The following is a 56,695-nucleotide window of genomic DNA, read 5'->3' on the forward strand; positions in this document are numbered from 1 at the left end:
GCCGATGAACCTGGACTTCGACGGCTCGAACAAGATCTACCGCTGCGCGCGCGCCTTCGCGCCGCTGTTCGAGCACCCGCCGGAGCGCACGCTGACCGCCATCGCCGAGGGCCTCGGCGACGACGCCGCCGGCGCCGTCGGCCAGCATGTCCGCACCGAGCGGCCGCTGCGCCTCAACGCGCCCGACATCGGGATCATCGCGGCGGTCTCCCGCGCCATCGCGGAGGGGCGGGGGCTGCGCATCGGCTACCACTCCCTCAGCAGCGGCCGCACCGAGCGCGAGATCGCCCCCTTCGCGCTGGTCGACACCGGCGTGCGCTGGCACGCCCGCGCCTTCGACCGGCGCAGCGGCGGTTTCCGCGATTTCGTGCTGACGCGCATCGACGGCGCGGAACTGCTCGGCGCCGTGGCCGGAGCGGCCGAGCAGCGTGAGGCCGACGACCAGTGGATGCGCATGGTCGAGCTCGAACTCGTTCCCCATCCCGGCCTGGAACGCCCCGAAGCCGTCGCGCGCGACTATGCGATGGAGGAGGGCGTGCTGCGCACCCGCCTGCGCGCCGCGACGGTTGGCTACGCGCTGCTGCACTGGAGCGTGGACGCCAGCCCCGACCACCAGCTCGACCCCGCCCGCCATCAGCTCTGGCTGCGCAACGGCGCCGCCCTCTACGGGGTGGGCAACCTCGCCATCGCGCCGGGCGCGTCGGCGGGGTGAAGAGGGCGGAGTGCGGGAGCCAACATCGGCCGGGAAGCGCGGGAGGCGGACGGTGGCATGAAGGCGCGTCGCTCGACCGTTGGCCCCGTGCGGCCGGCACGGGCCGCGCCCTCCCGCCGGGGCGCCGCAGGGCGGATGGCTGAACTCCGCGCAACTTCGACCGTCACCCCACCGTCAGCGTCATCAGCCTTTCGCTCGCCAGCTCCTCGGCGCCGAGGCGGTCGTAGAAGGCCAGCGCCGGGGCGTTGCGGCGCCAGACGCACCAGACCAGCCGCCCGGCCCCTTCCGCCCGCGCCGCCGCCGCGGCGGCTTCCATCAGCGCGCGACCGGCGCCGGCGCCGCGGACGGCCTCCGACACGAAGAGGTCGGAGATGAAGAACGCTGTCGCCGCGTCGTCCATCCACAGCACCGGCGAGAAGGCGAGGTAGCCGGCGCAGGCGCCCTCCGCCTCGGCGATCAGCACGCGCGCCGGGCCCTCGGGCCGCAGCGCCAGCGCCGCCATGGCCGCTGCCGCCTCGGCGGTGCGATCGGTCAACTCGTCGGGAGTCGTGGCGATCGCGTTCAGCGTCGCCTCGAAGTCGAGCATCATCGCCGCCAGCGCGGCCGCGTCGGCAGGCGTTCCCGCGCGGATGCCGACCTTGCGCCAACGGCGCCCGGCGCCCTCGCCCTGCTCTTCGTCGCCCGTCATGGCCCGTCCCTCCGACGCCGCGCGCGCTCCGCCGTCGGGCGCCGTGGCGGCGCCGTCAAGGGGCTTTGGCCGCGCCGCAGGCGATGCGTTCGGGAGGGGCGGTTCCGGGCGATGTGAGCGTCTCGACTGTCGTGACGGCGCTGCGAGCGGGCGGGTCGCTGCGGGTCAAGGGCTTGGGGGCCGTCTCGCCAATCCGCAGCGCGGCATGTCGCAGCCGGCGCGCGGACACCTGCGAGAGGGCGCGCTGCGGCCCCTCCGTCTCCGGGGGCGCGGAAGCGCCGCCGCCGCCTCACGCCCCGGGCGTCACTCGATGTCGCCGACGAGGATTTCGCGCTTGCCAACATGGTTGGCCGGCGTCACCACGCCCTGCGCCTCCATCTCCTCGACCAGCCGCGCGGCGCGGTTGTAGCCGATCTGGAGCTTGCGCTGGATGTAGGAGGTCGAGCACTTGCGGTCCCGCGCCACGATCGCCACCGCGCGGTCGTAGAGCTGCTCGGCCGTCATCTCGCCGCCGAGGCCCAGCACCTCGTCCACCGAGGCCATCTCGTCGTCGTCGCCGCCTTCGGTCACGGCGGAGACGTAGTCCGGCGCGCCCAGCGTCTTGAGGTGCTTGACGACGTCCTCCACCTCCTCGTCGGTGACGAAGGGGCCGTGCACGCGCGTCACCCGCCCACCGCCGGACATGTAGAGCATGTCGCCCTGGCCCAGCAGCTGCTCCGCACCCTGCTCGCCGAGGATGGTGCGGCTGTCGATCTTGCTCGTCACCTGGAAGCTGATGCGGGTGGGGAAGTTGGCCTTGATCGTGCCGGTGATCACGTCCACCGAGGGTCGCTGCGTCGCCATGATGATGTGGATGCCGGAGGCGCGCGCCATCTGCGCCAGCCGTTGCACGCAGGCCTCGATCTCCTTGCCGGCGACCATCATCAGGTCCGCCATCTCGTCGACGATGACGACGATGTAGGGCAGCTTCTCGGGCGCGAACTCCTCGGTCTCGAACACCGGCTCGCCGGTCACGTCGTCGAAGCCGGTCTGCACCGTGCGCGTGAACGGCTCGCCCCGGGCGTGCGCCTCGGCGACGCGGGCGTTGTAGCCGTCGATGTTGCGCACGCCGAGCTTGGACATCTTGCGGTAGCGATCCTCCATCTCCGCCACGGTCCACTTCAGCGCGACCACCGCCTTCTTGGGGTCGGTGACGACGGGCGAGAGCAGGTGCGGAATGCCGTCATAGACGCTCAGCTCCAGCATCTTGGGGTCGATCATGATCAGCCGGCATTCCTCCGGCGCGAGCCGGTAGAGCAGCGACAGGATCATGGTGTTGATCGCGACCGACTTGCCCGAACCGGTGGTGCCGGCGATCAGCAGATGCGGCATCCGCGCGAGGTTCGCCACCACCGGCTCGCCGGCGATATCCTTGCCGAGCGCCAGCGCCAGCCGGTAGCCGGCGTCTTCATAGACCGGCGAGGCCAGCATCTCGCGCAGAAAGACCTTCTCGCGACGGTCGTTGGGCAGCTCCACGCCGATGACGTTGCGCCCCGGCACGGTCGAGACGCGGGTGGCCACCGCGCACATCGAGCGCGCGATGTCGTCGCTGAGGCCGATGACGCGGCTGGCCTTGGTGCCCGGCGCCGGCTCCAGCTCGTAGAGCGTCACCACCGGCCCGGGCCGCACCGCGCCGATCTCGCCGCGCACGCCGTAGTCGTCGAGCACCGACTCCAGCATCCGCGCGTTCTCCTGCAGCGCCTCGGTGCTGAGCGGCGGCGCGGCGTCCGGGCGCGGCGGCTGCAGCAGCGCCAGCGGCGGGGCGTCATAGCCGGCGGAGGGCTGGGTGTCGAAATCGAGCGAGGGCTGCGCCTCGCGCTCGGCGCGGCGGCTGAGCTTCGGCCCGCGCTTGGCCGCCGGCGTGGCGACCGCGGCCGGGGCGGGGGGCGCCCATGCGTCCTCCACTTCGTCGGCGTCTTCCGCCATGACCCTGGCGCTGAGCTTGGGCTCGCGCCGCCGGGCGCGTCCCACCGGCTCGGGCGCCGCGACGCGCGCCGAGCGCGGCCCGGCCAGACGCGCGCGGACGAGGTCGACGGCGGCGAAGCCGAGCCGCCACGCGGTCGCCAGCGCCAGCCGCAGCCCCATGGCGAGCCAGCGGCGCAGCGCGCGGGTCTCGGCGCGGTCGAGCCCAAGCGCCAGCCCGCAGAGCGCCAGCGTCGCGAGGCCGAGCAGCAGCGTCGCCCAGGGCAGGGCGGTCGAGGCGGGAACCGGCGCGGCGCGCAGCGCCTCGGCGAGCGTCATGTCGCCCAGCAGGCCGCCGAGACCGGAGGTCTCCAGCGGCCAGCCCGCGAAGGGCGCGTGGCAGCTCGCGAACATCGCCGCGGCCGGCGTGGCGAGCGCGCCGATCGCGACGCGCGTCCAGGCCCGTTCGGCGCCGCGATGGGAGATCAGCCGCCAGCCCCAGACGAGCAGCAGCAGCGCCGGCGCCGCGGCCGCCAGCCCGAGACTGCGGATCAGCGGGTCGGCCAGCAGCGCCCCGGCCTCGCCGAGCGCGTTCCGCGGCGCCTGCGCAGTCGAGACGAACCAGCTCGGGTCGCCCACGTCGTAGCTCAGCAGCGCCAGCGACAGCGCCATCCCGACGACGATCAGGCCCAGCCCGGCGAGCTCTGAGCCGCGGCGGCGGGCGAAGGCTGTCACGCCCGGCGGCAGAAGGGGGGCGCGGCCCCCGGCGTCGGTCCAGTCGCTCACGCCAGCCCCTCCCTCAACAGGTCTGCGACGGCGACGAGGCCCCGGCGCGTCGTCGCCGCGTCCGCGACCAGCGCCAGCCGAAGATACGCCTTTCCCGGGTCGCCCTGCGGCGTCTCCCGTGACAGATACGCCCCCGGCAGCGCGCGCACGCCGGCCCCGCGCCACAGCGCCGTCGCCGCCTTCTCGCCGTCGCCCACCTTCAGCCACAGAAAGAACCCCGCTTCAGGCGCGGCGTAGCCCGGCAGGTTGCCGAGCGTCTCGTCCGCGATCGCATACTTTTCCGCATAGAGTTCCCGGTTGGCGACGACATGCGCCTCGTCGGCCCAGGCGGCCGCCGCCGCGGCCTGCACCGGCAGCGGCGAGGGCGCGCCGCCGTAGCTGCGCAGCCGGTGCACCGCGCGGATGGTCCCCGGCCCACCGGCGCAGAAGCCAGAGCGCAGCCCCGGCAGGTTCGAGCGCTTGGAGAGCGAATGGAACGCCAGCACGCGCTCGGGGTCGGTCCCCGCCGCGCGGGCGACCTCCAGCGCGCCCGTCGGGGGCGTCTCGCGGTAGATCTCCGAGTAGCACTCGTCGGCGAAGATGCGGAAATCATGGGTCTCCGCCAGCGCCAGCAGACTGCGCCAGTAGTCGGGCGAGGCGACCGCGCCCTGCGGGTTCGCCGGCGAGCACAGATAGGCGACCGCCGTGCGCGACAGCGTCTCCGCCGGCAGGGCGGCGAAGTCCGGCAGGTGCCCGGTCGCCTCGGTCGCGTTGACGTAGACCGGCTCCGCGCCGGCGGCGAGCGCCGCTGCCGCGTAGCACTGGTAGAACGGGTTGGGCAGCAGCACGACGGGCCGCGCGCCGTTCTTCGTCTCGGGGCACAGCGCGAGGCAGGCCATGAACAGCCCCTCGCGCGTGCCGTTCAGCGGCAGGATTTCGCGGCCGGGGTCGAGTTGCGCCCCGTAGCGCCGCTCCACCCAGCCCGCGATCGCCTCGCGCAGCGCCGGCGTCCCCTCGTTTGGCGGATACTTCGCGTAGCCCGCCGCCTCGCGCGCCAGCGTCTCGGCGATGAAGCCGGGGAAGGGGTGCGTGGGCTCGCCGATGGACATCGCAACCGGGTCGGCCCCCGGCGCATGGGGGTCGAGCAGCGCGCGCAGGCGCGGAAACGCGTATTCCGGCAGGTTCTCGAACCGCTCGGCCGACTGCATCGTGGTTTCGCCTCATCCGGGGTCTGACGCCCCATGAACGCGACAGTACGGGCGCCGAGCGTTGCGGTAAAGTTCCGCGCGCGTCCTCAGCCCGCCAGCGCCGCCTCCGCCGCCGAACCGATGCGCAAAAGCCGCGCCTCGTCATGCGGGCGGCCGGTGAACATGACGCCGCAGGCCGGCCGCCCGGTCGGCAGCGTTAGCGAACTCAGCCCGAAAAGGTTGCCGAGCCGGGTGTTGCGCAGCGCGAGCAGGTTCTGCGCGGTGTAGTAGTCCTCGTCGGCCGCGAGCCGCGCCACCGAGGGCGGCAGGTTCGGCGTGGTGGGGCAGAGCGCCGCGTCGAAGGGCGCGAGCCGCTGGAGGAACCGCGCGGCCAGCGCCCTGAACGCCATCCGCGCCGCCTCCGCCTGGTCGGAGCGGAAGGTGCGCCCGGCGCGGAAGCGCTCGCGGATCATCGGGAAGATGTCGTCGGGCCGCGCCTCGATGGTCTCGCCCCAGCAGGCGTAGCCTTCGGTGTTGACGATGGCGCCCAGCCTGCCGCCGGTCTCCATCGCTTCCGCGAATTCAGGGACAGGGGCCCGCGTCGCCTTCGCGCCCGCCGCCGTCAGCGCCTCGACCGCGGCCTCGAAGGCTGCGGTCTGCTCCGGGTCGAGATCGTCAAGCACGACGGTCGTGGGGATCAGGAACGAGAGGCCGTTCAGGCTCGCGCCGTTCAGGTCGGGCGCCGTGCGGCCGGTGAGCGCCGCCAGCGTCAGGCCGGCGTCCTCCACCGAGCGGCAGAGCGGGCCGACCGTGTCGAGCGAGGGGCTGAGCGGCACGACGTCGTCGTTCGGGATCAGCCCCCATGTCGTCTTGAGCCCGACCAGCCCGTGCCAGGCGGCGGGAATGCGCACCGAGCCGCCGGTGTCCGACCCCAGCCCCATCGCCGCCAGCCCCAGCGACACGCTCGCCGCAGCGCCGGAGGAGGAGCCGCCGGGCGCCCAGTCGGCGCCGAAGGGGTTGGGCGAGGTCTGCGTCATCGGGTTGTAGCCGAGGCCCGAGAAGGCGAGTTCGCTCATGTGGGTCTTGCCGAGGCACACCATGCCCGCCGCCGAGAGCCGCGCGACGCAGGGCGCGTCTCGGTCGGGCGTGCGGCCGGCGAGCAGGCGCGAGCCCGCCTCGGTCTCGACGCCCGCGGTGTCGAACAGGTCCTTCAGCGAGATAGGCACGCCGTCGAGCGGCCCGCGCCGCACGCCGAGCCGGGCGCGCTCCGCCGCCGCCGCCGCCTCGGCGCGGGCGCGCGCGGGCGTGACGCGGGCGTAGACGCGCTCGGCCTCGGGATGCGCGGCGATGGCGTCGAGATGCGCCTCCGCCAGCGCGCGGGGGTCGATCTCGCCCGCGCCGATCCCGCGCCCCAGCGCCGCCGCCGTCATTGCCAGCCATTCGCTCATCGCGCCCTCCGCTTCTCCGCGCCCGAACCTAAGCGCACGACGGCGCGTCGGGGAAGTGGACAAGCGCCGCCCGCGCCCGATACTTGCAGCCATGGTCAGTTCCCTCGACGCAGACATCGTGATCGCCGGCGGCGGCCCGGCCGGCGCGGCCGCCGCGCTCGCGCTCGCCCATGGCGGCTTCTCCGTGCGGCTGATCGACCCCAGACCCGTCGAGACGCGCGCCGCGCCGGAGTTCGACGGCCGCGCCTACGCGCTCGCCTCCGCCTCCATGAAGCTGCTCGGCGCCCTGGGGCTCTGGGAGGGTCTCGCCCCCCGCGCCCAGCCGATGAGCGCGATCGAGATTTACGACGGGCGCCCCGGCGCCATCGGCCCGGCGCGGCTGCGCATCGACGGCGACGGCCTCGCCGACGCGCCCTTCGCCACGCTGCTGGAGACGCGTTTCCTGCGCCCCGCGCTGCTCCAGGCGGTCGCCGCCCATCCCGACATCCGCCATGACGCCGGCGTGTCGGTCGTCGAGGCGCGGCAGGACGGCGCCGGCGTCGAGATCGCGCTCGACACGGGCGAGAGCCTGCGCGCCGCGCTGGCGGTGGCGGCGGACGGTCGGCGTTCCGCCCTCGCGGCGCGGGCGGGGGTCGGCTGGACCGTTCGGCCCTACGGTCAGACCGGGCTCGTCTGCGCCGTCGCCCATGAACGGCCCCATGGCGGCGTGGCGCGGCAGGCGTTCTACCCCGGCGGCCCCTTCGCGATGCTGCCGCTGCCCGGCGACCGCAGCGCGATCGTCTGGTCCGAGAGAACCCGCGAGGCCGAGCGCGTCGCGGCGCTCGACGACGCGGGCTATCTCGCCGAGATCGCGCTGCGGACCGGCGGCCTGCTGGGCGGGCTGCGGCTGGAGGGCGGACGCTGGGCGTGGCCGCTCGAGATGGCGCTGGCCTACGAGTTCGTCGCGCCGCGGCTGGCGCTGCTGGGCGACGCGGCGCATTCGGTCCACCCCATCGCCGGGCAGGGCTTCAACCTCGCGCTGCGCGACGTTGCGGCGCTGGCGGAGGTGCTGACCGAGGCGCGGCGGCGCGGCGAGGATGTCGGCGACGCCGCGGTGCTGGCGCGCTACCAGCAATGGCGCCGCTTCGACGCCGCCGGCATGAGCCTCGGCATGGATGCGCTGACGCGGCTCTTCTCGAACGATGTCGGCCCGCTCAGGGCGCTGCGCGACGCGGGGCTCGGCCTCGTCCAGCGCGCCCCGGCGCTGAAGCGCGCCTTCGTCGCCGTCGCCGCCGGCCGCGCCGGAGAGACGCCCCGCCTGCTCAAGGGAGAAGCGCTGTGAGAGACCACGCCGGAAGCGACCTGATCGCGATGACAGCCGCGCGGCTGGTCGACATGCTGGCCGCGCGCGAAGTCTCGACCGGCGAGCTGCTCGACGCGCTGGAGGCCCGCGTCGCCGCGGTGGACGGTCGGATCAACGCGCTGCCCACGCTCTGCTTCGACCGCGCCCGAACGCAGGCCGTTCCCGAGGGCGCGCCGCTCGCGGGCCTGCCGGTGGCGATCAAGGATCTGACCGAGGTCGCCGGCGTGCGCACCACCTGGGGCTCGCCGATCCACGCCGACCACGTCTCCATCGCCTCCGACCATGTCGCCGAGCGCGTCGAGGCCCGCGGCGGCGTGATCTACGCCAAGACCAACACGCCGGAATTCGGCGCCGGCGCGCAGACCTTCAACGAGGTGTTCGGGCCGACCCGCAACCCCTACGACCTGACGAAATCGGTCGCGGGCTCCTCCGGCGGCTCGGCGGCGGCGCTGAAATCCGGCTGCGCCTGGCTCGCCCAAGGCTCCGACCTCGGCGGCTCCCTGCGCAACCCGGCGAGCTTCTGCGGCGTCGTCGGCCTGCGCCCCAGCCCCTTCCGCGTGCCGTCCGGCCCCGGCGGCGACCCGTTCAACCCGCTTTCGGTCGACGGTCCGATGGCGCGCACGGTCGAGGACTGCGCGCTGTTTCTCGACGCGCTCTCGGGCAGCGACCCGCGCGAGGCGGTGTCGCTGCCCGCGCCGGAGCGCCCGTTCCGCGAATGGGCGCGCGCCGCCAAGGCGCCGCTGCGCGTCGCCGTCAGCCTCGATCTCGGGCTCTCGCCGGTGGAGCCCGTCGTGCGCGAGACCGTCGCCGCCGCCGCGCGGCGCTTCGAGGCGATGGGCGCGACCGTCGAGGAGGCCTGCCCGGATCTCGCCGGCGCCCATGAGGCGTTCCAGACCCTGCGCGCGCTCGGCTTCGCCCGCGCCCACGGCGACCGCCTGCGCAACCACCGCGACCTGCTCAAGCCCGAGGTGATCTGGAACACCGAGAAGGGCCTCGCGCTGACCGGCGAGGAGATCGCCCGCGCGCTGACCTTGCGCGCCGGCATCGTCGCCCGCGCCCGCGACTTCTTCGCCGAATGGGACGTGCTGGTGTGCCCGGCGACCTGCGTGACGCCCTTCGCGGTTGAGACGCGCTGGCCGACATCCTGCGACGGCGTGCGGTTCGAGACCTATATCGACTGGCTCGCGGTGGTCTACGGCGTGACGCTGACGGCCTGCCCGGCGCTAAGCCTGCCGGGCGGCTTCACGGCCGAGGGCCTGCCCATCGGCGTGCAGCTCGTCGGCGGGCCAAGGGGCGAGGGGCCGCTGCTCGGCGCCGCCGCTGCGCTGGAGGCCGCGCTCGCGCTGGACCCGTCCCCCATCGACCCGCGATGAGCGGCGGCGCGGTCGAGAGCTGGCCGCCCGAGGCCGCGCTCGCCGCGCTCGCGTGGCAGGTCGAGCTCGGCTGCGACGAGGCGCTGTCGGAGACGCCGCTCGACCGCTTCGCGCTGGAGGAGGCCGCCGAGGCGGCCCGTGAGGCGCGGCGCCGCGCCGAAGGCGAGGCGGGCGCGTCGCCCGCCGAAGCGCGCGACGCCCTCGCCCGAACCATCCCCGCCCGGACCATCCCCGCCCGAACCGCCGCGCCCGGCGTCGCCGCCAATCCCGTCGCCGCTAACTCCGCCGCGGCCGGCGCCCAGCGGCCCGCCGCGGACGCGCCCGCCGCCGCGGTCGCCGAAGCCGAGGCCATCGCCGCCGGCTGCGCCACGCTCGACGACCTCGCCGTCGCGCTGGCGGCCTTCGAGGGCTGCCCGCTCAAGCGCGGCGCGCGCAGCTGCGTCTTCGCCGACGGCGACCCCGCCGCCCGCGTCATGGTGATCGGCGAGGCGCCGGGCCGCGACGAGGACCGCGTCGGAAAACCCTTCGTCGGGCGCTCCGGCCAGCTTCTGGACCGGATGCTCGCCGCGATCGGGCTCGATCGGCGCGCTGCGGCTGGCGCAGCGGGCGTTGGGGAGGCGGTCTACATCACGAACGCGATCCCGTGGCGGCCGGTGGACAACCGCGCGCCATCGGGCGACGAGATCGCCATGCTGCTGCCCTTCCTGCGCCGCCATGTCGCGCTGGCCGACCCTGCCTTCGTGCTCCTCGCCGGCAACGCGCCCACCAGGGCGCTGGCGCAGACCGAGACCGGCATTCTCAGGATGCGCGGGCGCTGGCTGCGGCTGGCCGACGGCCGCTCCGCGCTGCCGACGCTCCACCCCGCCTACCTCCTGCGCAACCCCGCCGCCAAGCGCCTCGCATGGCGCGACCTGCTGTCTCTGCGCGCCGCGCTCGACGGCGAGGCTCCGCCCTGCTGACCCCACCCAGCCCTGAAAGCGCCCCATGAGCCGCATCGACGAGACCCGCCCTTTCATTCCCATGCGCATCGCGCTGCTCACCGTGTCCGACACCCGCAGCGCCGAGGAGGACCGCTCGGGCGACCTGCTCGCCGCCCGCATCGCCGAGGCCGGCCATGCGCTCGCCGACCGCCGGCTGGTGCGCGACGAGGCAGACGACATCGCGGCGCGGCTGAGGGCTTGGATCGACGGCGGCGGGGTCGACGCGATCCTCTCCACCGGCGGCACCGGGCTGACGGGGCGCGACGTCACCGTGGAGGCGCACCGGCGCGTCTACGAGAAGGAGATCGAGGCGTTCGCGACGCTCTTCACCATGGTCTCGTTCCAGAAGATCGGCACCTCGGCGATCCAGAGCCGCGCCTGCGGCGGCGTTGCGGGCGGCGTTTACCTGTTCGCGCTGCCCGGTTCGCCCTCCGCCTGCCGCGACGCGTGGGACGAGATCCTGAAGCCGCAGTTCGACATGCGCCACCGGCCCTGCAACTTCGTGGAGATCATGCCGCGCCTCGATGAGCATCTGCGCCGCAAGTGAGTCGGGGCGGGCCCGCGTCAAGCGCCGGTTAAGGTCCGGAGGCGATGGTCGCGTCTCTGGTGTGCCGGCGGATCGCCGCGGCTGGACCGTCGCGGCGGGTGCGGTATGCTTCTTCGAAAATCGGACCATCGTCGGCGCGTCGATCTCTCGGCGCGCGATCTGCTTGCGCCGGCGGGCGCGCTGGCTGCGGGGGCGCGCTTCGACGCGCTGCTGAGTGTCGCGCGGGGCGCGTTGGCGGCCCAGGTAGCCGAAATCTCGCTGTTCGCGACCGACGCCGACTGGCTGCGCCGCTGCGCGGGGGAGCCGCCCGCCGCGAAGCGCGCCGGCCCCCGGACTGACGGCGCCCGCGTGCTCGGCGTGGCCGACATGGCCGCGGCGCCGCGTCTGCAACCCGCCGGGCATGCCGGCGACGATCCGATGCGGGCCTGCCTGGTCGCGCCGCTTACGGGGAGCGACGGCGCGCGCATCGGGGCGCTCACGATCATGGATCCCGCGCCGCGCGCTTTCGACGCCGCCGCGCAGGCTCTCGCGACGCATCTCGCCGATGTCGCGGCCGCGCTCGAGGAGCAGTTCCAGCGCGCGTGCCGCGATACGCTCACCGGCGCGCTGGGGCGCGCGGCCTTCTCCGCCGCCGCCGACCGGGTCGCAGCGCGCTGCGCCGTCACCGGCGTGCGCGGGGCCATCGCATCCATGCGCTGCGACGGTTTCGACGCGCAGTCGGCGCGCCACGGCCGGGGCGCGACCGACGCCGCCCTGCGAGCGGCCGCGCTGGCCGGCGCCGCCTGCGCCCGCCGGCTCGACGTCATGGGACGCATTGGCCCCGCCGAATTCGTCCTGCTGATGACCGACGTCGACACGGCGGAGGCGGCGGGCGTGGCCCGGCGCGTCGCCGCGGCGATGACGCAGGCCGCCGCCGCCGGCGGCGCGCCGCTCGCCTTCGCCAGCGGCGCCCGGCGCTGGAGCCCCGACATCGCCGACGGGGCGGACTGGGTCTGCGAAGCCGCCGGGACCGCCGCCGGCGCGCTGGGCTGAGGCCCCCGCCGCCTTCGCCCGGGTCCCGGCCCGTCGGGGCGCCCCACCGGAGCAGCCCCCCGGAGCGGCGTCCTAGAGCAGGCCCGCGCGCGGCGTCTCGGGGCGGCCGGGCAGGGAGAGCCGCGGCGCCCGGGCGGCGCTCTCCGCGACCACCTCGCCGGCCCGCGCCACGACGAGCCGCGCCGCCCGGCGGCGCACCGCGTCCACCGGGTCGGTCGCGTCGAGCAGCACCAGATCGGCGCGGTCGCCCGGCGCCAGCCCGCGCCCCTCCAGCCCCATCACCGAAGCGGCGTCCGTCGTGACGGCGGCGAAGGCCGAGGCTACGCCGGCGCGGCCTGAACACTGCGTCGCGTGCACGCCGAGGCTCGCGACCTCCAGCATGTCCGCCGTTCCCAGCGGATACCATGGGTCCATCATGCAGTCCTGCCCATAGGCGACCGTCACGCCGGCCGCGCGCAGCTCCGGCGCCCGGGTCAGGCCGCGGCGCTTCGGATAGCCGTCGTGCCGCCCCTGGATCAGCAGGTTCACCGCCGGATTGGCGATGACGCCCAGCCCCGCCTCCGCGATCAGCGGGATCAGCTTTGAGACATAGTAGTTGTCCATCGAGTGCATCGAGGTCAGGTGCGAGGCGGTTGCACGCGTCAGCCCCAGACGCTGCGTCTCCATCGCCAGCGTCTCGACATGGCGGCTCATCGGGTCGTCGGTCTCGTCGCAGTGCAGGTCGATCGCGAGGCCGCGCTCGGCGGCGATGGCGCAGAGCCGGCGCACCGAGCGCGCGCCCTCCTCCATGGTCCGCTCGAAATGCGGAATGCCGCCGACGATCTCCACGCCGCGGTCGAGCGCCGCCAGCAGGTTGGCCTCGGCGCCCGGGTCGCGGAACAGCCCGTCCTGCGGGAAGGCGACGAGTTGGAGGTCGAGCCACTTGGCTGCGCGCGCCCGCACCTCCAGCAGCGCCTCGACGCCGCGCAGCCCGCCGCAGACGTCGACATGGCTGCGGATCGCGGTGATCCCCTGCGCCACGGCGAGGTCGACATAGTCCAGCGCGCGCGCGACGATCTCCTCATGGGTCTGGATCGCCTTCAGCTCCCCCCAGAGCTCGATGCCCTCCAGTAGCGTGCCCGAGACGTTGAGGCGCGGCCGGCCCAGCGAGAGCGTCGCGTCGAGGTGGAAATGGCAGTCGGCGAAGGCGACGCTCAGCAGCCGCCCCCCGGCATCGACCACGCGCCCGGCCCCGCCCGCAATGTTCGGCGCCATGGCGGCGATGCGGCCGCCGGCGCAGGCCACGTCGAGGCCGGCGCGGCCGTCTGGCAGGGTCACGTTGCGAAAGAGAAGGTCGGTCATGGAGGCTCGCTGTTGGCGGTTGGAGTTCAGCGCTGGCCCTTGAACCAGGGTTTCAGCAGCGCGCGGGGATAGTCGGCGCGGCGCGAGGCCAGCGTCAGCGCCAGGATCGAGAGCACATAGGGCGCCATCAGGAACAGCTGCGACGGCGCCAGCCCGCCGAGCTGGGTCTGCGCGCGAAGCTGGAAGGCGTCGAAGGCGCCGAACAGGATCGCGCCGAGCAGCGCCTTGCCCGGCCGCCAGGACGCGAAGATCACCAGCGCGATGCAGATCCAGCCGCGCCCGTTCACCATCCCGAAGAAGAAGGCGTCGAAGGCCGACAGCGTGAGGAACGCGCCGCCGAGGCCCATCAGCGCCGAGCCCGCCACCACCGCGCCGAAGCGCAGCCGGTGCACCGAGAGCCCCTGCGCGTCCACCGCGTCGGGGTTGTCGCCGACGGCGCGGATCGCCAGCCCCAGAGCAGTGCGGTTCAGCAGCAGCCAGATCAGCGGCGCCAGCGCCAGCGCCGCCCATGTCAGGGCCGTCTGCGCGCCCATCACCGGGCCGATGAAGGGGATGTCCGTCAGCCATTCCGGCCGGAGCGGGCGGAACGGCTCGACGCGCGGCGGGCTGGTCACGTCGGGCAGGGCGGTGCGGTAGGTGAAATAGGCCGCGGAAGTGGCCAGCAGCGTCACCGCCAGTCCCGAGACATGCTGCGACAGCCCCAGGGGCACGGTCAGCGTCGCGTGAAGCGCGCCGAACAGCGCGCCCACCGCCAGCGCCGCCAGCACGCCCCCCGCAAGCCCCGCGCCGAGCCACACCGCGAGCCACCCCGCCATCGCCCCGGCGACGAAGATGCCCTCCACGCCGAGGTTCAGCACCCCGGCGCGCTCGCACAGCAGCGCCCCCATCACGCCGAAGATAAGCGGCGTGGCGATGCGCAGCGTCGCCGCCCAGAAGCTCTCGGTGGCGAGGATGGCCAGCAGATCGGTCATGCCAGCCGCACTCGGAAGCGGGCGAGAAAGCCGCCCACCAGCACGCAGATCAGCGCCATCGCCACGATCAGGTCGGCGAGGTAGCTGGAGACGCCGAGCGCGCGGCTCATGCTGTCAGCCCCCACGAACACCGCGGCGACGAAAAGCGCCGCGGCGACCACGCCCAGCGGCGACAGCCCCGCCAGCATCGCCACGACGACGCCCGCGTAGCCGAAGCCGGGCGAGATGTCAGCGGTGAGATAGCCCTTGAGCCCCGCGACCTCGCCCGCGCCAGCCAGCCCCGCCAGCGCGCCCGACAGCGCGCCGACGCCGACCATCACGCGGCCGACCGGAACGCCGGCGTGGCGCGCGGCGTCGGGGTTCTCGCCCACGGCGCGGATGCGGAAGCCGGCGGTCGTCCGGCTCAGCAGCACATGCATGAGCGCGGCGGCGACGAGGCCGACGATCAGCCCGGCGTGCAGCCGCATCCGGTCGAGCAGCTTCGGGAGCTCCGCCTCCGCGACGACGGGTTCGGACTGCGGCCAGCCCATGCCCATCGGGTCCTGCAACGGCCCCTCCAGCATCATCTGGACGAAGAGCAGGATGACGAAGTTCATGAGCAGCGTCGTCACCACCTCGTCCACGCCCAGCCGCGCCTTGAGCCAGGCCGGCCCCGCCATCGCCAGCCCGCCGGCGGCGGCCCCGGCCGCCATCACCATGGGCGCCAGCAGCCAGACGGGGGCGGCGACGGCGCCGGTTCCGACCGCGACGGCCGCGAGCGCGCCGAGATAGAGCTGGCCCTCCGCGCCGATGTTCCAGAGCTTCGCGCGGAACGCCACGGCCGCCGCCAGCCCGGTCAGGATCAGCGGCGTCGCCCGCGTCAGCGTCTCGCTCAGCGCAAACAGCGAGCCCGCCGCGCCCTGCGCCATCAGCGCATAGGCGGCGGCGACGTCGGCGCCGGCGAGCGAGAGCGGTATCGCAGCGAGCGCCAGCGCCGCGAGCGCCGCCAGCAGGGGCGCGGCGCGGGCGACGCCGACTGCGGGCGCCGCCCGGGGCTCGATGCGGATCACGCCGCCGCCCCGGCGCCGGCGGCCATCCCGGCGCCCATGTCGTCCCCGGTCATCATCCGGCCGAGCCGCCCGCGGTCGAGCTCCGCCGGCGCTCCGGCCTCCGTCAGCCGGCCGGCGTGCATCGTCACGACGCGGTCCGACAGCGCCAGCACCTCGTCGAGATCCTCCGAGATCAGCAGCACGCCCGCCCCGCCGTCGCGCGCCGCGATCAGCCGGGCGCTCACCGCCGCCGCGGCGCCCACGTCGAGCCCCCGCGTCGGCTGGTTGGCGAGGATCAGCCGCGGCCCCGCCTCCAGCACCCGCGCGAGGATCAGCTTCTGGATGTTGCCGCCGGACATCAGCCGCGCCGGCGCCGCCGGCCCCGGCCCCCGCACGTCATGGGCCTTGAGCACCCGCGCCGCCGCCGCCGCGATCGCGCCGCGCCGCAGGAAGCCGCCGCGCGAAACCTCCGGCGCGTCGAGCCGCTCGATCACCAGGTTCTCCGCCGCGCTCATGGCGCCCACGACGCCCTCGCGATGGCGATCCTCCGGGATGCGCCCGACCCCCGCGGCGACGAAGGCCGCCGCCGTGAACCGGGCGACCTGCGCGCCGAACAGCTCGACCGACCCCGCGTCGGGCCGCGCCAGACCGCTCGCCAGCGCCGCCAGCGCCGCCTGGCCCGAGCCCGAGACGCCGGCCACGCCGACGATCTCGCCGCGACGCACCGTCAGCGAGCAGGGGGCGAGGCGGCGGCGCGGCTCGGCGTGATCGACCCGCGCCGCGACCAGCCGCAGCGCCGGCGCCCCCGGCCGTCCGGGCCCCGCCTTCGGCGCCGGCGGCGGCTCGGCGCCCATCATCAGCGCCGAGAGCGAGGCCGCGTCCGCCTCCGCCGCCGCGCGCACGCCGACCAGCCGGCCGCCGCGCAGCACCGCGATGCGGTCGGCGTGCCCCAGCACCTCGGGCAGTTTGTGGGAGATGAAGATCACCGACAGGCCGTCGCGCGCCATGCCGCGCAGCAGCATGAACAGCGCCTCGGCCTCCTGCGGCGCCAGCACCGCCGTCGGCTCGTCCAGCACGAGGATGCGCGCGTCGCACCACAGCGCCTTGAGAATCTCGATGCGCTGCCGCTCTCCGACGCCGAGCCGCGCGGCGGGCTCGTCGAGCGGCGCGGCGAGGCCGGTGCGCGCCATCAGCGCCTCCAGCCGCGCCCGCGCCGCGCGCCTCCCCCGCCGCAGCGCGAACAGCGGCTCGGCGCCGAGCAGGATGTTCTCGAAGCCGGTGAGGTTCTCCGCCAGCGCGAAATGCTGGTGCACCATGCCGACGCCGGCGGCGAGCGCCGCCTGCGGCTGGCCCGGCGGCAGGTCGCGCAGCACGCCCTCGCAGTCGGCCACGCGCACGCGCCCGGCGTCTGGCGCGTAGCGGCCGAACAGCATGTTCATCAGCGTGGTCTTGCCCGCGCCGTTCTCGCCCAGCAGCGCCAGCATCTCGCCCCGCGCAAGCGTGAGGCTCACGTCGTCCACTGCGACCGCCTCGCCAAAGCGCTTCGTCAGCCCCTGCAGGCGCAACGCGACCGGCGCCGAAGGCGCCATGCCCGGCGTCCTCAGTTGTCGGGGACCGGCTCGGCGTCGTTGACGTTGACGCGGAACAGCCCGGCGCGGATCTCCGCCTCCTTCGCCTCGACCTCGGCGACGACCTGCGCCGGCACGAGTTCGGGGTCGAGCGTCAGCGAGGCGCCGTCGAAGGCCATGAAACTGAACTGACCGTAATCGATCGGCTCGAAATCGCCCGCCCGCACGGCGGCGAGGGCGCGGTCGATGGTCGGCTCCATGCGCCAGATCGCCGAGGCGAGGATCGTTCCGGGATAGTCGGCGGAGGTGTCGATCACGTTGCCGATCGCCTTGACGCCGCGCTCCACGGCGGCGTCGGACACGCCGAAGCGCTCCGCATACATCACGTCGGCGCCCGCATCCATCATGGCGAAGGCGGCTTCCTTAGCCTTGGGCGGGTCGTACCACGAGTTGATGAAGCTCACCATGAAGCGCACGTCGGGGTTCACGCTGCGCGCGCCGTCCATGAAGGCGTGCATCAGGCGGTTGACCTCGGGGATGGCGTAGCCGCCGACCATGCCGATCAGGTTCGATGCGGTCGCGTGGCCGGCGACCATGCCGGTCAGGTAGCTCGGCTCGTGGATCCAGTTGTCGAACACCGCGAAGTTCGGCTGCGACGGGCCGAAGCTCGATCCCATTAGGAACGCCGTCTCCGGGTAGTCGGCCGCGACGCTGCGCGCCGCCCGCTCCACCGCGAAGGCCTCGCCGACGACGAGCGCGGCGCCGCCCTCGGCGTATTCGCGCATGACGCGCTCGTAATCGGTGTTGGCGACGTTCTCGGAGAAGCTGTAGTCGACCTCGCCCCGCGCCTCCGCGGCCTCGAGCGCCTTGTGGATGCGGCTCACCCACTGCTGCTCGACCGGCACTGTGTAGATCGCGGCGACCTTCAGCGCGTCCTGCGCCGCCGCCGCGCTGGCGCTCGCCGCGGCGAGCGCCAGCGCGAGGGCCGTGCGGCGCGTGAGTGCGAGAGCGTTCTTCATGGCGTCGTTCTCCCCTGTCGCCGGCTCCTCCGCCGCCGGCGCCGTCGCGCCGTGGCGCCGCCGTGCCGCAGCGCAGCGTTCCCCGCTTTGGCGGCGCAGGTCAAGCGTCTCGGACGGCTCCGGGCCCGGGCGGGCCGGCGACCGGGATGGTGAACCAGAACGTAGCGCCCTCGCCCTCGACGCTCTGGAAATCCATCGCGCCGCCCATGCTCTCGACCATCAGCTTCGCGATCGAGAGCCCAAGCCCGACGCCGCCGAAGCGCCGCGTGTGGGAGCCGTCGCCCTGTGCGAAGCCGAGGAAGATGCGCTCGCGCACGCCCTCGGCCACGCCCACTCCGGTGTCCCTGACGCTGACGCGCACCATCGGCTCGGCCGGCCCGTCGACGAGGCTCGCGGCGACCGTCACCGTCCCCCCGGCGGTGAACTTCGCGGCGTTGCTGACCAGCGCGCCCAGCACCTGGCGGAACCGGCCGGCGTCGCCCACCACGAGGCCCGGCAGCGCGGAGTCCACCGTCTCCACGAAGTCCAGCCCCTTGCGGCGCATCGTCTCCCGGTGCGGCGCGCTCGCGGCGGAGATCGCGGCGCGCAGGTTGAAGTGCTGTCGGGCCGCCGGGCTCTGGCGCGTCGCGATGCGGGCATAGTCGAGAATGTCGTTGAGCAGCCCGAGCAGGCTCGCGGCGCTGTCGCGCGCCACCGTCGCCATGCGCTTCTGCTTCTCGCTCAGCTCGGTGTTGGCCAGCAGCGCCAGCATCCCCAGCACGCCGTTCATCGGCGTGCGGATCTCGTGGCTCATCGCGGCGAGGAACTCCGACTTCGCGACGTTCGCCGCCTCCGCCTCCCGTCGGCTGGCCTCCAGCCGCGCCTGCAGCGCCTTCTGCTCGGTGATGTCGGTCGCGATGGCGCAGAGCACGGGCTCGCCGTCGACCGGGTCGCGCACGAGGAACTTGGAGCTGAGATAGACCGCCTCGCCGCCGCAGGGCAGGGCGACGCGCTCCTCGCCGTGGAACGGCTCGCCGGTCTCGAACACGGCGCTGTCGTTGGCCCGCAGCGCGGCGGCGGTGGCGGGGCCGTAGATCTCCGCGTCGGTCGCGCCCTCGATGTCGTCGCGCAGGGCGGTGAGGCGGTACATCCGGTTGGCCGCCAGCAGCTCGCCGTTGCGGCGCTTGATGAACACCAGGGCGTCGGTGTTTTCGAGAATGGCGTCGAACAGCGCCCGGAGCCGCCCCGCCTCGCGGTCTCCGCCGCGCGCTGGGGCGGGGTCGCATACGCTCTCGTGCAGGCGTCCGACGTCCTCCAGCGCGGCGGCCTCGCGCGGTCTCAGCGTCCGGGGGCCGCGGTCGAAGACGCACAGCGCGCCGACGGCGGTCCCGCCCGGGCCGGCGACCTGCGTCGCCGCGCACCAGTCGAAGGCGTCGCCGAACGCCGCCGATCCGTCGCGCTCCATCGCGAAGGCGCGCGCGCCGCCGCCCGTGAAGGCCATGGACGCCACATGCAGCGCGGCCTCGGTCGGCGCATCCAGGCCGTGCAGCGTCGCCCAGCCCTCGCCGTGGATCCAGACCGCCGCCGCTGGCGCCGAAAGCGCCGCCGCCGCCACGCGCGCCAGCCGCGCCCGGTCGCAGCGCGCGCCGCGCCGCGCGTCGGCTTCGGGTTCGAACCCGGTCGCGGCGGGCGTGGGATGCGTCGCCTCGCTGACGGTCACGCGGTGCTCCTGTTCCTCCGCCATGCGCGTGCGGCGGTCTCCTGCGCCGCGGCGGGGCGCCGGCTGTTCCCGAGAGGTCGCAAGGGCGCGCGCGCCGGCGGATCGCCGCCCCGATCCGGGGCCGCCCTTGCGGAAGCAGGCTATCAGAAAAGATCGCCGCGCGCCGCCGGCTTCGATCGCGTTGACAGCTAGGGCGCCCGGCGACACGCTCGCCCTGCCCGACGCGCTGAGCCGGGCGCGGGGCGGAAGGCGGCGATGTCGGCGGCGACGGGAGGCGGGGAGGTCGCTGCGCGGGTCGCGCCGCTCGGCGACGCGGCCTTCACGCTGGTCCTGGGCGAGGCGCCGGGGCCCGCGACGACGGCCCGCCTCGCCGCCGTCGCCGCGGCGCTGGGGGAGGCGCCCGGCGTCGTGGATCTCGCGCCCTCCTTCGCCGCGCTGACCGTGCATCTCGACCCCGACGCCGCCGACCGGCCGGCGCTGGAGGCCCGCGCCCTCGCGCTCGCAGACCCTGCGCTCGCGCCGAAGGCCCGCCCCGGCGCGGCGTTCGACGCGCCGCTCTGCGTCGAGCCCGACCATGGCCCGGACCAGCGGGAGGTCGCCGCGGAGACCGGGCTGACGGTGGACGCCGTGCTCGACCTGCTGCTCGGGGCCCGGCTGGACGTGCTGGCGGTCGGCTTCCTGCCGGGCTTTCCGTTCTGCGGTCCCGCGCCCGCCGCGCTGCATCTGCCGCGCAAGCCGACGCCCCGGCTGCGCGTGCCGAAGGGGTCGGTCGCCGTCGCCAACGGCTTCGTCGGGATCTACCCCTGGGTCAGCCCCGGCGGCTGGCGCATCCTCGGCGCCTCCTGCCTGCCGCTGTTCGACCCCGCCCGCGCGCGCCCCTCGATGTTCGCCGCCGGCGACCGGCTGCGCCTGCACGCCGTCTCCGCCGCCGAGCATGAACGGCTGCGCGCCGCCGCCGAGGCCGGCGAGATCGGGCCGGAGGACTTCCGCATCACCGGGGAGGGCGCCCCATGACGTCCGCCGTGAGAAGGCTGGACGTCATCGCGCCGGGGCCGCGCACGTTGGCGCAGGACGCCGGGCGCGCGGGCTGGCGCGGCGTCGGCGCCCCTGTCAGCGGCGCGGCGGACGGCGTGCTGTGGCGGCTCGCGCAGGCGGTCGCCGGCGGGCCCGAGGGCGCCTGCGCGCTGGAGTTCGCCCTGCTGGGGCCGACGCTGCGCGCGGCTGGCGGGCCTGCGCGCGTCGCGCTCGGCGGCGCGGAGGGCCGCGTCACCGGCGCCGACGGGGAGGCGCGCCGCGCGCCGGCGCTGCGCTCCTTCACCCTCGCCGAGGGCGAGACGCTCGCCGTCGGCCCGGTCTCCGGCGGCGCGGTGGGCTATCTCGCCGTCGAGGGCGGTTTCGATCTGCCCGTCGTCATGGGCGCCCGCGCGACCGATCTCAGGGCCGGCTTCGGGGGCTTCCGGGGCCGCGCGCTGGCGCCGGGAGACCGGCTGCCCCTCGCCGGCCCGCCGCCGCAGGGCCCCGAGCGCGCCCTCGCCGCGCCGCCGCCGCCGCCCGAAGGGCCGCTGCGCGTGATCATGGGGCCGCAGACCGACCACTTCACCGTGGAGGCGCTGGAGACCTTCCTCGCCGCCGAGTGGCGCGTCTCCGACGACGTCGACCGGATGGGCGCCCGGCTGCAGGGGCCGCGGCTGAGGCACTCCGACAAGGGCGCCGACATGATCTCCGAGGGTCTCGCGATCGGGGCGGTCCAGGTCCCCGGCGCCGGGCAGCCCATCGTGCTGGGGGTCGATAGCCACACCATCGGCGGCTACCCCAAGATCGCCGTCGTCGTCACCGCCGACATCCCGCGCCTCGGCCGGCTGACGCCCGGCCGCACGGTGCGCTTCGCCGCCGTGACGCTGGCGGAGGCGGCGGCGGCGCGGCGCGCGGCGGCGGCGGACCTGGCGCGCGCGATCGCCGCGATCCGCCCCGTGGCGGGGGGCGCGGCGCCGGTCGACCTCGCGGCGCTCGCCTCCGCCAACCTCGTTTCCGGCGTCGTCAGCGCGCGAGAGGAGCAGTCATGAAGATCACCCTTAACGCCGACATGGGCGAGGGCTTCGGCCGCTGGCCGCTGGGCGACGACGCGGCGCTGCTGAAGATCGTCGGCGCCGCCAACATCGCCTGCGGCTTCCACGCCGGCGATCCGCTCACGATGCGCCGGGCGGTGGCGGCGGCGAAGGCGGCGGGGGTGGACGTCGGCGCCCACCCCGGCTTTCCTGACCTTGAGGGCTTCGGCCGGCGCGACATGACGCTTTCGGCCGAGGAGGCGACGGCGCTGGTGATCTACCAGACCGGCGCCATGCTGGGCGTCGCCGCCGCGGAGGGCGCCCGCGTCGTCCACGTCAAGCCGCATGGCGCGCTCAACACCATGGCCTGCCGCGACGACGCGCTGGCCGACGCCATCGCCGCCGGGGTGAAGGCGGTCGACCCCGGCCTCATCCTGCTCGCCACCGCCGCCACCGCGCTCTCGCGCGCCGGAGAGCGCGCGGGCCTGCGAACGGCGCAGGAGGTGTTCGCCGACCGCACCTACACCGAGACCGGCGAGCTTACCCCGCGGCGCGAACCCCACGCGCTGATCCACGACGCCGATCAGGCCGTGGCGCAGGCCCTGCGCTTCCTGAAGGCCGGCGGCGTCGTGACGCCCTCGGGCCGCGTGCTGCCCGCGCCGCTGCACTCGCTCTGCGTGCATGGCGACGGGCCGACCGCCGTCGCGCTGGCGCAGGGCGTCGCCGGCGGACTGGTCGCGGCCGGCGTGGCGCTCACCGGCCTCGCCGAGGCCATGGCGCCATGACCCCGCCGGCCCCATGACCCCGCCGGCCCGCGCCCCCGCCGGTCCCGGGATCTCGCCGCGGCGCCCGGTCGCGTCTCGCCTCCGCCCGCGCTTTGCGCTATGGCGGGCCCCCTGTGTGTGACGGCGACCCGGGAGCGGCGGCCTTGCGTGCGACGACCATCGTTCAACTGACCGACACCCATCTGCTGGCCGGCGGCGCCAAGGCCTATGGCGCGGCCGACACCGACGCCGGGCTCGCGCGCGCCGTCGGGCACATCGTCGATCTCGACGCCCGGCTCGCGGGCGTCGACGCCGTCGTGGTCAGCGGCGACCTGACCGACGCCGGAGAGCCGGAGGCCTATGGCCGCTTCCGCGAGCTGACGGCCGCGATCCGCGCGCCGATCTTCGTCATCCCCGGCAACCACGACCTGCGCGCGCCGCTGCGCGCGGCCTTCGGGCTGGCTGGCGACGCCGCCGCGCCGGTCGATTTCGCCGCCGACGTCGGCGCGCTGACGCTGGTGGGGCTCGACACCTCGGTGCCCGGCGCCGCCCACGGCGCCGTCTCCGCCGCGCAGGTCGCCTGGCTCGACGAGACGCTCGGCGGCCAGCCCGACCGCCCGGCGCTGCTGTTCCTGCACCATCCGCCCTTCACCACCGGGCTCGACTTCATGGATGCGATCGGCCTTCGGGACGCGGAGGCGCTGGAGGCGGCGGTGCGCCGTCATCCCCGCGTGAGGCTGGTCGCCTGCGGCCATGTCCACCGCGCCATGGCGACCGTCTGGGCCGGCCGCCCGGCGGTCATCGCCCCGGCGCCGACCCACTCCGCGCGGATCGACCTGCGCGCGGACGCCGTGGCGAGCTTCGACCTCGACCCCGGCGCCGTCATGGTCCACCGCTGGCGCGGCGACGCGCTGGTGAGCCATGTCAGCTCCACCGAGCCCGCTCCCGGCCCGTTCCCCTTCTACGCCGAGTGAGCGGCGCGGCGGCGCGCGGCGACATGCGGTCGGGCCCGATCGGGCCGGTCGGCCTTGCGATGCTCGCGATGGCGGGTGAGACGCTGGACATCAAGCCCGCAGGGCTCGCCGAGCGTCCGGAGAGTGGGCGCGGCGCGCGCTTCGCGCAGTCCGCGGCGGGCAGCTTCTTCCGTCGCCCCGACCGCGCGTTCGGGAGAACTCCGCCCACGCCAGCGAGCAGGACCGCGCGGAGATCGCCGCGGTTCGCGAGACCTGGCTCAAGGCCCATCCGGCCGACCGTCGCCCGAAGCCCGAAAACTCCACCCTCGCACGCTCCAAGGAACGGATTCGGCTCAGAACGAGGCCATCGCAAGTTCATGAGCGAGGGCGCATCGGGGGCAGGGTCATCGGCCACAAACGGCGACCCGTCAGATGGCTGCGCCGGGCGAAGGCCCCGGCACGCGCGACGAAAAGTCGATCATGCTGAGGCGGCGCGATCTTGAACCCTGCGTCGCACCTCGACGCCAGATCGATGCTGGCGTCGCATCGTCAGAATTGAAGCAGTCGCCGACTGCAGGACCGCACGATGCGCGTCCGCAATTCGCAATGCAGCGGCGCGCAGGCGCTTCATGTTCGGTCCGGCGGGCGTTCGGCGGCCCGCCGGGTCTGGCGTCGTGGGCAATTGCCGCCGCTGCCCCTTCAGTTGCGCGACGGGAAGATCCCGTTCGTCATGATGCAGAAGCGCAGCACCTGATAGGGCTGGCGGATGTCGACCGGCTGGCCGTCCCCGGCGCTCTCGACCGCGACGGTCACCGCCTGCGGGCCCATCTCGACCGTCGCGCCGCCCGGCGGCGCAACGCCGTAGATCGCTGATCCGGTCGAGAGCGCGGGGAGCGCGCCCTGCGGCGAGGGCGTCGACGCGGGCGAGTTGAGGCCGTGCAACTGGCCCGTCGCCCCATGGGCATGGGGCGGAAGCTGCGCGGCGTCGAGCACGCGCGTCTCGGCGCCGCCCTTCTCGCCAAGGGTGTAGGCGCTCAGCCCCGGCCCCTCGCCGAGATGGATCGGCGTGCGGCCTCGCAGGTCCGGCAGCGCGAAGGTCGTGAGGCCGTCGCCGCCGAACGTCGTGCCATAGATAGAATACAGCGGCCCGTTGCTGTCGATCCGCAGGAGCCGCCCGTCCGCCTCCACCGACGGGTTGGGGCAGAAGCTGTAGCCGACGAGGATGATCTCGCCGAGCAGCCGTTCCTGCGCCTGCGCGCCGCCCGCCGCGAGGCCGAGCGCGGCGACAAGGCCCCTCACGGTCGCGCGGCGGTTCATGACCGGGCCCGTTGGCCGCCGGGCGCGCGCGTTGCGCGTCCGGGCCTGCGGGCGCGGTTGACGCCCAGAAGGCCGAGCGCGCCGCCCAGCAGCAGGATAGAGGCCGGGAGCGGGATCGGCGCGACGGCGGCGCCGGCCGTCTCGAAGTCCAGCCGCGCGAAGTCCACGGCGTAGTCGTCGGCGATGTTGAACTGCGCGAAGGAGTCCTCGGGGATCACCGTCAGCGTGTTCAGCCCCTGCCGGAGCAGCGTCGTCACGTCGAAGCTCAGCGTGGTGATGTTGAGCGCGGCGGGATTGCCGCCTAGCAGCACCGGATCGGCGAAGAACACCCCGACGTCGGTCGTGTTGAACAGGAAGCGCGTGCCCACGAACGGGTCGCCGAAGGGCGAGGTCGCCTGCACGCCGAGGTTGATCCCGGCGGTGCGGATCGAAACCGTCGCCGAGAGGACCGGCGCGCCGTCGAGGTCCACGATGAAGTCGAAGTCCAGCGGCCCGAGTTCGCCGAAGCGGTCGGTGCCCGCCGGATCGTCGGGCGTGCTGTTGTCGACGGGCGCGACGCTGGCGATCAGCGCGGTGTCGGGGCAGACCGTCAGCCCCGGAAAGCCGAAGCAGTCGTCGTCGCCGACCATCAGCGAGACCGTCGCCGCCTTCGCCTCGCCCGACGGGATGAATGCGCAGACGGCCGCCAGCGCGCCGAGCGCCCCGGCGCAGGCGGCCCATGACCGGCGCGGCGCCCTGGCGCGTCCGGTTGAAGTGCTGTTGAGCAGTGTCGACATGGTGTTTTCCTCTGACTGGACTGGCGACTCTCGGCGGGTTCCCGCCGTCACGCGCTCGGCGTCGGGGGGCTGCTTGGGCGGCGCGTCGGCGACCGCCCCGGCGAGCGAGGCGGCGACCTCGGCGCCCTCCCCGTCGCGGCGCTGCCCGCCCGAACCTGGGGAAGCGGGCTTTTCGCACACGCTTTCGAGGGACGCGGCGGGACGCATCATCATCGCAAGCCTCCCGTTTCCAGCGCCGCTCGCCATCTGCTCGTCGATTCCCGATCAATCCTGCAAAAAGGCCTTGGCCGGGAGCCGCCAAATCCGGAGGGGGGGGCCTCGGATTTTTTTGAGGGGGGCTCTGGCGCCGCGACCGCGGTCCACGGCGAGAGCCCCCGGGCGTCGGCGCGGCCGGCCAGAGGGCGGCTTCACCACATGAATCGGGTCGGGCCACCCGAGCCGCCGCTCGTCGTATTCCCGCCTTAGCGCCGCGACCGGCCGGAAGCGGGAGCGGCCCTCCGGGGGCGCGGTCGGAGAAGCGATGCTGCGCGGCTGGCCGGTTCAGCGGTCGATGGCCGTTCGCCTGAACCTGGGCGCGGAGAACGGGCGGAGGCGTGGTGATGGATCTGAAGCGTCCCGGCGGCTCCGCGCATTCGCGAGGGTGCGCCGCGGGTGCGAAGCGGCAGGCCGCCTGAAACTTGCGTTCAGCGGATGCGGCCGCCACCGGCGCAACCCTTCGCGGCGCGGCGGCGCTCGCCTGATCGAACGCCGCCGCGTCGTCGTCAGGGTCATGGACGGCGCGCCGATGAAGCGCGCGACGAAGGCGCTCGCCGGTCGATCGCAAGGCGCGATCGGGGGGCTAGGCCGCTCTACGCGACCCCGCTTCATCACATCCGGCATGTCGCCCCCGGTCATGGCCCCGATCCGATCATGGGCGACGTGCGTCGCCGTCGCGCTGGGCCAAAGATGCGGGCGCGTGATCTCCGCGCGCATCTCGCTCCCCAGCCGCGCGTCGAGGTTCGAGAGCGTCGCGTCGAAGACGAAGGCGGCGGGAGCGCGCATGATCTCGCTCCCATGCCGCCGGCGCGACGCCCCCGCCCATCGCGCCGGCGGCAGTTCCGAAAACCTCGTTGCCCATGGAGCGGTCTCACATGCCGCGGAAGGTCGGCTTGAGACGCGCCTCTCCCTGCGGCCCCTGCATCGGGCCACGCGAAGGATCTCGGCTGCGCCGAGTGCGGTGACGCGGTTCATGGGGGCGATGCGGATTCGGACTTCGGCAGTCTGGCGCTGGGCCAGCCCGAACCTCCGCGGGGCGCGCCGCCCGCTCAGGGCTGAAAGCAGGCCGCCGGACCGTTTTCCGGGCGCCATGCGGGGCGGGCCACGTCATCTACCGGTCCAGCCGGATCGGCGGCGAGAGCGCTTGCGCCGCGCCTCAGCCGCTCCTGCGCGGTGAAGAGGCCGCCACCGCGCCTTCCAGCGCCGCCGCGGCGCGATAGATCAGCGCTTCGCCGAGCATCGGCCCGACGAGCTGCGCGCCGACCGGGCGGCCGTCCGGCGTCAGGCCGCAGGGCAGGGAGATCGCCGGGTGCCCCGTCGCGCAGGTCGGCGCGGTGTTCGGGAGCATCGAGAAGGCCGCGGCGACGATGTCCTCCCGGCTCGCGCCTGGCGGCGGCAGCGGCTGCGCCGCCATCGGCGTGGTCGGCATGAGCAGCAGGTCATGCTCGGCGAGCGCGGCGTCATAGGCCGCGGTCAGCCGCCGGTTGAGGTTCTGCGCCTTGCCGTAGAAGCGGCCGCGATGGCGCGAAGTCATGTAGTGGCCCATCAGGATGCCGAGCTTCAGCGTCTCCGACAGCTCGTCGGCCCGGGCGCGCCAGCGAGCATGGGCGTCGAGCATGCTCTCAAGGAACACGCCCTTCATGTTGGTCCCGTAGGCGTTCTGGCGCATCATCAGCTCGGTGGCGCCCTCCAGGAAGATCGGCGTCCAGATCGCCGCGCCGACGGCGTGCAGCGGCATCGAGATCTCGCTCACGCGCGCGCCCTGCCGCGCCAGGGTCGCCCCCGCCGCGCGCACCTGCGCGTTCACCGCCGCCTCCGCGCCGGCCATGGCGAAGCTCTCGGCGACCATCGCGACGCGAAGCCCGGCCGCGCCATGGGCCAGCGCCTCAGTGTAGCGTTGCGACGGCGCGCCGCTCTGGCGCGGGTCGAGCCCGTCCGGCCCGGCCATGACCTCCAGCATCAGCGCGTTGTCGGCGACGGTGCGGGTCATGGGGCCGACATGGTCGATGGTGGCCTCGACCGCGAAGACCCCGGTGTAGGGCACGAGACCATGGGTCGGCTTCATGCCGACGATGCCGCAGAACGAGGCGGGGATGCGGATCGAGCCGCCCTGGTCGCCGCCCGTCGCCATGTCCACGACGCCCGCCGCCACCAGCGCGGCGGAGCCGGAGGACGAGCCGCCGGCGTTGCCGCCGGGAACGGCGGGGTTCTCGACCGGGCCGGAATGGCTGGTGTGGCTGCCGCCCGAGGCGCAGTAGTACTCGCAGACGGCCTTGCCGCGGATCTCCGCGCCGGCGTCCAGCAGCCGCGTCACGATGGTGGCGTCGATCTCGGGGATGTAGCCTTCGAGGATGGAGGAGCCGTTCGTCATCGGCATGCCCGCGACGCAGACGTTGTCCTTGATCGCGACCGTTTTTCCGAAGAGCGGCCCGCGCGGCGCGCCCCTGATGGTTCCCAGCGTCGCCCAGGCCCCGCAAGGGTTCTCCTCCGGGTCGGGGCGGCGGCCCGGCGTGCGCGGATGCTTCGTCTCCGGCAGCGGCTCGGCCATCGCATCCACGATGTCGTAGCTGTCGAACAGCCCCTGCATCAGTCCGCGAAAGCTCTCCGCGTCGGCCGCCGACAGCGACAGCCCCAGCTCGCGGCCGACCGCGCGCAACTCGTCGGCGCCGGGCCGGCGGATCGTCACATCGACTTCCAGTCGCCGGCGGCCTCGAAGGCGGCGGCGGCCTGGTAGATCGTGCTCTCGGCCCAGTGCTTGCCGACGAGCATCGCGCCCACCGGCAGCCCGTCGGCGAGCGCGCAGGGCAGGCTCATCGCGGGATGGCCGGTCACGTCGAAGGGCGCGGTGTTGTTGAGCATCTCGAAGGCGCGCTGCAGCACCTCCGCCAGCGGCGCGTCTGGCGCGGGGATCGGCGTCGCGCGCATCGCGGTCGTCGGCATCAGCAGCAGATCGTAGGCGCCGAGCATCTGGTCATAGGCCGCCCGCAGCCGCCGCGCGAGGTTCTGCGCCTTGGCGTAGTAGTGGCCGCGATGGTGGCGCAGGAAATACTCGCCGGTGAACATCGTGATCTTGAGCGTCTCCGACAGCTCGTCGGCCCGGCTGCGCCAGTTGGCGTGGGCGTCGAGCAGGGAGGTCGTGTAGAGCCCCTTCCAGCCGGTGCCCATGCCGTTGCCGCTCATCATCTGGTTGGTGGCGCCCTCGGAGGCGATGGCGGTCCAGATCGCCATCGCCTTGTCGTGCATCGGGATCGACACCTCGTCGACCGAGGCGCCGAGGTCGCGGAAACTCGCCGCCGCGCGCCGCACCGCCTCGTCCACGCAGGGCTCGCTCTCGGGCCGGCCGAAGCCCTCGCGCACCACGGCGATGCGCAGGCCCCGCGCGCCGCGACCCAGCGCGGCGGTGTAGGCGTCGGTCTTCGGCGCGTACTGCCGCGGGTCGAGCCCGTCCTCGCCGGCCAGCACCTCCAGCATCAGGGCGTTGTCGGCGACGTTGGCGGTCATCGGGCCGGTGTGGTCGATGGTCGTCTCGATCGGCATGACGCCGGTGTAGGGCACGAGGCCGTGGGTCGGCTTCATGCCGTAGACGCCGCAGAACGAGGCCGGCATGCGGATCGATCCGCCCTGGTCGCCGCCGATCGCCATGTCCACCTGCCCCGACGCCACCACGGCCGCCGAGCCGGAGGAGGAGCCGCCGGCCGAGTAGCCGCGCTTCCAGGGGTTGTGCGTCGGCCCGGTCGCGTTGGTGTGGCTGCCGCCGGAGAAGCAGAAGTATTCGCAGTGCGCCTTGCCGACGATCGTGCCGCCGGCCTCCAGGATGCGCGTGACGATGGTGGCGTCGATGTCGGGCGTGTAGCCCTTGAGCGTCGAGGCGCCGTTCATCATCGGCACGCCGGCGAGGCACACGTTGTCCTTCAGCGCGATGGTCTTGCCCGAGAGCGGCCCGCGCGGCGCGCCGCGCACCTCGGTCCTGACATACCAGGCGTTGAGGGGGTCTTCCTCCTCGGTCGGGCGGCGCCCGGCGGTGCGGGGGAACTCCACCGCCGGCAGGTTGTCGGGCATCGCGTCGAGGATGTCGTACCGCTTCATCGAGGCTTCCATGAGCCCCAGGAACTCGCGGATGCGGTCATCGGACAGGTTCATGCCGAAATCGCGCACGATCGCCTTGAGCTGGTCGAAACTGGGGCGCTGCACGGTCATGCGGGCGAGCCTTTCGGTGAGGTCGGCGGGGGCGGAGATCGGGGCAGGGGCGGGCGCCGGCGTCTCGTTCGCCATCGCGCCGTTGCGGTGCGGGCCGGCGGGCGAGGGCGACGGGGCGACCGCTGGCATGGCTGCGCCGCCGGCGGGGGCTGCGGCCGGTCGTGCGCTGCGGAAGCCGGTGAACTCGTCGATCAGCGCGCCGTCCATCTCGCCGCGCGCCATCTCGCCCTTGATCTGGCCCTTCTGGAGCACCAGCACCCTGTCGCAAAGGCCGGTGATGAACTCCAGGTTCTGCTCCACGAGGATGATGGTCAGGCCGCGCGCCTCGGCCAGTTCTCGCAGCTTGTCCTCGATCAGATCGACGATGGAGGGCTGGATGCCCTCGGTCGGCTCGTCCAGCAGCACCAGGTCCGGCGCGGAGACCAGACAGCGCGCCAGCGCCAGAAGCTGCTGCTCCCCGCCCGAGAGCGCCCCGCCCGGCCGGTCGAGCAGGCGCTCAAGCTGCGGGAACTCCGCGAGGATCGCCTCCAGCGCCGCGCGCTCGTCCTCCAGCCCGTGGCTGGCCACGCCCATGCGCAGGTTGTCGCGCACCGAGAGCGTCGGGAAGATCCCGCGGCCCTGCGGAACGTAGCCGACGCCGAGCAGCGCCCGGCGATGCGCGCCCTCGCGCGTCACGTCCACGCCGTCGAAGGTGATCTCGCCGCCGGTCGCCGGCACGAGGCCCATCAGGGTCTTCAGCAGCGTCGTCTTGCCCATGCCGTTGTGGCCGAGCACGCCGAGGATCTCGCCGGCGCCCACCGTCACGTCGAGGCCCTGCAGCACCGGCACGCGGCCGTAGCCCGAGCGCAGCCCCCTGGCCGCGAGGATGACGTCGGCGCTCAATGCTTGTGCCCCAGATAGACGTCGCGCACCGTCGGGTCCGCGGACACCTCGTCCATCGGCCCTTCCATCAGGATGGCGCCGCGGTGAAACACCGTGACGCGCCCGGCGATGGCGCGGATGAAGTTCATGTCGTGCTCCACGACGATCAGGCTGGCGGTGCGGTTGATCTCGCGGATCAGCTCGGCGGTGAACACGGTCTCCTCGTCGGTCATGCCGGCGGCGGGCTCGTCGAGCAGCACGAGCCAGGGCTCAGCCGCCATCACCATGCCCAGCTCCACCCACTGCCGCTGGCCATGCGCCAGCGCGCCGACCGCGCGGGCGCGGATGTCGCCGAGGCGCACCCGCTCCAGCGTCTCGGCCGTCAGCCGCTCGGCGCGCTCCGCGCCATGGGCGCGGCGGGCGGCGAGCCAGATGTTCTCGCGCACGCTCAGGCCGTCGAACACGTTCGGCACCTGCGTCTTGACGCCCACGCCGAGCTGCGCGACCTGGTGCGGGTCGGCTCCGGTCATGTCGACGCCGCGGATCGTCACGACGCCCTCGGTCGGCTTGAGCTGCCCGGTCAGGCACTTGAAGAAGGTGCTCTTGCCGGCGCCGTTGGGGCCGATCAGGCAGCGCAGCTCGCCGGCCTCCAGTCTGAAGTTCACGTCGTCGTTGGCCGTCACGCCGCCGAAGCGCATGCTGAGGTTGCGGGTCTCCACCACTGTTTCGCGACGGGTGCGGGAACGGGCGCGGGCCATGGCGCTACTCGGCCGGCTCGGCGGCGAGCGCGCGCCGCGGTCGCCGCCGCCGCCGCGCGCGCCCGCGGCCCCGCATCGCCCGCGCGGCGAGGTCCATCGCCGTCGGCGCCAGCCCCTGCGGCAGCAGCAGCACGAACACGATCAGCACCAGCCCCAGCACGACGTTGAGGTTCACCAGCTGCTGGCTGCCCAGCCACGAGTTCAGGTAGAAGATGCCGAAGGCGCCCAGGATCGGCCCGATCAGCGTGCCCCGGCCGCCGACGATCACCCAGATGATCGCCTGCGCGGCATAGGGCAGGCCGAAGAGGTCCGGCGTCACCCGGCCCACCCCGTTGGCCATCAGCACGCCCGCCAACCCCGCCAGCCCGCCGCCGATGGTGAACAGGCCGAGCTTGTAGAGCCGCGCGTCGTAGCCCAGCAGCTCCGCGCGCGTCTCGTTCTCGCGCACCGCGGCGCAGACCCGCCCGAAGCGGCTGCGCGTCAGCCAGACGCAGCCGAAATAGCTCAAGGTCAGCGCGCTCATCGCCACGTAGAACAGCTGGTTCGGAAACAGGATCGCCGCGCTGTCCCAGGGCAGGGTCAGCGGTGGGGCCGACGTGCCGTTGAAGCCACCGAGCAGCGCGTCGCCGATCTTGTATTCCGGCCCGGAGGTGCGGCGGATCAGGCTGAAGAACACCAGCGTCACCGTCAGCGTGATCGCGCCGAGATAGACGTCGGAGACCCGCCCGAAGAACATGAAGTATCCCAGCAGCGCCGCGAACGCCGCGCCGACCGCGATGGCGACCAGCACCGCGGTCGAGGTGTCGCCGAAATTCTGCGCCGCCACGGCGTAGGCGTAGGCGCCGAGGCCAAAGAACACCGTCTGCCCGAAGCACAGGATGCCGCCATATCCCCAGATCAGCCCCAGGCTCAGGCCCAGCAGCGCCAGGGCGATGGCGGTGGTGAGGTTGATGATGGTGAAGAGCTGCAGCACCTGCGGCGCCAGCGCCATGAACGCCACCGCCAGCGCGCCCAGCGGCCACAGCCTGCCCGCGCCCGTCTCAGCCCCCATCACAGCGACTTGCGGAAGAACCGCCCCGTGATGCCCTGCGGCATGATGCGGATGATGACGATGGCGGTCAGCAGCAGCGCCACCTCGCCGAGCGTCGGTCCCGTGGCGTAGGAGATCACGCCGTTGACCACGCCCAGCAGCGACGACGCCGAGAGCGTGCCGGCGAGGATCGCGGCGCCCCCGGAGATCACGGTGATGAACGCCTTGGCGATGTAGATCGCGCCGACGGTGGGCACGACGCCGGTGATCGGCGCCAGCAGCCCGCCGGCCAGCCCCGCGACCGCCGAGCCGAAGCCGAAGGTCAACATGTAGACCTGCGAGGTCGAGACGCCGAGCGCCGACGCCATGTCGGGCCGCTGCATCGTCGCCCGCGCCACCAGCCCCAGCTTGGTCAGGCGCAGCACCGCGTAGACCCCCGCGACGGCGGCCAGCGTGATGAGGATCAGGAACAACTCGTAGCCCGAGGAGCCGTAGCCGCCGATCTGCACGGCGCCGATGGGCGGCGAGATCGTCGTCGTGGTCTGCGGCCCGAAAATGGTCGTCACCGCCCCGATCAGGAACAGGCTCAGCCCCCATGTCGCGAGCAGCGTGTCGATCATCCGCCCGTAGAGATGGCGGATCAGCACCCGCTCCACGATCACGCCGACGAGGCCGACGACCAGCGGCGCCAGCACCAGCATCGCGAACCAGAGATTCACGCCATGGCTGGTCGCGACGATCACCGTGTAGCCGCCGAGCATGATGAACTCGCCATGGGCGAGGTTGATCACGCGCATCATGCCGAAGATGATCGCGAGCCCGAGGCTGATCAGCGCGAGGTTGCTCACGCCGTAGACGATCTGCAGCGCGAGGGCGAGGAAGAGGTCCAAGCGTCGTCTCCGGATATTGCGGGCGGGGGCGCGGGGAAGGGCGTAAGGAGGGCGGGGGCGCGCAGCGCGCGCCCCTAGGCGCGCTACTCGATGCCGGCGGCCTTCAGGCCGTTCTCGAAGTAGAAGGTCGACTGGTTGGGGTTGGCGTCGAGATCGCAGACCAGAAGCGTGTCCGACGGCGGCTGCGCCTCGAAGGTCTCCAGCACATGCAGCACCTGGTCGCGCAACTCCGCGATGGCGACGTTCTGCACGAGGTGGTTGGTCTTGGGCTCGATGGTCACGGTTCCCGACGGCCCGTCGAAGCTGACCGGCGAGCGCAGGGCCTCGATCACCGCCATGCGGTCGGTCGTGCCCGCCTTCCGCACGCCCTCCGCCCACAGATGCACGCCCTCATAGGAGCGCGCGGTGGTCTCGGAGATGTAGTTGATGTCCTCGCTGGAGAACGCGCGCAGATCGCTCACGAACTTCCTGTTCGCCGGCGTGTCGATCTCCTCGAAATAGGCGAAGGAGACGATCATGCCGTTCCCTTCCTCCGCCGAGACCAGCTTGTGCTCGCCGCCCAGCGTGAAGGTCGTCGAGGCCAGCGGGATTTCCTTGTTCACGCCCGCCGCGCCATACTGGCGGTAGAACGAGATGTGCGCCGCCCCGACCAGCGCCGACATCACGAAGTCGGGCTTCTCGGTCTGGATCTTCTTGATCGTCGGGCCAAAGTTGGTCACGTCGAGCGGGAAGAACTCCACCGCGACATTCTCGCCGCCGTTGTCTCGAACGTATTTCTGCACCCAGTCGGCGGTGATGTGGCCATAGTTGTAGTCAGCCGCGATGATGTAGACCTTCTTGCCCCACTTGTTCATGGCGTATGGAACGAGCTTCTCGACAGTCTGCGCCGGCGTGCTGCCGGTGCAGAAGTTGTTGTAGTCGCAGACGCCGCCCTCATAGAGCGTGTTGTAGAAATAGAGGGTTTGGAAGCGGTTCAGCACCGGGCGGATCGCCTCGCGCGAGGCCGAGGTGATGCCGGCGTGGACGACATCCACCCGGTCGCCGGCGGCGGCCTGGGTCGCGAACTGGGTGTAGAACTGGATCGTGGTCTGCGGATCGTAGGCGATCAGCTCGATCTGGCGGTCGAGCAGCCCGCCGGCGGCGTTGATCTCCGAGACGGCGAGCTTCGTGGCCTCCAGCATCGGCCGGCCCAGCAGCTCCAGCCCGCCCGACTGGTCGAGGATCGCCGCCATCTTGATCGGGTTCGCCGCGCGGACGATCGCAGGCGCGGCGAGGGTCGCGGCGCCGGCGGCGGAGGCGCGCAGCAGGCTGCGGCGGGACAGTTTCATTCGGTGTTCTCCTGTGCTGATCCGTCAGTGGACGCCGCGACGTCGCCTAGCTCTCGGCCGGTCCCGAACCGTTCCTGGGAGCGCCGCCCGTCCCGGGCGCGTCGCCGGTGCGCAGGCGCGAGGCCACGCCGCCCACGCCGGCGCCGATGTTCATGCCGATCTCCTCGCCGAGCTTCTGGACGGCGGGCAGCTGCAGGGCCATGCCGAGAATGCCGTCGACGACCTGGTTGACCATCGGCCCGCCGTCGCCATGGCCGCCCGCGCCGCCGCCCGCGGCGCCGAAGCCGCTGACATGGTTGATGCGGATGCTCTCGATCTTCTCGGCGGGCTTGACCATCTCGCGCACCACCTCCGGCAGGGCCTTGATCTTGGCGAGGTCGGTCTTCATGCGCACGATGGCCTCGGACTGGGTGTTCTGCGCGTCGAACAGCGCCGCCTCGCCCTCGGCCTGAGCAAGCAGGCGCGCCTTCTCCGCAGCCGCCTTCTCGGCGACGGCGTGCGCCTCGGCCTCGGCCATGGCGCGCACCGTGCCGGCCTCGGACGCCACGCGCGTGTCGTCCACCGCCGCGGCCTCCTGCGCCTTTATCACCGCCAGCGCCTTGGCGCGTTCGGCGGCGGCGGTCTCCCTCGCCGTCACCACGCTCTCGCGGCCGGTCACCTCGGAGGCGATTGCGGAGGCCGCCGCCGCCTGGGCCGTCGCGGCCTCCGCCTTCTTGGCCGCGATCAGAACCTCGCTGTCGGCCTTCGCCGTGCGCTTGGCGAGCTCCGCGCGGGCGTCGATCTCGGCGATCTCCTGCTCGGCCTGGATCTGCTTGGCGCGCACCTCCATGTCGCGGCGGATGCGGGCGTATTCGCGCCGCTCGTCGCCCTCCGCCTGCGCCTCCGCGGTCTCGGCGGTGGTGCGGGCGCGCGCGGCCTCGATGGCCTTAGTCTGCGCGAACTGCGCCTCCTCCTCCTCCTGCTCGATCAGCAGGCGGCGCTTGACGGCGTCGAGGCGGCTCTGGCGCACGGCGGTGTCGGCCTCGTCCTCGATGACCGCGCGCTCCTTCTTGTTGGTCGCGATCACCTCCGCGAGGCGCCGCATGCCGACCGCGTTGAAGGCGTTGCCCTGATCGAGGTTCTGGAACGGCGTCTGGTCGAGCCGCGTCAGCGACACCGCCTCCAGCAGCAGCCCGTTCGGACGCAGCTTGTCCGCCAGCGCATCGGCAACTTCGGCGACGTACTTGCCGCGGTTGTCCTGCAGCGCGTCCATCGTGTAGCCGGCGGCGACGTTCAGCAGCGCGTCGGCGAGCTTGCCTTCGAGCAGGTCGGCGAGGTCTTCCGCCCGGAACGCCTTGCCCCCCAGCGCCTGCGCCGCCGTCGCCACGCCTTCGTCGGTCGGCTGCACGCGCACATGGAACTCCGCGGTGGCGTCGATGCGCAGGCGGTCGGCGGTGATGATCGAGGTCTCGCCGGCGCGCTCCACCTCCAGCCGCATGGTGCGCATGTTCACTTCGGACGTGCGGTGCAGGATCGGCAGGCTCAGCACGCCGCCGTCGAGCACCACGCGCTGCCCGCCCTGGCCGGTGCGCACCAGCGCCACTTCCCGGCTCGCCTTCATGTAGAAGCGGTTGAGAAACAGCACGAGCGCAACAAGCGCGACGATCGCGCCGACAACGAGCCAGACCATCCGGGCGAACCTCCACTGTGCGGCGACCACCGCTGTTCAGGCGGAGAATCGTCATGGCCGGAACGCTAACAACGCAAGGGCGGGTCAACACCGAAGATTCGCAGTCCGGCGACGTCGCCATTCGGGTCTGCGGCTTTTTCGGGCGCGGGTGCGGCAAATGGATGAAAGTGCGAAAAAACTGTGCGGGAACTGAGCGGTTGGCGCGGAAAGGTCCGCGAGGCCTGCGCTTCGGCAGCGACGTGCGTCAGGCTCGGAACGCGGCCAGAGGCTTGGTGCTTATGACCGGCGGGCGACGATGCTTGCATTGACGACGGCGCGCGTCACCCTCGCGAGGCCGTGGCGCCTGGCGCTCGCGGCGATCAGACCGCCGGTGGTCGCGACGGTGCGCCCGGCGGTCCGCGCCCTGGCCGTCATCTGGCCCCGGAGATCGCCCTTCGGCGCGCCGGCTTCGGCGGTGAGGCGCGGCTCGCCGCCGTTTTTGAGTAGCTCGGAGTCCACGCTCGCGCCTAGCGCGCCCTCACCGTTGGACCGGCCGGATCGGGCTCTGGTCCCGGGTCAGATCGACCCTGTCGAACGTCGGGCCTCGCATGAGGATCTGCGCGAGGCCGGGCTTCCCTTCTGTCAGGCGGCGGCGCCCGGTCTCCGCAAGGATGATCAAGGCGGCGTCGCGCCGGGCGATGCGCCGCCGCCCTGAGACGGCCGCGGCGCCCCGCCTCTTGGCGCGCCCCGCCCGGCGACGGGCGCCGGAACCCGTCGGGCGCGCGCCGCGATCAGGCGGCCCGGCCGCGTCGCCCGCGCAACGCGCCGAGCCCGCCGAGCGCCAGCCCCAGCAGCCAGACCGACGCCGGCAGCGGCACCGGCGCAGGCGCGGCGGCGAGAGCCTCGTAGCGCAGCCCTTCCGCCGCGCCGTCGGCGAAGCCGGTCCATCCCTCTGCGCCGAGCGTCGGCAGGTCGAGGAAGGCGGCCCTGGACGCGTCGCCCTTCAGCAGCACGTCCATCCAGGCCGTCACGAAATGCTGGCCGACATTGTTCATGAAAACCGTATCCCAGACCGCGTCGGTGTAGTGGCCCGAGACGCCGGCGACGAAGCTCTCCTTCGGCGCGGGGATCGGCGCGACGGTGTTGTGGCCGCCGCCCTCGAAGGTCAGCAGGGCGCGGTCGACGCTGGTCGCGCCCTCCCAGATCGCGCGCACGCCTTCCTCGTAGAGCGACGTGCGGTCGTCCGAGCCGGCGATGAAGAGCATGGGGATCTCGATGCCCGCCAGCCCCTCCTCGTCCCAGAAGCCGCGGTTCATGCCCCAGGGGCCGATCGCCACGGAAGTCTTGATGCGCGGGTCGGGCAGGGCGTCGTGTGTCGCGCTGCCCTGCCTGTGGATCTCCAGCGTGTCGAACGGCGAGTAGGCCATGGCGGCGTCGCTGAGGCCGCCGCCGGACGTTACGACGGCGCCGTAGCCGCCCATCGAGTATCCGATGAGCGCGGCGTTGTCGGCGTCGATCAAGCCGGCCACCCCGGAGGACGCGTCGCCGTTGAGCCGCGCCATCTCGTCGAGCACGAAAAGCTGGTCGAGGGAGCGGTTCACGAGGGTCGATCCGAAAACCGTCTGGGTGCGGTAGGTGCTGTCGGTGTGGTCGATGGAGGCGACGACATAGCCCTTGGAGGCGAGGTTCTCGGCGAGGTGAGACATGAGGAAGCGGTTGCCGGGGTAGCCGTGGCTCATGAGGATCAGCGGGAAGGGCTCGCCGGCGGCGGCGGGCGCGGCGTCGCGGAACGCGCGGCCCTCCAGCGTCACCTCGGTGACGCCGTCGCGGATGTAGCTCTGGAACGAGGTCTCGCCGGTCGCCCCGCTGGCGGCGGGATACCACATCTCGACCGTCAGCGGCCGGTCGTAGCGCGGATACTCGGCCGGCTTCGGTTCGGTGACGTCGATGGCCTTGATGTCGATCTGGTCGGGATTGACCAGGTCGAACCGGCGCACGCCGACGGGCAGATCGCCATAGGCGGCGAGGGCCGGCGCATCGGTAGACTGCCCGTCGATGCGGTTCTGCGCGGCGAGCGGCGTAGCCGCGGCGGCGGCGATGGTCATTGTCATCAGGGCGATGTGGCGCATTCTTGGTCCTCTTGGGGTTGCAGCCGGTCCGGCGGCGTCGCGACGGCTCTCCGGGATCGGACGGCGCACGGTGCGGACGGCGGGACGGTTCCGGGGCCGCCGGGTCAGGCGCAGGCCGCGGGCTGCGCGACGAGTCTAGCCGTCGGCGCGGCGGGCAGGGTGAAAGACATGGAGCGGCCCTCTCATCTCACGCGATTTCCCGGCGGAAGCTTCGCGCAGAGGTTGAGTAACGTTTTCCGATGACGCGCCCGTGAAGCTGGCGTGACCGATTGAAGGCGGACGGGCCCTGCGCGCGCCTGCCGCCCGGCCTCGGGCGGCGACTTCCGGCGCGACCGCCGCGGCGGCCATCGGCGGAAGCTGGCGCATCGCACGGGGCGGCGCTAGCCTCCGACGATGCGGGACATCAATCTGAAGGCTACCGAGTATTTCGAGGCGGTGGCGCGTCTTGGCGGCGTGACGAGGGCGGCCGAGGAGCTGGCCGTCTCTCCCTCTGCCGTCAGCCAGCAGATCCGGCTGCTCGAGGGCCAGCTCGGCGTCCGCCTGTTCCGGCGCGAGAAGCGGCGGCTGGTGCTGACGCTCGACGGAGACCGGCTGTTCCAGACCACGACGCAGGCCTTCGGCGCGCTGCGCAACGCGCGCAGCGCCATCGCCCGCCAGCGCGACGTGCGCAGCCTGACCATCCGCGTCAGCCCGAGCTTCGGCGTGCGCTGGCTCGGACCGCGCATCGCCGGCTTCGCCGCCGAGAACCCCGACTGGAACATCCGCATCGACGCCACCCCCGACTTCACCGCCTTCGAGACCGAGGCCATCGACCTCGACGTGCGCTACGGTCTCGGCGGCTGGGCGGGCCTTACGGTCATGCCGATGATGAACGACCTCGCCGCGCCGCTCTGCAGCACGGACTACCTCGCGCGGCTGCGCGCCGTCTCGGACGATCCGGCGGCGCAGCTTTCCGCCGCGCGGCTGATCGACAGCGTGAAGATGCTCTACCGCTGGGATCTGTGGCTGGCCGCCAACGGCGTCGTCGTGCCCGATCTCGGCTATCCGTTCCGCTTCGACCGCTCCTCGATGTCGATCGAGATGGCGAAGCAGGGCGGCGGCCTTGCGCTCGACAGCGTGATGCTGTGCCTGCCGGAGCTGATGCGGGGCGAACTCGTGCCGTTCTCGACCGACTATCCGGTGGTGGAGTTCCAGGGCTACTGGCTGGTGTGCCCGCCGCGGCATCTCAACCGCCGCATCGTCGCCCGCTTCGCGGACTGGCTCGCCGCGGCCTGCGCCGCGCACGAAGCGCAGGCGCGGGCGTTCCTCGCCTCCCTCGGCTGCGCGTTCCGGCCCGGGCGTCTGACGGAGATGACGCGCGGCGGCCCTCAGTAGATCGTCAGCGCCGGGACGTAGGACATCAGAAGCAGCACGGCGAGCGCCACGAGGTAGAACGGCGCCAGCGACCGCACCACTGCGCCGACGCCCACCCCGGCGATCGCCGCCGAGATGAACAGCGTCGTTCCGACCGGCGGGGTGTAGAGGCCGATCGAGAGGTTGACGACCATCATGAGCCCAAGCTGCACTGGGTCGAGCCCGATCGCCTGGCCGATCGCCACGAACAGCGGCCCCAGCAGCAGGATCGCCGCCGGCAGGTCGAGAAACGCGCCGACCACCAGCATCACGACGTTGAGGGCGAGGATCACCATCCACGGCTCCGAGAACGCGCCGATCATGAAGGCGGTCAGCGCCTGCGGCGCGCGTTCGGCGGTCAGCACCCACTGGATGGTGGAGGACGCCATGATGATCAGCATCACCGCGCCGGTCATCAGGGCGGTCTCAACCGCCGCGTCCCAGATCGTCCGCAGCGTGAGGTCGCGATAGACCGCGCCGCTGACCAGCAGCGCGTAGGCCACCGCCATCACGCTGACCTCGGTCGGGGTGGCGACGCCGAAGCGCAGCGTGCCGATGACGAAAACCGGCATGAGCAGCGCGGGCAGCGCGATCAGGATCTGGCTGCGAAAGGCCCGCAAGCCGCCGGCGAGCGGCGAGCGCGGCAGGTTCCGCCGGCGCGCCACCCACCACACGGCGGCGAACATGCCGACGCCGAGCAGCACCCCGGGCAGGATCCCCGCCACGAACAGGTCCACGATCGATACGTTCGCGACCAGCCCGTAGAGGATCAGCGGGATCGACGGCGGGATCAGCACGGAGATGGTGGACGAGGCCGAGTTGATCGCCGCCGCGAAGCCGCCGGGATAGCCCTCCTGCTTCTGCACCGGGATCAGCGCGTTGCCGAGCGCCGTCGCGTCGGCCACCGCCGAACCCGAGACGCCGCCGAACATCACCGACCCGATGATCGACACCTGCCCAAGCCCGCCCTTCATGTGACCGACCAGAAGCCGCGCGATCGTGACGAGATAGACGCCGAACCGGCCCGACATCATCAGGCTGCCCGCCAGAATGAAGAACGGAATCGCCAGCATCGGAAAGCTCTGCGTCGGCGTATAGAGGCGCTGCGCGATCACCGCGAGCGGCTTGCCGTCGAGCAGCAGCGCGGCGGCCACGCCGCCCAGCATGGCGTGGCCCACCGGCACGGCGAAGGCCATCAGCAGCAGAAAGCCCCAGATCAGCGGCGCGGTCATGGCGTCTTTCCCTTCAGCTCAGACTGGCTCTGGCCGGATCCCGCAGGGGCGCGTCGCCGCCCGCGACGAGGCGCAGCGCGGTCAGCGCCGCGATCACGCCCATGCCGCCGAAGGCGTAGACGAGGCTCGCATAGCCCCAGATCTGCCGGACCCCGAGCGTCGACAGGGTCTGGAACTGCGCGGCCTTCAGGATCGGCCGGCTGGACTGCAGGACGCCGAGGCAGATCGCGAGGACCGCGAGCTGCGCCGCGATGGCGAGCAGCCGCGCGGTCCCCGCGCCGGCAAGCTCGGGAACCAGCGTCACGGTGATGTTGCGACCGCGCGCCGCGGCGATCACCACGCCGCCGGCGACCAGCCAGGGCAGAAGCAGGGCGTGGATCTCGTAGGCCCAGGCGATGCCGGAGCCGAAGGCGTAGCGCAGCACGACGTTGGTCAGCAGCGCCGCGAACATGACGCCGAGGCAGCTGACGGCGATCAGGCGGCCGCTCCAGTCGAGCAGGCCCACGGCCCCGTCGCTCAGGCGAAGCAAGGGGGACCGCGCCCCCCTCGCGTCGCCGCGCGGGGCCTCGCGGTCCTCCTGCCCCATCACTGCCCCGCGGCTTCGCGCAGCGCGGCGACCAGTTCCGGGAAGTCCGCGGCGTAGGCGTCGTAGACCGACGACGTCGCAGCGACGAAGGCGGCCTTGTCGGCTTCGGCGAACGTCACGCCCTCGGCCTCCATCTTCGGGCGCAGCTCGGTCTCGGCCGCCAGCGACAGCTTGCGCTGCATCTCTCCGGCCTCCGCCGTGGCCGACAGGGCGCAGGCCTGCGTCGCCTCGTCGAGACCCGACCACCATGCGAGGCCCGCGACCACCGGGGTCGACTCGTACTTGTGACCGGTCAGGGTGATGTACGGCGTGATCTCGTGGATCTTGGAGGAGTAGATGTTCGTGAGCGGGTTCTCCTGCCCGTCGAACACGCCGGACTGCAGCGCGGTCGGCAGTTCGGAGAAGGCGAGCGGCGCTGGCGCGGCGCCCAGCGCCTCGAAGATCGCGACGGTCATCTGGTCGGGGGGCGTGCGGATCTTCATGCCCGACACGTCGCCCGGCGCCGGCACGTTCTTGGAGACGTGGCTGACATGGCGGATGCCGTTGTCCCAGAACCCGAGAACCTTGAGGCCGGCCTGCTGCGCGCGGGCGTCCAGCATCACGCCAACCTCGCCGTCCAGCAGCTTCCACGCGGCGGGCAGGTCGGCGAACAGGAACGGCAGGCCGAGCAGGCCGATCTCCGGAACCATCTGGGACATGGCGCCCTGGCTGTTCGCCGTCACCTGCATCACGCCCGCCACGGTCGAGGTCAGCATCTCCACGTCGTCGCCCATGGTGGCGGACGGCGCGACGTTGACGCTGTGCGCGCCGCCGGTGCAGGCGGCGAAGAGCTCGGCCCACCGCTCGGCGGCGACGTAGCGCGGGTTTCCTGGGTTGGCGCCGTGGCCGAAGATGACCTCGGCGGCGGGCGCGGCGCCCGCGGCGAAAGCGCCCGCGACGGCGAGCGCGATGAACGACGTCTTCATGTCTTCCTCCTGGTGATCTTGTTCTTTCGTCGGTCGTCTCAGTGGATCAGCGAGCCGCCGTTCACGTCGACCTCGGTTCCGGTGCAGTAGGACGAGAGGTCCGAGGCGAGAAACAGCGCGCAACCCGCGACGTCGGACGCCTCGCCGGCGCGGCCCATCGGGATGCCGGCGAGAACCTGCGCCCGCATCTCCGCCGTCAGCTTTCCGGCGGTGATGTCGGTGTCTATGAAGCCGGGGCAGATCGCGTTGACGCGCACGCCGTCCGGCGCAAGCTCGCGCGCCATCGCCTTGGTCAGGCCCAGCACGCCGGCCTTGGCGGCGGAATAGTGCGGGCCGCCGAAGATGCCGCCGCCGCGCTGGGCGCTGACGGAGGACATGTTGACGATGCCGCCCGCGCCGCGCGCGCGCATGCCGGGGATGACGGCCTGGCTCATGTAGAGCGTGCCGCGCAGGTTCACGTCCAGCACCGCCTCGTAGTTCCCGGGCGCGATGTCCATCAGCCTGAGCGGCTGGGTTATGCCGGCGTTGTTCACCAGCACGTCGATGCGGCCCCAGCGGCCTTCGAGGTCCGCCGCGACGGCCTTGCAGGCGTCGGGGTCGGTCACGTCGCAGGCGAGGCCGACATGGCCCGCGCCCAGATCGGCCGCCGCCGCCTGCGCCGCCGCGGCGTCGAGGTCCAGGATCGAGACCGTCGCCCCGTGCTCGGCGAAGAGCCGCGCGGTCGCCTTGCCGAGCCCGCGCGCCGAGGCGGCGCCGGTGATCACGGCGAACTTGCCTTCCAGAAGGCCCATGCCTTCCTCCCTTGATTGTAACGGTCCGTTCCGCCGGCCGTCAGAGCCAGCCCTTGATCCGTTCGGCGAACTTCTCGACGGTCAGGCCGTACATGTCGTGCAGCGTCGGCAGCGCGCCGGCCTCGAGAAACTCGTCCGGCAGGCCGATCATGCGGAAGGTCGGCGCGACGCCATTGGTCAGCAGCGCGGCGGCCACCGCCTCGCCCAGGCCGCCGACGACGGTGTGGTTCTCGGCCGTCACCACCAGACGCCCGCCGCGCCCCGCCTCCGCGAGGATGGTCGCCACGTCCAGCGGCTTGATCGTGGGGACGTGCAGCACCCCCATGTCCACCCCGTCGGCCGCGAGCCGTTCGGCGGCGTCGAGCGCGCGCATGGTCATGAAGCCGGTCGCGATCACCAGCGCGTCGCGCCCGTCGCGGATCAGCTGCGCGCGGCCCAGTTCGAAGCGGTAGTCGGGCTTCCAGCGCGTCAGCACCTTCGGCACCCGGCCCCGTGGAAGGCGGGCGTAGGCCGGCCCGTCATGGGCGGCCATCGCGGCCACCATGCCGGCCACGTCGTCGGCGCAGCAGGGGTCGACGATGGTCATGTTCGGCAGGCCGCGGAAGATCGCCAGATCCTCGGTCGCCTGATGGCTGGGGCCGTAGCCGGTGGTCAGGCCCGGCAGGGCGCAGATGATGCGGACCGGCAGGTTCTCCTCGGCGATCTGCATCGCGATGAAGTCGTAGGCGCGGCGCGAGGCGAACACGGCGTAGGTGGTGGCGAAGGGCATGAACCCCTCGCGCGCCAGCCCCGCGGCGGCGGACATCAGCAGCGCCTCGGCCATGCCCATCTGATAGAACCGCTCGGGCATCGCCTGCGCGAAAACGTGCAGGTCGGTGTATTTCGCAAGGTCCGCGCTCAGACCGACGATGCGCTCGTCCTCGCGGGCCGCGGCGACCAGCGCGTGGCCGAAGGGCGCCGCCACGGTGTCGTAGCCTTCGGCGTCGAGCGAGGCGATCATGGCCGAGGTGCGCGCCGGCTTGCCGTCGGGGTCGAGCTTCACGGTGCGCGGCTCGTGCTTGCGGGCCATCGAGGCGAGGGTCATTCCGGGCGTCCTTCTTCCAGCACCGCGAGCGCCTTCGCCCATTCGTCCGCCTCGACCCGCACGAAATGCATGATCTCCCGGTCCTCGAGGAACGGCACGCCCTTGCACATCCGGGTGTCGAAGATGATCGCGCGCGGCTTCGGCTCGGTCGCCGCGCGGGCGGCGTCGAGGGCCGCCGCCACCGCGGGCAGGTCGTTGCCGTCGACCCGCTGGCAGCGCCAGCCGAACGCCTCCCACTTCTCCTTCAGCGGCTCGGCGCACAGCATCTCGGTCGAGGGGCCGTCGGCCTGCTGGTTGTTGAAGTCGATCAGGCAAACGAGGTTGTCGAGCCGGTGGTGGGCCGCGCCCATCGCCGCCTCCCAGGTCGAGCCCTCGCCCAGCTCCCCATCCGACATCAGGTTGTAGACGAAGGCGGGGTTCTTCTTCCGCTTCAGCCCCAGCGCCATGCCCACCGCGACGCCGAGGCCGTGGCCGAGCGAGCCGCCGGTGATCTCCATGCCCGGCGTGTAGGACGCCATGCCCGACATCGGCATGCGGCTGTCGTCCATGCCATAGGTGTCCAGCTCCTCCTCCGGCAGGATCCCGGCCTCCATCAGCGCCGCATAGAGCGCGATCGCGTAGTGGCCGATGGACAGCAGGAACCGGTCGCGCCCCTCCCACTCCGGATCCTCGGGGCGGTATTCGAGGGCGTGGAAGTAGGCGGCGGCGAGCACGTCGGCGATCCCGAGCGCCTGGCCGATGTAGCCCTGGCCCTGCACAGCGCCCATCCGCAGCGCCGTGCGCCGGATGTTCCAGGCGCGCCGCGCCAGCGACACGTTCGCGGTCGCGTGCGGCCGATCATGCGCTGTCATCGTCTCCCTCCCCCTGGGTTCTGCGCCCGTCGGAGGTGAGCGATAGCACCGCCAGGCGGCCGCTGACCCTTGCGAAAATTGAAAGAGATGTTCAGCTCAGCTTCACGATCCGCTCTGCGCTGGGCTTGTTGTCTATATGCTTCAAAAGCTTGTCGCCAATGCGCCGTTGCGCGGCGGGTCGGGTCGCGTCGCAGACGCCTCTTTCGACCCGACGCGGCTTCCGCCAAGCATCCGTAGCGACCGCCGACGCGCGCGGCCCGAAGGAGCCCCCATGCCCGACATCCGCAGAATGGCCGACGCCATCCGCTTTCTCTCCATCGACGCCATCCTGAACGCCGGCGAGGGCCATCAGGGCGTGCCGCTGGGCATGGCCGAGATCGCCGCGACCCTCTACGCCCGCCACCTTAAGGCCGATCCGGCCGACCCGCTCTGGCCCGACCGCGACCGGGTGGTGCTGTCGAACGGCCACGGCTCGATGCTGCTCTACGCGCTGCTGCACCTGTCGGGCTATCCGCATGTGACGACCGAGGCGCTGCGCGGCTTCCGCAAGCTCGGCTCGGTCTGCGCCGGGCATCCCGAGATCGAGCAGCATGCCGGCATCGAGATCACCACCGGCCTGCTGGGGCAGGGGATCGCCTGCGCCGTCGGCATGGCCGTGGCCGAGGCTCGGCTGGCGGCGCGGTTCGGGCCGGAGCTAGTGGACCACCGCACCTGGGCCTTCGTCGGCGACGGCTGCCTGCAGGAGGGGATCGGGCAGGAGGCGATCAGCCTCGCCGGCCATCTGCGGCTGGGCAAGCTGACCTTCCTGTGGGACGACAACCACATCACCGACGACGGCGACACGGCGCTGTCGATCAGCGAGGACACGCCAGCCCGCTTCCGCGCCGCCAACTGGCATGTCGAGGAGGTGGACGGGCATGACGTCGACGCCGTCTCGGCCGCCATCGCGGCGGCCAAGGGCGATCCGCGGCCGTCGCTGATCGCCTGCCGCACGACCATCGCGCGGGGCCTGCCGCGGCTGGAGGGTCGGCGCGGCGGCCACAGCGCGCCGCTGACGCCCGTGGACGCGGCCGAGGCGCGGGCGGCGCGCGACTGGCCGCACCCGCCGTTCCATGTCCCGCAGGAGGTGCTGTCGGACTGGCGCGGCGCGTTGGCCGGCGGGGCCGGGGCCCGCACGGGCTGGGCTGAGCGGCTGGCGGCGCATCCCGATGCGGCCGAGTTCCGCCGCTGGACGGCGGGCGATCCGCCGGCCGACTGGCCGCGCGTCGCGGCGGCGCTGGCCGAGGCCGCGGCGGCCGTCGCCGAACCGCGCCCGACCATCGCCGCCTCCGGCGACGTCTGCGACGCGCTGGCGGGCGCGCTGCCGGAGACGATGGTGCTGTGCGCCGATCTGGAGGCGCCGACCAACCACAAGCGCGGCCGCGCCGCCTTCACCGCCGGGGATCGCGCGGGGAGCTACGTCCACTGCGGCGTGCGCGAGCACCTCATGGGCGCGATGACGGACGGCATCGCCGCCCATGGCGGTCTCAGGCCGATCAACGTGACCTACCTCGCCTTCGCAGACTACGAGCGCCCGGCGATGCGCATGGCCGCGCTCATGGGTCTGCCCGCGCTGTTCGTGTTCAGTCACGACTCGATCGGCGTCGGCTCTAACGGTCCGACGCATCAGCCGGTCGAGATCCTGGCGAGCTTCCGCGCCATGCCCGACATGCGCGTGTTCCGCCCGGCCGATGCGGTCGAGACGGCGGAGGCGTGGGAGATCGCGCTCGACCATCGCACGGGGCCGACCATGCTGGCGCTCTCGCGTCAGGCGACGGCGCCGGTGCGACTGGCGGCGGGCGAGAACCGCAGCCGCCGCGGCGCCTATGTGCTGGCCGAGGCGGACGGGCCGCGCGCGGCGACGATCCTCGCCACCGGCGCCGAGGTCGCGCTGGCGATGGGGGCGCGGCGGAACCTCGCGGCGCAGGGCGTGGCCGCAGCGGTGGTTTCGATGCCCTGCTGGGAGATCTTCGAGGCGCAGGACGCCGAGTATCGCGCGCGTGTTCTGGGAGACGCCCCGCGCATCGGCGTCGAGGCGGCGCTGTCCTTCGGCTGGGAGCGCTGGCTGCGCCAGGGCGACCGCTTCATCGGCATGACGGGCTTCGGGGCCTCCGCGCGCGCGGAGGTGCTCTACGAGCATTTCGGGATCACTGTCGATCGGATCGTCGGCGCCGTGCTGGAGGCGACGCCAGGCGGCTGACCGCCCGGACCCGGGCGCCCGTTTCCGGCAGGTCGGGCTGCGCGGCCCGCGACGTTGTCAGCCGCCGTTCACGACCGGCTCAAACCCCGCCGCGGCGTGCTCGGCAGCGCCCTGACCGCGAGGCGCCCGCCCTCTGGCCGGCGCTGACGATGGCTCGAACGCCATGCGTGGAGACTTGCGGACCTGCCTTCGCGCATCGGCGCCGAGTGTGGACGGCAACTTCGCCGGAGCCTGCGGAGGAGGCCTGCGTCGGCGCCGCCGAGGCGTTCGCAAGGGGGAGGCGGCCAGGCCGCCTGACGGCGTCGGCCGAGCCTTCGGAGCCGGGGATCATGCGCGCGGCCGACGGTTTCCGCGCGGTCATCGGTGACCGGCCGCAACGCCGAGCGGCGTCATGAGGCGTTGATGTTGTGCGATGAGGGAGACCGCGCTCCGGCGCCGGTCAGCCCGTCCCGGCCTCGCGCCGCGGTTTCGCGGCGCGAAAGGCGGTCAGTCCTGCGGCTGACCGTCCGGTTCCATGCCTGACGCGGAAAGCATCGCGGCGATGGGCGGCACCCGCCGCATGTCGGCGCGAAGGCGGTTCGGCGCGTCTGCGTCCAGCGCGGCGTCGAGCCTTGCGTGGGTGTCGCGCCAGCTGGGAAGCGCGGCCTCCAGAAGCGCCACGCCCTCGGCGGTGATCCGGACGCGGCGGCTTCGCCTGTCCGCCCTGTCAGCCTCGACGCCCACGAGTCCGCGGCGCTGGAGCGGCTTGAGGGCGGCGGTGAGCGATGTGCGATCCATGGCGAGAAAGGGCGCGAGCTCGCCGATCGTGGGCGGCTCGGGGCGGTTGAGCGCCATCAGCAGCGAGAACTGCCCGTTGCTCAGGCCGTAGGGTTTCAGCGCCTTGTCGAACAGCCGCGCCAGCGCGCGCGCCGCCCGCTGCGCATGCAGGCACAGACAAGTCTGGGCGACATGGGCGACGATGTCGCGGTCGAGCGGCTTCACGGTGGACTCCATCATGATAAGTTGATATCAACTGTTTTGAGCGGGCTCAACTCCGTCCCAAGGCGGAATGTCGGAAAGCCCGGCGATCGACAACCGTTCGGGAGATGCGGCGACATGATGAAACCTCAATTCTATCTGTTCTTCAGAGGCGACTGCCATGCGGCCATGACGCATTACGCCGACACGCTCGGCGGCACGATCGAGGGCGTTTTCCTGAACAGGGACGCGCCCGCGACGGAAGACCGCATGCCCGGCGGCGACGCGCTGGTCATGAACCTCGTCCTGCGGCTGGGCGACACGCTGATGATGGCCTCGGACAACTCCGACGCGACATACGAGCCGCCGCAGGGCTTCCGCATCCAGATCGAGGCGCCCTCGCTGGCGGAGTTCGAGCGGGTGTTCGCGGCGCTGGCGGACGGGGCCTCCGCCATCGCCATGCCGCCCGGCGAGACCTTCTGGGCCGAGCGCTTCGCCATGTTCACCGACAGGTTCGGCACGCCATGGATGCTGAATTTCACCGGGTCGAAGGCGCAGGCGGAGGGGAGGGCGCCGTGATCTTCAAGTCCAGGGTGCGCACCTGCCTGTGGTTCGAGAAAGGCGGATTGGAGGCGGCGACGTTCTATGTCGGCCTGCTTCCCGACAGCGGGATCGACGCGGTCCACGAGCAGGGCAGTCCCGACGATCCGATGGTCGTCGAATTCACGATCCACGGCGCACCGATGATGATTCTCACGACCGGGACGCATGTCGAGCCATCGCCGGCGGCATCCATCAGCGTGCTGACCAAAGACCAGCCCGAGACCGACCGGCTGTGGGCGGCGCTGCTCCGCGACGGCGGCCGCGAAGGCCGATGCGGCTGGATCGCGGACCGATACGGCGTCTCGTGGCAGATCATCCCGGAGGCGCTTCCCCGGCTGCTCGGCGCGCCCGACGCCGCCGCCGCCGCCCGCGTACGACAGGCGATGATGGCGATGGGCAAGATCGACATCGCAGAGCTCGAAAGGGCGCTCGGCCGGTCCTGAGGAAGCAGCGGCGGGTGGCCGCTCCGCCGCTGCGGCTCTGCCGGACCAGGTCCCGCCACAAGGTTCGCAGCAGTCCCGAAGCAGGATGAGGTCGCCCCGGATCACGCCGCCCTCGGCGCGCATCCGGCCGGGCGCCCGGGAGAAGGTCGCGTCGGCGTCGACGCCCTTTCCCACGGTCATGCCGGGTGCGGCGGGCATGAGGGTCGGCGGCGCGCTCGGGATGGTCTCGGGCGCGCTGGCGGAGCCCGCCTCCCCCGCCATCAGCGCCGCCGTCGGTGAGCCGGGGGCGGCGTTGGCGTCGGTGATGGGCGGCGTCCGGCGCCTTGCGGCGAGATCGGCGGCGGGCGGCGCGCCCGGGCTTCCGGGCGCCTCGACGAGATCGAAGACGCCGTCCGTGATCTGGAGGGCGCAGCGGCCCGGCGCCGCCAAGGACGACGCCCCGGCGACGCGCCTCTAGAGCACGTACCGGGAGAGGTCGGTGGAGCGGGCGAGGTCGCTCAGCCGGCTCTCGACATAGGCGCGGTCGACCGAAACCGGCTCGCCGGCGCGGTCCGGCGCGACGAAGGACAGCTCCTCGAACACCCGCTCCAGCACCGTGTGCAACCGCCGCGCGCCGATGTTCTCCACCGAGGCGTTGACCTCCGCCGCGATGGCGGCCAGCGCCGCCACCCCGTCCTCGGTGAAGCTCACCGTCACGCCCTCGGTCTGGAGCAGCGCCGAATACTGCTTGGTCAGCGCGTTGTCGGGCTCGCTGAGGATGGCGATGAAATCCGCCTCCGTCAGCGGTTTCAGCTCCACGCGGATCGGCAGCCGGCCCTGAAGCTCCGGCAGCAGGTCCGAAGGCTTCGAGACGTGGAAGGCGCCCGAGGCGATGAACAGGATGTGGTCGGTGCGCACCGGCCCGTGCTTGGTGGCGACGGTGGTGCCCTCGATCAGCGGCAGCAGGTCGCGCTGCACGCCCTCGCGGCTGACGTCGGCGCCGCGCGCGCCCTCGCGCGCGCACACCTTGTCGATCTCGTCGAGGAAAACGATCCCGTCCGCCTCCACGCTCGCCACCGCGTCGCGGGTGATCTGCTCCTGGTCCACCAGCTTGTCGGCCTCCTCGGCGACCAGCACCGGGTAGCTTTCGACCACCTTCATCTTGCGCCGCTTCGTGCGCCCGGAGAACGCCTTGCCGAACAGGTCGCCGATGTTGACCATGCCCATGCCCGCCTGCTGGCCCGGCAGGTCGAGCATCCCCCCCAGCGGGTTGGTCGCGTCGGCGACCTCGATCTCCACCTCCTTGTCGTCGAGCAGCCCGTCGCGGAGCTTGCGGCGAAAACTGTCCCTGGTCGCCTGCGAGGCGTTCTGCCCGACGATGGCGGCCAGCACCCGCTCCTCCGCCGCCGCATGGGCCTGCGCCTGCACCGAGGCGCGGCCCTTCTCGCGCTGCATGACGATGGCGGCCTCGACGAGATCGCGCACGATCTGGTCCACGTCGCGGCCGACATAGCCGACCTCGGTGAACTTGGTCGCCTCGACCTTCACGAAGGGCGCGTCGGCGAGCTTGGCGAGGCGGCGGCTGATCTCGGTCTTGCCGACGCCTGTCGGGCCGATCATCAGGATGTTCTTGGGAAACACCTCGTTGCGGATGTCGTCGGGCAGCCGCCGCCGCCGCCAGCGCGTGCGCAGCGCCACCGCGACGGCCCGCTTGGCGTCCGCCTGGCCGATGATGAAGCGGTCGAGTTCGGAGACGATCTCGCGCGGGGTGAGGTCGGTCATCGGGTCTCCCCAGTCCTGTCAGTGCGTCGGTCGTCCAGCCCGCCCGCCCAGGGCGGCAGCCGGTCCTTTCCCGGAAAATCCGGCAGCATGTCCATCAGGCCCGCGCGCAGCCGCGCCCAGCCCGAGCCGATGGCGACGATGAAGCCGCCGAGCGCGACCAGCGCCGCGGCCTGCGGCAGCGGGCCGACGCCGTCGCCCACCGTCGCCCGCGCCAGCACCCACAGCCACGCGAGCGAGGCGGTGAGGAACGAGCGCCGGTCGATCACCAGCGCCACGACCGTCATCGCGAGCACCGCCAGCCCCAGCCCCGCCTGCCCCCACGGCGCGCCGAGCCCGACGACGCTCACCGCCAGCGTGTTCACGATCGCAGCAGCCGCCACCAGATGCAGCCAGAAGGCGCAGAGGTTCAGCCGCGTCACCCGGTGCGGGTCGGCCGTGTCGAAGGCCATCGCGGCGGCGAAGACGGCCAGGCCGTAGCCGAGCGTCGCCAGCCCGGCGGCCCCGGCGCCGAGGTCGAAGAGGTCCGCCAGCCGCACGCCCCCCTGCGACAGCCGCATCGGGTCGAACATGCCGGCGAGCGTCATCACCGCGCCGAAACCCGCGACCGCCATCAGGAACAGCGCGAAGGGCAGGCGGAAGCGCAGGTGGAACAGTCCCGCGCCGAGAACGCCCCCCGCACAGCCGGCGCCGAAGACGATCCGCGCCGCGCTCCCGTCCTCGAACATCCGCCCCAGCTCGCCCGGCGGCGTGGCCTCGAACATCCAGTTCAGCGCCGCCGTCCCCGCAACGCCCGCCGCCGGCGCCGCGACGCCGAACGCGAGCAGCAGGCTGGGCAGCGCCATCCGACGGCGACGGGTGAGGTATTCCGCCGCGATCCACGCCGCGGAGATGGCCGCGAGCTGGGGCGCGGTCTCCCCCACGCCCGAGGCCAGCGCCCACAGCCACACGCCCGCGCCGAGCAGCGCCACGCCGAGCGCGACGAACACCTCGCCCATGCCGCGGAACAGCTCGAACGGCTCCTCGTCGGGGCCGATCGCCGCGCGCCGGCCCGAGCGCGCCTCCGCCAGCGCCGCCAGCCGGCTCGCCTGCCGCTCGTCGAGCACGCCGGCCGCCACCGCGGCGCGCAGGTCGGCTGCCGCAACTGCGGCGTGAGCGCGCCCCGCCGCGTCCGCGCCCGTAGCCGCCGCGCCCGCGGCGCTAAATCCCTCCGCGGCGCCGCCGGCCATCAGCCGCCGCTCTCGGCCGGGGCGATGCTCTCCACCGTCAGCGAGCCGTTGGTGTAGACGCAGATCGAGGCGGCGATCTCCATCGCCCGGCGCGCGATGGCCTCGGCGTCCATCTCGCCGTCATAAAGCGCCAGCGCCGCCGCCAGCGCGTAGCTGCCGCCCGAGCCGATGGCCGCCACGCCGCCGTCGGGCTCCAGCACGTCGCCGGAGCCGGTGATCACCAGCAGGTCGGTCCCGTCGCTCACGATCAGCATGGCCTCGAGGTTGCGCAGATACTTGTCGGTGCGCCAGTCCTTCGCCAGCTCGACAGCGGCGCGGCGCAGCTGGCCCGGCGCGGCCTCCAGCTTCTTCTCCAGCCGCTCGAACAGGGTGAAGGCGTCGGCGGTCGAGCCGGCGAAGCCCGCCACCACGTCCCGCCCGCCGGGGCTGAGCCGCCGCACCTTGCGCGCCGTCGCCTTGATCACGGTCTGGCCCAGGCTCACCTGGCCGTCGCCCGCCACCACCACGCGCCCGCCCTTGGCGACGCCGATGATCGTCGTGCCATGCCAGCCCGCCGCGCCGCCGTCTCTCTCGCCCTGCATGGTCCCTCCGTCGCAGCCCGGTCCGCCGCCTCAGCCTGCGCCCCAGCTTGCGCCCTGGGCCGCCTTCGCGGCGCGCCGCGTCCTTCGCGGGCCGCACATAAGGCCGGCGCGCGCCGCGCGCCATCCCCCGCCGCCGCGGCCGCCCGCGCCCGAACCGGCGACGAGGGCGAATGATGCGTTGCCGCGATGGCGCGACCGCGTGTAAAGTCTGCGCGCCAAGCGTCTGGGGATCGTCATGAAACTCGCTGCCACCGCCGCCGTCGCGGCCCTGCTTCTCGCCGGCTGCGCCTCCGAGCCGGCCGATCCGTGGATCGCCTACGCCTCGACCGCGGCCGACGCGCAGGCCGGCGCAAGCGCCGAGATCGCCGCGCATTACAGCCTCGGGGAGGAGTGCGCCGTCTCCGCGCCGGTCCTCGAGATCGTCGAGCCCGGCGCGCTCGGCGTCGCGAGCCTCGGCTCGGTCGCGCGCACCTTCAGCGCCCCCGACGCGCCCTGCGACGGGACCGAGGCGCAGGCCTCGGCGGTGTTCTACGACGCCGCCGCCGGCGTCTCGGGCGTCGACACGGTCGTCTATCGCGAGCTGACCGGCGGAGCGCGGCCGGACGTGGTGCACACCGTCTCGGTGCGCGTGCGCTGAGCGGCCGTCGCGGCGTGGGCGGGGCGGGCGCTTGACCCGTCCGCTGACCTCGGCGACCCTTTTCCAACCCTGACCGGAGCGCCCGCAGTGCAGTGCTTCTTCGTCCACATCACCTGCAGGCTGGGCCGCACCTACGAGGTCGCCGCCAAGCTCGCCGACCGCGAGATCGCGTCCGAGATCCACTCCATCTCCGGCGAGTACGACCTGCTGGCGAAGTTCTACCTCGCGCCGGGAGAGGACGTCGGCCGCTTCATCGCCGAGAACCTCCACGACGTCGACGGCGTGGAGCGCACCGTGACGACGATCACCTTCAAGGCGTTCTGAGGGGCGGGTTGGCGCACGAAGCGGCCTTTGGCCTGCGGCGCCCCCTGGGCGATGAGGGCCGCGCCCTCCCTTGGGGGAGGGAGGGCGCGGCGCGTGCTGGTCGCACGGGCCAAGGGGCGAGCGATGCGCCGTCAGGCCGACGACCGCCTCCCGCGCACAACGGATGCTGATGCGCCAAACCTTGCTCCAACCTAGGCCCGTGCGGCCAGCACTGGCCGCGCCCTCCTGCCGGGGCTCCGGCCGTTCGCCGCTGAAATCCCTCCACTGGAGGGATTTCCGGGCGCGGCTCACCCCCCAGCGAAGGCGCGGCCCTCATCGCTCAGGGGGCCCCGCCGTCGCGCTTCGGCGCTCTCGCGGACTGTCGCCGCAACCGCCCCCACCCCCTCTGATGCGGGCGAAAACGGGGAAACTGCGAAAGGGGAGTCCTCAGCCCGGAACTCCGGCGACGCCATGAAACTCGGCCGATTTCCAGAGCGCCGTCCTCAGCGGCCTGACGACGCTCGCGAAGGCCGAGCACAGCTTGACCGCAGCGGGGCGGCGCGAGCTTGCTCCTCCTGTCCCCGCGCAGTCCTCAGACCAGCGTCTCCTTGACCGCCGTCAGCTTCACGTCGGGGTGGTCGCGCACGACGCGGTCGAGGTCCCATTGCAGGCGGGTCATGTAGACCGGATCGCCGTCATGGTCCTCGGCCATGTGGCCGCGGTTGGCGCCGATGAAGGCCTCGACCTTCTCCTTCGGCCCCGAGATCCAGCGCGCGCCGTTGAACTGGGTCGGCTCCAGCCGCACAGGCAGCCCGTATTCCTCCTTGATGCGCGACGCGATCACGTCGAACTGCAGCGCGCCGACGACGCCGACGATCCAGCCCGAGCCGAGCATCGGCTTGAAGAGCTTGGCCGCGCCTTCTTCCGCGAGCTGGGTCAGCGCCTTCTCCAGGTGCTTGGCCTTCATCGGGTCGGCGGCGCGCACGTTCTGAAGCAGTTCCGGCGCGAAGGCGGGGATGCCGGTGAAGCGCAGATCCTCGCCCTCGGTCAGCGCGTCGCCGATGCGCAGCTGGCCGTGGTTGGGGATGCCGATGATGTCGCCGGCCCAGGCGTCCTCGGTGATCTCGCGGTCGCTGGCGAGGAACATCACCGGCGAGGCGATCGCCATCGGCTTGCCGGAGCGGACGTGCTTGAGCTTCATGCCGCGCAGGAAGTGCCCCGAGCAAAGCCTTACGAACGCTACGCGATCCCGGTGCTTGGGGTCCATGTTCGCCTGCACCTTGAAGACGAAACCTGTCACCTTGTCCTCCGACGCCGCCACGTCGCGCGAGGCTGCGCCGCGGAACTGCGGGGGCGGGGCGTGGTTGGCGACGCCCTGCATCAGCTCCTGCACGCCGAAGGAATTGATCGCCGAGCCGAACCAGATCGGCGTGAGCGTGCCCTCAAGGAAGCTCTGCCGGTCGAAGGGCGGCAGCAGCTCCCGCGCCATCTCGACCTCCTCGCGCAGCCTTGAAAGCTGAGCGGGGGGGATGACCTCCGCGGCCTTCGGGTCGTCGAGCCCGGCGATCTTGATCGACTGCGCGCGGGTGTTGCGGTCGGCGCGGTCCATCAGCTCGATGCGGTTGTTGAGCAGGTCGTAGCAGCCGAGAAAGTCCCGCCCCATGCCGATGGGCCAGCTCGCCGGCGTGACGTCGAGCGCAAGCGCCTCCTGGATCTCGTCGATGATCTCGAAGGTCTCGCGGCTCTCGCGGTCCATCTTGTTGCAGAAGGTGAGGATGGGCAGCTCCCGCAGCCGGCACACCTCGAACAGTTTCCGCGTCTGGCTCTCGACGCCCTTGGCGCCGTCGATGACCATCACCGCCGCGTCCACCGCCGTCAGCGTGCGGTAGGTGTCCTCCGAGAAATCCTCGTGGCCCGGCGTGTCCACGAGGTTGAACCAGCGCCCGTCATATTCGAACGACATGGCGGACGCCGACACCGAGATGCCGCGCTCCTTCTCCATCTTCATGAAGTCCGACCGTGTGCGCCGCGCCTCGCCCTTGGCGCGCACCTGGCCCGCCATCTGGATCGCGCCGCCATAGAGCAGCAGCTTCTCGGTCAGCGTCGTCTTGCCGGCGTCGGGGTGGGAGATGATGGCGAAGGTCCGCCGCCGCGCGACCTCGGGTGGCAGGGCGGGGGCGTTGTGACCGATCATGGGCGCGTCGTCTGGCATGGGCGGGGGTATAGGCGCGCCGCGGCCCGTTGAAAAGCGCCTGCAGGGCGCCCCGGAGGTGGACGGCGCCGCCGCCGGCGCTACACCCCTGCGCGACCGAAACCCGGGAGCGTCCATGAGACTGCCGATCATCGCCGGCCTGCTGATCGCGACGCTCGCCACCTGTGCGGCGCGGGCCATGACCGCGGAGGAGAGAGCCGTCCTCGCGCGTCTGGGCGAGCCGGGCGTCCACGCGGTCAT

At 72.9% G+C, this 56,695-nt stretch carries 49 protein-coding genes (2 of these 49 only partly in view); 18 read left to right on the top strand and 31 right to left on the bottom strand.

Annotated features, from left to right (window positions below; genetic code table 11):
- Positions 1-712 carry the 3' portion of a helix-turn-helix transcriptional regulator gene (locus tag BLW43_RS14045; RefSeq protein ID WP_093254402.1) on the top strand. Its footprint begins 158 nt before the window's first position, so only the last 712 of its 870 coding nucleotides appear in the window; its start codon lies off the left edge, out of view; it ends in the stop codon at positions 710-712.
- A 163-nt stretch (positions 713-875) separates the two neighbouring features.
- Here BLW43_RS14045 and BLW43_RS14050 read toward each other — a convergent pair whose 3' ends face one another.
- From BLW43_RS14050 to BLW43_RS14065, 4 genes are all read right to left on the bottom strand, one after another.
- Positions 876-1,400, bottom strand: a complete 525-nt coding sequence (locus BLW43_RS14050) for a GNAT family N-acetyltransferase (RefSeq protein WP_093254403.1) — start codon at positions 1,398-1,400, stop codon at positions 876-878.
- Between the two features lie 303 nt (positions 1,401-1,703).
- Entirely contained in the window at positions 1,704-4,127 is a 2,424-nt protein-coding gene (locus tag BLW43_RS14055; protein ID WP_093254404.1) for a DNA translocase FtsK, read from the bottom strand.
- Positions 4,124-5,314, bottom strand: coding sequence for an aminotransferase class I/II-fold pyridoxal phosphate-dependent enzyme (locus BLW43_RS14060; protein WP_093254405.1), 1,191 nt, complete (start codon positions 5,312-5,314; stop codon positions 4,124-4,126). Before BLW43_RS14060 ends, BLW43_RS14055 begins: the two co-directional genes overlap by 4 nt.
- Before the next feature lie 86 nt (positions 5,315-5,400).
- A complete protein-coding gene (locus BLW43_RS14065) occupies positions 5,401-6,741 on the bottom strand; it encodes an amidase (protein ID WP_093254406.1) in 1,341 nt (446 codons plus the stop codon).
- 91 nt (positions 6,742-6,832) lie between these two features.
- Here BLW43_RS14065 and BLW43_RS14070 point away from each other — a divergent pair, with 91 nt between their 5' ends.
- From BLW43_RS14070 to BLW43_RS14090, 5 genes are all read left to right on the top strand, one after another.
- Positions 6,833-8,062 (top strand): FAD-dependent monooxygenase, encoded by a 1,230-nt coding sequence (locus BLW43_RS14070; protein ID WP_093254408.1) that lies wholly within the window; start codon positions 6,833-6,835, stop codon positions 8,060-8,062.
- Positions 8,059-9,456: an amidase gene (locus tag BLW43_RS14075; protein ID WP_217632185.1), complete on the top strand. Its 1,398-nt coding sequence runs from the start codon at positions 8,059-8,061 to the stop codon at positions 9,454-9,456. Before BLW43_RS14070 ends, BLW43_RS14075 begins: the two co-directional genes overlap by 4 nt.
- A complete protein-coding gene (locus BLW43_RS14080; protein ID WP_093254409.1) occupies positions 9,453-10,415 on the top strand; it encodes a uracil-DNA glycosylase in 963 nt (320 codons plus the stop codon). Before BLW43_RS14075 ends, BLW43_RS14080 begins: the two co-directional genes overlap by 4 nt.
- Before the next feature lie 25 nt (positions 10,416-10,440).
- Positions 10,441-10,983 carry a molybdenum cofactor biosynthesis protein B gene (gene moaB, locus BLW43_RS14085; protein WP_093254411.1) on the top strand — a complete coding sequence of 181 codons (543 nt, stop codon included), beginning with the start codon at positions 10,441-10,443 and terminating at the stop codon, positions 10,981-10,983.
- 105 nt (positions 10,984-11,088) lie between these two features.
- Positions 11,089-12,015 carry a GGDEF domain-containing protein gene (locus tag BLW43_RS14090; RefSeq protein WP_093254413.1) on the top strand — a complete coding sequence of 309 codons (927 nt, stop codon included), beginning with the start codon at positions 11,089-11,091 and terminating at the stop codon, positions 12,013-12,015.
- 72 nt (positions 12,016-12,087) lie between these two features.
- On the opposite strand, the gene BLW43_RS14095 is transcribed toward BLW43_RS14090, so the two are convergent.
- The 6 genes from BLW43_RS14095 to BLW43_RS14120 all read right to left on the bottom strand — a co-directional run bounded on the left by BLW43_RS14095 (position 12,088) and on the right by BLW43_RS14120 (position 19,665).
- A complete protein-coding gene (locus tag BLW43_RS14095) occupies positions 12,088-13,356 on the bottom strand; it encodes a cytosine deaminase (RefSeq protein WP_093254414.1) in 1,269 nt (422 codons plus the stop codon).
- A 26-nt stretch (positions 13,357-13,382) separates the two neighbouring features.
- Positions 13,383-14,327, bottom strand: coding sequence for an ABC transporter permease (locus tag BLW43_RS14100; RefSeq protein ID WP_093254416.1), 945 nt, complete (start codon positions 14,325-14,327; stop codon positions 13,383-13,385).
- Positions 14,324-15,373 carry an ABC transporter permease gene (locus tag BLW43_RS14105; protein WP_217632192.1) on the bottom strand — a complete coding sequence of 350 codons (1,050 nt, stop codon included), beginning with the start codon at positions 15,371-15,373 and terminating at the stop codon, positions 14,324-14,326. Before BLW43_RS14105 ends, BLW43_RS14100 begins: the two co-directional genes overlap by 4 nt.
- Entirely contained in the window at positions 15,373-16,944 is a 1,572-nt protein-coding gene (locus BLW43_RS14110) for an ABC transporter ATP-binding protein (RefSeq protein ID WP_093254419.1), read from the bottom strand. The genes BLW43_RS14105 and BLW43_RS14110 overlap by 1 nt, the downstream gene beginning before the upstream one ends.
- Before the next feature lie 11 nt (positions 16,945-16,955).
- A complete protein-coding gene (locus BLW43_RS14115) occupies positions 16,956-17,942 on the bottom strand; it encodes a BMP family protein (protein WP_093254420.1) in 987 nt (328 codons plus the stop codon).
- A gap of 100 nt (positions 17,943-18,042) precedes the next feature.
- Positions 18,043-19,665 (bottom strand): sensor histidine kinase, encoded by a 1,623-nt coding sequence (locus tag BLW43_RS14120; RefSeq protein ID WP_093254422.1) that lies wholly within the window; start codon positions 19,663-19,665, stop codon positions 18,043-18,045.
- 231 nt (positions 19,666-19,896) lie between these two features.
- Between BLW43_RS14120 and BLW43_RS14125 the strand changes: the two genes are divergently transcribed.
- The 4 genes from BLW43_RS14125 (at position 19,897) to BLW43_RS14140 (ending at position 23,424) form a co-directional block, all read left to right on the top strand.
- Complete coding sequence (locus BLW43_RS14125) at positions 19,897-20,655, top strand: 5-oxoprolinase subunit B family protein (protein WP_093254424.1); 759 nt, start codon at positions 19,897-19,899, stop codon at positions 20,653-20,655.
- Positions 20,652-21,704, top strand: a complete 1,053-nt coding sequence (locus BLW43_RS14130; protein ID WP_093254426.1) for a 5-oxoprolinase subunit C family protein — start codon at positions 20,652-20,654, stop codon at positions 21,702-21,704. Before BLW43_RS14125 ends, BLW43_RS14130 begins: the two co-directional genes overlap by 4 nt.
- Positions 21,701-22,471, top strand: a complete 771-nt coding sequence (locus BLW43_RS14135; protein WP_093254427.1) for a LamB/YcsF family protein — start codon at positions 21,701-21,703, stop codon at positions 22,469-22,471. Before BLW43_RS14130 ends, BLW43_RS14135 begins: the two co-directional genes overlap by 4 nt.
- A 143-nt stretch (positions 22,472-22,614) precedes the next feature.
- Positions 22,615-23,424: a phosphodiesterase gene (locus tag BLW43_RS14140; RefSeq protein WP_175478918.1), complete on the top strand. Its 810-nt coding sequence runs from the start codon at positions 22,615-22,617 to the stop codon at positions 23,422-23,424.
- Between the two features lie 678 nt (positions 23,425-24,102).
- Here the strand turns inward: BLW43_RS14140 and BLW43_RS23605 are convergent.
- The 10 genes from BLW43_RS23605 to BLW43_RS14195 all read right to left on the bottom strand — a co-directional run bounded on the left by BLW43_RS23605 (position 24,103) and on the right by BLW43_RS14195 (position 38,592).
- The gene (locus tag BLW43_RS23605) at positions 24,103-24,720 is read right to left on the bottom strand and encodes a phage tail protein (protein WP_175478919.1); all 618 of its coding nucleotides are present in this window, start codon (positions 24,718-24,720) and stop codon (positions 24,103-24,105) included.
- A complete protein-coding gene (locus BLW43_RS14145; RefSeq protein ID WP_175478920.1) occupies positions 24,717-25,709 on the bottom strand; it encodes a hypothetical protein in 993 nt (330 codons plus the stop codon). Before BLW43_RS14145 ends, BLW43_RS23605 begins: the two co-directional genes overlap by 4 nt.
- 1,198 nt (positions 25,710-26,907) lie before the next feature.
- Positions 26,908-28,437 (bottom strand): amidase, encoded by a 1,530-nt coding sequence (locus tag BLW43_RS14155; RefSeq protein ID WP_093254433.1) that lies wholly within the window; start codon positions 28,435-28,437, stop codon positions 26,908-26,910.
- Positions 28,434-30,830 carry an amidase gene (locus tag BLW43_RS14160; RefSeq protein ID WP_093254434.1) on the bottom strand — a complete coding sequence of 799 codons (2,397 nt, stop codon included), beginning with the start codon at positions 30,828-30,830 and terminating at the stop codon, positions 28,434-28,436. Before BLW43_RS14160 ends, BLW43_RS14155 begins: the two co-directional genes overlap by 4 nt.
- Entirely contained in the window at positions 30,827-31,567 is a 741-nt protein-coding gene (locus BLW43_RS14165) for an ATP-binding cassette domain-containing protein (RefSeq protein ID WP_093254436.1), read from the bottom strand. Before BLW43_RS14165 ends, BLW43_RS14160 begins: the two co-directional genes overlap by 4 nt.
- A gap of 4 nt (positions 31,568-31,571) precedes the next feature.
- A complete protein-coding gene (locus BLW43_RS14170; RefSeq protein WP_093254437.1) occupies positions 31,572-32,618 on the bottom strand; it encodes a branched-chain amino acid ABC transporter permease in 1,047 nt (348 codons plus the stop codon).
- A complete protein-coding gene (locus BLW43_RS14175) occupies positions 32,618-33,487 on the bottom strand; it encodes a branched-chain amino acid ABC transporter permease (protein WP_093254439.1) in 870 nt (289 codons plus the stop codon). The genes BLW43_RS14170 and BLW43_RS14175 overlap by 1 nt, the downstream gene beginning before the upstream one ends.
- 83 nt (positions 33,488-33,570) lie before the next feature.
- Positions 33,571-34,815, bottom strand: a complete 1,245-nt coding sequence (locus tag BLW43_RS14180) for an urea ABC transporter substrate-binding protein (RefSeq protein WP_093254440.1) — start codon at positions 34,813-34,815, stop codon at positions 33,571-33,573.
- 46 nt (positions 34,816-34,861) lie between these two features.
- Complete coding sequence (locus tag BLW43_RS14185) at positions 34,862-36,484, bottom strand: flotillin family protein (RefSeq protein ID WP_093254442.1); 1,623 nt, start codon at positions 36,482-36,484, stop codon at positions 34,862-34,864.
- A gap of 770 nt (positions 36,485-37,254) precedes the next feature.
- Positions 37,255-38,592 carry an alpha/beta hydrolase family protein gene (locus BLW43_RS14195; RefSeq protein WP_093254445.1) on the bottom strand — a complete coding sequence of 446 codons (1,338 nt, stop codon included), beginning with the start codon at positions 38,590-38,592 and terminating at the stop codon, positions 37,255-37,257.
- A 393-nt stretch (positions 38,593-38,985) separates the two neighbouring features.
- On the opposite strand from BLW43_RS14195, the gene BLW43_RS14200 reads away from it, so the two are divergent.
- Positions 38,986-39,966 (top strand): LysR substrate-binding domain-containing protein, encoded by a 981-nt coding sequence (locus BLW43_RS14200; protein ID WP_093254446.1) that lies wholly within the window; start codon positions 38,986-38,988, stop codon positions 39,964-39,966.
- Here the strand turns inward: BLW43_RS14200 and BLW43_RS14205 are convergent.
- Genes BLW43_RS14205 through BLW43_RS14230 form a run of 6 tightly spaced genes read right to left on the bottom strand, consistent with a single transcriptional unit; the run spans position 39,960 to position 45,493 of the window.
- On the bottom strand, positions 39,960-41,216 hold the full coding sequence (locus tag BLW43_RS14205) for a TRAP transporter large permease (RefSeq protein WP_093254448.1): 1,257 nt from the start codon (positions 41,214-41,216) through the stop codon (positions 39,960-39,962). The two genes, BLW43_RS14200 and BLW43_RS14205, sit on opposite strands and share 7 nt — an antisense overlap.
- 13 nt (positions 41,217-41,229) lie before the next feature.
- The gene (locus BLW43_RS14210; protein ID WP_245731053.1) at positions 41,230-41,745 is read right to left on the bottom strand and encodes a TRAP transporter small permease; all 516 of its coding nucleotides are present in this window, start codon (positions 41,743-41,745) and stop codon (positions 41,230-41,232) included.
- A 56-nt stretch (positions 41,746-41,801) separates the two neighbouring features.
- Positions 41,802-42,767, bottom strand: a complete 966-nt coding sequence (locus tag BLW43_RS14215; RefSeq protein WP_093254450.1) for a TRAP transporter substrate-binding protein — start codon at positions 42,765-42,767, stop codon at positions 41,802-41,804.
- 38 nt (positions 42,768-42,805) lie between these two features.
- Complete coding sequence (locus tag BLW43_RS14220; protein WP_093254451.1) at positions 42,806-43,558, bottom strand: SDR family NAD(P)-dependent oxidoreductase; 753 nt, start codon at positions 43,556-43,558, stop codon at positions 42,806-42,808.
- A gap of 40 nt (positions 43,559-43,598) precedes the next feature.
- Entirely contained in the window at positions 43,599-44,642 is a 1,044-nt protein-coding gene (locus tag BLW43_RS14225) for a transketolase family protein (protein ID WP_093254453.1), read from the bottom strand.
- The gene (locus BLW43_RS14230) at positions 44,639-45,493 is read right to left on the bottom strand and encodes a transketolase (protein ID WP_093254454.1); all 855 of its coding nucleotides are present in this window, start codon (positions 45,491-45,493) and stop codon (positions 44,639-44,641) included. The genes BLW43_RS14225 and BLW43_RS14230 overlap by 4 nt, the downstream gene beginning before the upstream one ends.
- A 271-nt stretch (positions 45,494-45,764) precedes the next feature.
- Between BLW43_RS14230 and BLW43_RS14235 the strand changes: the two genes are divergently transcribed.
- Entirely contained in the window at positions 45,765-47,732 is a 1,968-nt protein-coding gene (locus tag BLW43_RS14235; protein WP_093254456.1) for a transketolase family protein, read from the top strand.
- Positions 47,733-48,218: 486 nt separating this feature from the next.
- Here BLW43_RS14235 and BLW43_RS14240 read toward each other — a convergent pair whose 3' ends face one another.
- Entirely contained in the window at positions 48,219-48,728 is a 510-nt protein-coding gene (locus BLW43_RS14240; RefSeq protein ID WP_093254458.1) for a MarR family winged helix-turn-helix transcriptional regulator, read from the bottom strand.
- A 99-nt stretch (positions 48,729-48,827) separates the two neighbouring features.
- Here BLW43_RS14240 and BLW43_RS14245 point away from each other — a divergent pair, with 99 nt between their 5' ends.
- From BLW43_RS14245 to BLW43_RS14255, 3 genes are all read left to right on the top strand, one after another.
- On the top strand, positions 48,828-49,268 hold the full coding sequence (locus BLW43_RS14245; protein ID WP_217632186.1) for a VOC family protein: 441 nt from the start codon (positions 48,828-48,830) through the stop codon (positions 49,266-49,268).
- The gene (locus tag BLW43_RS14250; RefSeq protein WP_217632187.1) at positions 49,265-49,735 is read left to right on the top strand and encodes a VOC family protein; all 471 of its coding nucleotides are present in this window, start codon (positions 49,265-49,267) and stop codon (positions 49,733-49,735) included. Before BLW43_RS14245 ends, BLW43_RS14250 begins: the two co-directional genes overlap by 4 nt.
- 85 nt (positions 49,736-49,820) lie before the next feature.
- Complete coding sequence (locus BLW43_RS14255) at positions 49,821-50,192, top strand: hypothetical protein (RefSeq protein WP_093254461.1); 372 nt, start codon at positions 49,821-49,823, stop codon at positions 50,190-50,192.
- On the opposite strand, the gene hslU is transcribed toward BLW43_RS14255, so the two are convergent.
- The 3 genes from hslU to hslV are packed head-to-tail and all read right to left on the bottom strand — an operon-like array spanning position 50,189 to position 53,303.
- On the bottom strand, positions 50,189-51,496 hold the full coding sequence (gene hslU / locus BLW43_RS14260; RefSeq protein WP_093254463.1) for an ATP-dependent protease ATPase subunit HslU: 1,308 nt from the start codon (positions 51,494-51,496) through the stop codon (positions 50,189-50,191). The genes BLW43_RS14255 and hslU overlap by 4 nt on opposite strands.
- Positions 51,493-52,722 carry a hypothetical protein gene (locus BLW43_RS14265; RefSeq protein ID WP_093254464.1) on the bottom strand — a complete coding sequence of 410 codons (1,230 nt, stop codon included), beginning with the start codon at positions 52,720-52,722 and terminating at the stop codon, positions 51,493-51,495. Before BLW43_RS14265 ends, hslU begins: the two co-directional genes overlap by 4 nt.
- Complete coding sequence (gene hslV / locus BLW43_RS14270) at positions 52,722-53,303, bottom strand: ATP-dependent protease subunit HslV (protein WP_093254466.1); 582 nt, start codon at positions 53,301-53,303, stop codon at positions 52,722-52,724. The genes BLW43_RS14265 and hslV overlap by 1 nt, the downstream gene beginning before the upstream one ends.
- A 235-nt stretch (positions 53,304-53,538) precedes the next feature.
- On the opposite strand from hslV, the gene BLW43_RS14275 reads away from it, so the two are divergent.
- Both BLW43_RS14275 and BLW43_RS14280 read left to right on the top strand, forming a co-directional pair.
- Positions 53,539-53,940 (top strand): hypothetical protein, encoded by a 402-nt coding sequence (locus tag BLW43_RS14275; protein WP_093254467.1) that lies wholly within the window; start codon positions 53,539-53,541, stop codon positions 53,938-53,940.
- A gap of 87 nt (positions 53,941-54,027) precedes the next feature.
- Positions 54,028-54,264 (top strand): Lrp/AsnC ligand binding domain-containing protein, encoded by a 237-nt coding sequence (locus BLW43_RS14280; protein WP_093254468.1) that lies wholly within the window; start codon positions 54,028-54,030, stop codon positions 54,262-54,264.
- A gap of 571 nt (positions 54,265-54,835) precedes the next feature.
- On the opposite strand, the gene BLW43_RS14285 is transcribed toward BLW43_RS14280, so the two are convergent.
- Positions 54,836-56,437: a peptide chain release factor 3 gene (locus BLW43_RS14285; protein ID WP_093254530.1), complete on the bottom strand. Its 1,602-nt coding sequence runs from the start codon at positions 56,435-56,437 to the stop codon at positions 54,836-54,838.
- Positions 56,438-56,570: 133 nt separating this feature from the next.
- Between BLW43_RS14285 and BLW43_RS14290 the strand changes: the two genes are divergently transcribed.
- Positions 56,571-56,695, top strand: the 5' portion of a protein-coding gene (locus tag BLW43_RS14290; RefSeq protein ID WP_093254470.1) for a histidine phosphatase family protein. Its footprint extends 454 nt past the window's final position; 125 of the gene's 579 nt are visible here — the first part of the coding sequence; it begins with the start codon at positions 56,571-56,573; the stop codon falls past the right edge of the window.

This window comes from Rubrimonas cliftonensis (genome assembly GCF_900107585.1).
In the GTDB taxonomy this organism is placed as follows: Bacteria; Pseudomonadota; Alphaproteobacteria; order Rhodobacterales; family Rhodobacteraceae; genus Rubrimonas; species Rubrimonas cliftonensis.

Bases quoted from the DNA above. Each gene is read 5' to 3' on its own strand.
- BLW43_RS14050 (WP_093254403.1), bottom strand. From the start codon at position 1,400: ATGACGGGCGACGAAGAGCAGGGCGAGGGCGCCGGGCGCCGTTGGCGC.
- BLW43_RS14060 (WP_093254405.1), bottom strand. From the start codon at position 5,314: ATGCAGTCGGCCGAGCGGTTCGAGAACCTGCCGGAATACGCGTTTCCG.
- BLW43_RS14065 (WP_093254406.1), bottom strand. From the start codon at position 6,741: ATGAGCGAATGGCTGGCAATGACGGCGGCGGCGCTGGGGCGCGGGATC.
- BLW43_RS14070 (WP_093254408.1), top strand. From the start codon at position 6,833: ATGGTCAGTTCCCTCGACGCAGACATCGTGATCGCCGGCGGCGGCCCG.
- BLW43_RS14080 (WP_093254409.1), top strand. From the start codon at position 9,453: ATGAGCGGCGGCGCGGTCGAGAGCTGGCCGCCCGAGGCCGCGCTCGCC.
- moaB (WP_093254411.1), top strand. From the start codon at position 10,441: ATGAGCCGCATCGACGAGACCCGCCCTTTCATTCCCATGCGCATCGCG.
- BLW43_RS14090 (WP_093254413.1), top strand. From the start codon at position 11,089: ATGCTTCTTCGAAAATCGGACCATCGTCGGCGCGTCGATCTCTCGGCG.
- BLW43_RS14095 (WP_093254414.1), bottom strand. From the start codon at position 13,356: ATGACCGACCTTCTCTTTCGCAACGTGACCCTGCCAGACGGCCGCGCC.
- BLW43_RS14100 (WP_093254416.1), bottom strand. From the start codon at position 14,327: ATGACCGATCTGCTGGCCATCCTCGCCACCGAGAGCTTCTGGGCGGCG.
- BLW43_RS14110 (WP_093254419.1), bottom strand. From the start codon at position 16,944: ATGGCGCCTTCGGCGCCGGTCGCGTTGCGCCTGCAGGGGCTGACGAAG.
- BLW43_RS14115 (WP_093254420.1), bottom strand. From the start codon at position 17,942: ATGAAGAACGCTCTCGCACTCACGCGCCGCACGGCCCTCGCGCTGGCG.
- BLW43_RS14120 (WP_093254422.1), bottom strand. From the start codon at position 19,665: ATGGCGGAGGAACAGGAGCACCGCGTGACCGTCAGCGAGGCGACGCAT.
- BLW43_RS14125 (WP_093254424.1), top strand. From the start codon at position 19,897: ATGTCGGCGGCGACGGGAGGCGGGGAGGTCGCTGCGCGGGTCGCGCCG.
- BLW43_RS14130 (WP_093254426.1), top strand. From the start codon at position 20,652: ATGACGTCCGCCGTGAGAAGGCTGGACGTCATCGCGCCGGGGCCGCGC.
- BLW43_RS14135 (WP_093254427.1), top strand. From the start codon at position 21,701: ATGAAGATCACCCTTAACGCCGACATGGGCGAGGGCTTCGGCCGCTGG.
- BLW43_RS23605 (WP_175478919.1), bottom strand. From the start codon at position 24,720: ATGAACCGCCGCGCGACCGTGAGGGGCCTTGTCGCCGCGCTCGGCCTC.
- BLW43_RS14145 (WP_175478920.1), bottom strand. From the start codon at position 25,709: ATGATGATGCGTCCCGCCGCGTCCCTCGAAAGCGTGTGCGAAAAGCCC.
- BLW43_RS14165 (WP_093254436.1), bottom strand. From the start codon at position 31,567: ATGGCCCGCGCCCGTTCCCGCACCCGTCGCGAAACAGTGGTGGAGACC.
- BLW43_RS14170 (WP_093254437.1), bottom strand. From the start codon at position 32,618: ATGGGGGCTGAGACGGGCGCGGGCAGGCTGTGGCCGCTGGGCGCGCTG.
- BLW43_RS14180 (WP_093254440.1), bottom strand. From the start codon at position 34,815: ATGAAACTGTCCCGCCGCAGCCTGCTGCGCGCCTCCGCCGCCGGCGCC.
- BLW43_RS14185 (WP_093254442.1), bottom strand. From the start codon at position 36,484: ATGGTCTGGCTCGTTGTCGGCGCGATCGTCGCGCTTGTTGCGCTCGTG.
- BLW43_RS14195 (WP_093254445.1), bottom strand. From the start codon at position 38,592: ATGCGCCACATCGCCCTGATGACAATGACCATCGCCGCCGCCGCGGCT.
- BLW43_RS14200 (WP_093254446.1), top strand. From the start codon at position 38,986: ATGCGGGACATCAATCTGAAGGCTACCGAGTATTTCGAGGCGGTGGCG.
- BLW43_RS14205 (WP_093254448.1), bottom strand. From the start codon at position 41,216: ATGACCGCGCCGCTGATCTGGGGCTTTCTGCTGCTGATGGCCTTCGCC.
- BLW43_RS14215 (WP_093254450.1), bottom strand. From the start codon at position 42,767: ATGAAGACGTCGTTCATCGCGCTCGCCGTCGCGGGCGCTTTCGCCGCG.
- BLW43_RS14220 (WP_093254451.1), bottom strand. From the start codon at position 43,558: ATGGGCCTTCTGGAAGGCAAGTTCGCCGTGATCACCGGCGCCGCCTCG.
- BLW43_RS14225 (WP_093254453.1), bottom strand. From the start codon at position 44,642: ATGACCCTCGCCTCGATGGCCCGCAAGCACGAGCCGCGCACCGTGAAG.
- BLW43_RS14230 (WP_093254454.1), bottom strand. From the start codon at position 45,493: ATGACAGCGCATGATCGGCCGCACGCGACCGCGAACGTGTCGCTGGCG.
- BLW43_RS14235 (WP_093254456.1), top strand. From the start codon at position 45,765: ATGCCCGACATCCGCAGAATGGCCGACGCCATCCGCTTTCTCTCCATC.
- BLW43_RS14240 (WP_093254458.1), bottom strand. From the start codon at position 48,728: ATGATGGAGTCCACCGTGAAGCCGCTCGACCGCGACATCGTCGCCCAT.
- BLW43_RS14245 (WP_217632186.1), top strand. From the start codon at position 48,828: ATGATGAAACCTCAATTCTATCTGTTCTTCAGAGGCGACTGCCATGCG.
- BLW43_RS14255 (WP_093254461.1), top strand. From the start codon at position 49,821: ATGAGGTCGCCCCGGATCACGCCGCCCTCGGCGCGCATCCGGCCGGGC.
- hslU (WP_093254463.1), bottom strand. From the start codon at position 51,496: ATGACCGACCTCACCCCGCGCGAGATCGTCTCCGAACTCGACCGCTTC.
- BLW43_RS14265 (WP_093254464.1), bottom strand. From the start codon at position 52,722: ATGGCCGGCGGCGCCGCGGAGGGATTTAGCGCCGCGGGCGCGGCGGCT.
- hslV (WP_093254466.1), bottom strand. From the start codon at position 53,303: ATGCAGGGCGAGAGAGACGGCGGCGCGGCGGGCTGGCATGGCACGACG.
- BLW43_RS14275 (WP_093254467.1), top strand. From the start codon at position 53,539: ATGAAACTCGCTGCCACCGCCGCCGTCGCGGCCCTGCTTCTCGCCGGC.
- BLW43_RS14285 (WP_093254530.1), bottom strand. From the start codon at position 56,437: ATGATCGGTCACAACGCCCCCGCCCTGCCACCCGAGGTCGCGCGGCGG.